The organism is Scytonema sp. UIC 10036 (assembly GCF_009725235.1).
Genome location: NZ_WJFC01000008.1, coordinates 1 through 57671 on the forward strand (window position 1 = coordinate 1; position 57671 = coordinate 57671).

Sequence of the window (57671 nt, forward strand, 5' to 3'; positions counted from 1 at the left end):
GGTTGGGGGTTAGGGATTGGGGATCGAAGACTGGTAACTGGGAATTGGGAATTGAGAATTGGGCAAAAGGGCATTGTAAGTATTTCTTCCTTGTCTCCCTTGTCTCCCTTGTCTTCCTTATTCCCAATTCCCAGTCCCCAGTCACCTGTCCCCAGTCGCCAGTGCCTGAAGTTGATGCACCCAATCAGGTGTCTTTTTAGACAGTTGTAATGTCTTTTTCTTTCTCTGCCAGCAAGTCATTGATTCTGGCTGTGTATTTATCTGTCAACTTTTGCAGCTTATCTTGCTGATCGCGTGCTTCATCCTCAGAGATTTCCGCGGCTTTTTCCAGTTTGCGAATTGTATCTAAGGCATCACGGCGGATGTTACGAATTCCAACGCGTCCTTCTTCAGCATACTTGGCAGCGAGTTTCACGAGTTCTTTGCGGCGATCGCTAGTCAATGGTGGAATATTTAGCCTAATTAAGGCACCGTCGTTATTGGGGGTTAAACCCACATCCGACATAGAAATTGCCTTTTCTATAGAGTTTAAAGTATTCCGCTCGTAAGGCTGAATTAAGATGGTTGAAGAATCTGGCGTGCTGATGTTTGCCAGTGATTTTAGGGCAGTTGGCGAACCGTAGTAATCTACCATTATTTTGTCCAATATACTCGCATTGGCGCGACCAGTGCGAATGGTATTAAAATTCCGTTGAGTCGCCTCTACGGTTTTTTGCATCGTACTCTCAGCTTCAGCTAATTTCACATGAACCTCCCACAAGCGTGCCTATGGATTCTCCCATGACTGCTCTGCGGATATTTCCCCGCACAGTTAAGTCAAATACAAGAATAGGGATATTATTCTCTTTACACAAGGCTATCGCAGTCGTGTCCATTACCCGCAAATCTTTTGCTAAAACGTATCCATATGTCAGAGTATTATACCGTTTAGCATTGGGGTATATGTGGGGATCTGCATCGTAAATACCATCTACTTTAGTCGCTTTGAAAATCACGTCGGCTTCAATTTCTGCTGCTCTGAGTGCCGCTGTGGTATCGGTCGTGAAAAAGGGATTGCCCGAACCCGCACCAAAAATAACCACTCGCCCCTTTTCTAGATGACGAATGGCGCGACGGCGAATATATGGTTCTGCTACTTCCTGCATGGAAATTGCGGTTTGTACCCGTGTTTGAATTCCAATGCGTTCGAGTGAGTCCTGCAACGTCATGGCATTCATTACCGTGGCAATCATCCCGATGTAGTCAGCGGTTGCTCTATCCATTCCCGCTGACGCCGCTTTGACTCCACGAAAAATATTTCCGCCTCCAACGACGATCGCGACTTGAACGCCAGTTGCGGCTACCTCTGCTACTTCTTCAGCTATTTCTTTTACCACTTCCGGATCGATTCCATAGCCCAGGTTGCCCATGAGGGCTTCACCACTTAGTTTAAGCAAAACCCGTCGGTAATGTGTTCCCATGAAGTTACGTTTTGTCCAAAATTGAAAATACCTCCAATTTAAGATAACAATACAGTGTCACTCTGTCTCTAGTTACCTATTACTAAAGAGGTACCATTAGGTTCTGTTTCTGTCAAAAGAATTTCCTCTCCTCTTAACAAACAGGCGATCGCTTGCTTGAGGTAGTGCTGCTCCACTAATTCCGGATTTTGGGGATTATCGTCTATTTGTCCTTTATAGCGAACAACACCCTCAGAATTTATCAGAAACGCCATTGGTGTTGTACTAGTCCCAAAACTGCGAGTTACCTCTTGAGTCGGGTCCCACAAGTAGGGAAAGTTTAAAACATACGCTTTGGCAAAAGCCTGCATTTGTTCAAAAGTTTCTGATGGTTCTGTTGTAAGATCGCTACCATTCATGCCAATGAGTGTAAAACCTTGGGAATCAAATTCGGCTTGAATGTTTTTCAATCTTTCTACATACAAGTCAACATAAGGACAGTGGTTAGACATTGAAATGACGCATACTGCACGGAACTTTTCCAGATATTTGCTAAGATGGTGTACCTGACCATCAATTCCTGGTAGTTCAAAATCTGGTGCGTAGCTCCCCACAGGAGTACTAATTTCTGTTATAGTCATCTTCATTAAGCCGAACTGTACTAGTAATAATACAATCTGAGTTTTTATTCAGCGTCCGTTTCCAGCTGCAAACCACCCTCGCGGATGCAATACACCTAAAATACGCGGGAGCGTGGTAACTCCGAAATATGAGACTCAATTCATTTAATTCCTTGAGTCTCATCTGCTATTTATATCGGGATCAACGTGAACACGACCTAATTTATTAGGCGTGATGTGGTATGCTTTTATTAGTAGCTTTTGAGTTACATAGATGGCGACATCTAAGAACTTGCGTTGACGCTACATTGTATTTGTCCGACTTCCACGGCTGAAAGTGCTGGGATATTACTGTTTGGACAAGAAATCAGGAGAGTTTTCATGTGCTGTGGGGCGGAGCCGCTCCCGTGGTCGGTATGAAGGCGTTGACGTAAACTGCGAGTTGAGTAGGCTAGTCCGAAAGCCCGTGTCCCTGGTAGAGCGGCAGAGCGGTTTGACCCATAGCTAGAAAAGTATGACCAGATAGTCAACTTGTGCAAACAAGTTCGGACAGCAAGTTATACCCAACTTCTAGCCTGAATCCGCTAAATTCTATTTAGCGGTGTTGGCTCAATTAATTATTTTATATACTAGTTTTGCAGCAGTAAATTGTGAAACTACTGAAATAATTGCGAAAAAGCTAATGGCTAATGGCTAATTGTTGATTGAACTATTAGCCATTAGCCATTAGCCAAATTACTTTTTCAAGACCACTTGAAAAGAGTTTAAGTAACCTGTAATGGAACCACCGATGGTTTTTTGCTGTTTTTTGGTAGTGATTACCATAACCTGGTACAAACGACCTTCGGCAAAATACATCCGATTCCTCGTAATTTTCCCTCCTGAATTAACGTACTCGATTTCTCTACCGGGATGACCGTTTGAACTGCGAATATCCAACTGAGCGATCAAATTACTTTGAGTTGTTTTTAAAGCCATTTGCTGGGCATCATCCAACACTTCTTGAGCTGATGCCATTTGACCGTAGTTATCGGGAAAATCATTATAAGCAACAAGATAAGCCACTTCTTGGTTGGGAGGTTGAGCCACAAAGACTTGCAGTTGAATCTCGCCCATGTGAGTTTTTTGAGTTTGAGACTCAATTCTTGGCATACCGGGCATCAAGACTGTAAAGCGTCCATCTGGAGACGTGAACACTTTCCATTGTGACTTTACTGGTTGAGCAGCGACTGGTCTAGTTTGAGAAAGAGAGCGTTTGGATGGGCTGGCTTCAACTGCGGCAGATGCACTAAATAGAAAAGTGGCTGTCAAGAGTGACAGCAAACTTCTGTTTGTCATAGTTTTTACTTTAAACAATGCTGCTGATGTTATAACCTAGTTGCAGCAATAGCAGCACCTATTAATCCCACTTCTTGGTTAAGAATGATATGTACGGGAATATCTTCAAGTAAACTACGCATTCTACCTTTCTGGGTGAAGTTCAACATGAACTTGTCTTCTTGTATGAGGGGCAGTATTTTGGGAGCTATGCCACCTGCAACGTATAAACCACCGTAAGGCAGAAGTTTTAGGGCTAAATTACCAGCTTCTGCGCCATATGCCCCTACAAATAACTCTATTGTTTGTTCTGAAAGTCTATCGGTTTTCTGTAGTGCGGCTTTACCAATAACAGCACCCGGATCGACACTTTTCTCCTGCTTGCCTGCCTCTTGTTCCCAAGTTCTCACAATCTGAGCAATTTCCGGTGATTCAGCAATGGTTTTGCGATCGCGTAAAAATTGGTAAATAGCTACAATTCCCAATCCAGAAACAACGCGTTCTACAGAAACACGCTGGATATCATGTTTATCCAATAGATATTTTAACAGTTGAAACTCTAACTCAGTACGGGGAGCAAAATCCGCATGACCCCCCTCTGAAGGAAAAATTTGATAACTGGAACCATGCTTAATTAAAAATCCTTGTCCCAAACCAGTGCCAGCGCCAATAATGGCTATAGGAGCATTAATGTTGGGTTTACCTGGTTGTAAAGTGAGGATATCTTGTGCATTTAAACCCAAGACACCATAGCCAACAGCGGCAAAGTCGTTAATTAGACTCGCTTGGGCAATACCCAGTTCTTCTTGTAATCGTTTGGTATCCAGGAACCAAGCTAAGTTGGTCAGCTTAGCTGTATTGTTCACGACAGGGCCTGCGATCGCAAAACAAGCTTTTTCTGGTAAAGATGCACCCGAGTTTTTCAGAAACTGCTGTACCATCGGCACCAAATCGGGAAAATCCCCACTGCGGTGTCGTTCCTCATAAACATTGTGTAAAAGCAGTTGCTCTGATACCTCAACCAACCGCAAAATAGTTTTCGTGCCGCCGATATCTCCTGCCAATAGTAATGTCATAGCGATGTTAGGGGTTAGGGGTTAGTGGTTAGTAGGGGCGCAATGCAAGAGCGCCCGTACAGTGGTTAGTGGGAAAACTACTAAATACTACCTCTTTGCATCCATCTGATACCAGACTTGAAGTCAACTACCTTTTTTGGTCACTGTTTACTGGTGACTGGTAACCGTTCACTAACATCAAACCGGATGACCTCTTCTATTTCTGTTAAATGAGAAGTATCTCCCTTAAGTTCTAGTAACCACTCCGGTTCTTGACGCACAATCTTTACTAAGCTACACAACGAAGCCTTCACTTCTGTGCTGGCAATTTCACCAACTAAACCTATTGCTGCTCCCAGTACAGATGCACCATGTCCTACTAAGAGAATATCCTGTGGAGAGAATTCTACAGTCAAACATCTAGCAGTTTGCCCCGAACGTTCCAGCATTTGTGCGCGAGTTTCGGGGTACTTAGCAGCTATTTGGGGAGTGTAACTTGTGTCAATTCTGGGAAATAACTCTGCTAATGCTGGTGTTGAGAGTCTTTTTGGTTCTTCCGTCATCCAAGCTGCATTATGCCATTCACTCAAACCCGTTTCTAGCTTTATGGGTAAATCGAGAACTTCTGCTACAGCATTTGCTGTTTGTACCGTCCGTAAAAAGGGAGAAGCAAAAATATGGGCAATCTTTTCTCCTTTAAGACGGTTAGCCAGTTGCTGCGCTTGTACAAAACCGTCTTCCGACAGTGGTGGATCGTAGCGTCGTTCTGCAGTTAGAAACCAATCAGGGTTAACAAAATCGAGACGGTTAGCATGTCTTGCTATCCAGACTATCTGACTCATGGGATAATTTTATACGTTCATTACGGGCTTAAAGATGGGACAATGCCCATTAAACCCGTATTCGCGGGCTATCAACTCAATCATACAATTTTTTTAACTTTTTTTAATGTTTTCCTGACTTTACCAAAGTATGTTCATGGCAGTGATACCATATATGCCGGATTAAAGTAGGTTGGGTTGAGGAACGAAACCCAACATTTACAGACATTTGTTGGGTTTCTCCAAGGGGAAATCCCAATTACAATTTCCTTATTTGACCAGTATTGAAAGTGATACCATATACGCCGGATTAAAGTCTTTTGAACCAAGTTTCTAAAGCAATACTTAAAATCGTACTTATAGAATTTGATTCTTCTATTTTTCCTATAGTTTTTAGATAATATCCAATATTCATCGTTAGTTTGTTTCTTGTAAAATTTTTTGTAGGATTTTAGATTTTTTCAGAGAAAAAATAGGGGACTTAAGCCACGGCGACAACCATATACGGAAATTTCTCTGCAAGTAACAAGACTGCCTCTTCGATGACTTTACGTCGTGGCTTGCTATTTTGTTTGCTAAGTTGTTCGACAATCAAACCTGCTTTTTCAGATATTCTGGGAGGTTGGTATTCTCTACCACCACCCACATACCTCCATGGCGTTGGTTCTGTTTTTAGTTGATTCTCCTTATATTTCTTGGTTTCCACTTGAATATCTTTCTGGGAAACTTCACAATTGCAAGCTTTTTCCAGTATCGACTCGATAACCTCAATCGGCGTCCTTCCGGTAGCTAATTTGTAGAGTGCTGATGGCGAGAGGTTGCGATGGATGCGCTCGAGTTGCTTGGTGGTAAAATTGCCAAGTATGGGGGCGAGCTTTAATAACTGGTTGGCAATGCCTGATGTCCATCCTAGACATTCCGCTAGAGCCTGTTCATACTGTTTGGGCTTAAGTTTTTCTTTCAGGAACAGCAACAATTGTCCAATTTTGGCGGCTCCTAGTAATATGGAGGGGTTTGTGTAACTTATCTCCCTTTTGACTTCTTCTACCAAGTTTTTCCCCAGTTTAGCTAGTCTACGGAGGAGATCTTGAACTTCTTGAGCGACTGTTTCTGAAAAATTCCCACCAGGAGCTGTTTCGGGCGCTTTAGTCATGCTAAGATTACTCCAGAATTAATTTAGATTAAGTTTTTGACAGGAAGTGCTCTTGACCAACATGAGCGCTTCCTCGTTTACTTATAATACAGTAATCTGGAAATGTTTCTTGTAAAATTTTCTGTAGGGTTTTAGATTTTGTCAGAGAAAAAATAGGGGACTTAAGCCACGGCGACAACTACCTGCGGAAATTTCTCTGCGAACAACAAAACTGCCTCTTCGATGACTTTACGTCGCGGCTTGCTATTTTGTTTGCTGAGTTGTTCGACAATCAAACCCGCTTTTTCAGATATTCTAGGGGGTCGATATTCTCTACCACCGCCTACATACCTCCATGGCGTTGGTTCTTTTTTCGGTTGATTCTCCTTATATTTCTTGGTTTCAACTTGAATATCTTTCTGGGAAACTTCACAACTGCAAGCTTTTTCCAGTATCGACTTGATAACCTCAATCGGCGTCCTTCCGGTGGCTAATTTGTAGAGTGCTGATGGCGAGAGGTTGCGATGGATGCGCTCGAGTTGCTTGGTGGTAAAATTGCCAAGTATGGGGGCGAGCTTTAATAACTGGTTGGCAATGCCTGATGTCCATCCTAGACATTCCGCTAGAGCCTGTTCATACTGTTTGGGCTTAAGTTTTTCTTTCAGGAACAGCAACAATTGTCCAATTTTGGCGGCTCCTAGTAATATGGAGGGGTTTGTGTAACTTATCTCCCTTTTGACTTCTTCTACCAAGTTTTTCCCCAGTTTAGCTAGTCTACGGAGGAGATCTTGAACTTCTTGAGCGACTGTTTCTGAAAAATTCCCACCAGGAGCTGTTTCGGGCGCTTTAGTCATGCTAAGATTACTCCAGAATTAATTTAGATTAAGTTTTTGACAGGAAGTGCTCTTGACCAACATGAGCGCTTCCTCGTTTACTTATAATACAGTAATCTGGAAATGTTTCTTGTAAAATTTTCTGTAGGGTTTTAGATTTTGTCAGAGAAAAAATAGGGGACTTAAGCCACGGCGACAACTACCTGCGGAAATTTCTCTGCGAACAACAAAACTGCCTCTTCGATGACTTTACGTCGCGGCTTGCTATTTTGTTTGCTGAGTTGTTCGACAATCAAACCCGCTTTTTCAGATATTCTAGGGGGTCGATATTCTCTACCACCGCCTACATACCTCCATGGCGTTGGTTCTTTTTTCGGTTGATTCTCCTTATATTTCTTGGTTTCAACTTGAATATCTTTCTGGGAAACTTCACAACTGCAAGCTTTTTCCAGTATCGACTTGATAACCTCAATCGGCGTCCTTCCGGTGGCTAATTTGTAGAGTGCTGATGGCGAGAGGTTGCGATGGATGCGCTCGAGTTGCTTGGTGGTAAAATTGCCAAGTATGGGGGCGAGCTTTAATAACTGGTTGGCAATGCCTGATGTCCATCCTAGACATTCCGCTAGAGCCTGTTCATACTGTTTGGGCTTAAGTTTTTCTTTCAGGAACAGCAACAATTGTCCAATTTTGGCGGCTCCTAGTAATATGGAGGGGTTTGTGTAACTTATCTCCCTTTTGACTTCTTCTACCAAGTTTTTCCCCAGTTTAGCTAGTCTACGGAGGAGATCTTGAACTTCTTGAGCGACTGTTTCTGAAAAATTCCCACCAGGAGCTGTTTCGGGCGCTTTAGTCATGCTAAGATTACTCCAGAATTAATTTAGATTAAGTTTTTGACAGGAAGTGCTCTTGACCAACATGAGCGCTTCCTCGTTTACTTATAATACAGTAATCTGGAAATGTTTCTTGTAAAATTTTCTGTAGGGTTTTAGATTTTGTCAGAGAAAAAATAGGGGACTTAAGCCACGGCGACAACTACCTGCGGAAATTTCTCTGCGAACAACAAAACTGCCTCTTCGATGACTTTACGTCGCGGCTTGCTATTTTGTTTGCTGAGTTGTTCGACAATCAAACCCGCTTTTTCAGATATTCTAGGGGGTCGATATTCTCTACCACCGCCTACATACCTCCATGGCGTTGGTTCTTTTTTCGGTTGATTCTCCTTATATTTCTTGGTTTCAACTTGAATATCTTTCTGGGAAACTTCACAACTGCAAGCTTTTTCCAGTATCGACTTGATAACCTCAATCGGCGTCCTTCCGGTGGCTAATTTGTAGAGTGCTGATGGCGAGAGGTTGCGATGGATGCGCTCGAGTTGCTTGGTGGTAAAATTGCCAAGTATGGGGGCGAGCTTTAATAACTGGTTGGCAATGCCTGATGTCCATCCTAGACATTCCGCTAGAGCCTGTTCATACTGTTTGGGCTTAAGTTTTTCTTTCAGGAACAGCAACAATTGTCCAATTTTGGCGGCTCCTAGTAATATGGAGGGGTTTGTGTAACTTATCTCCCTTTTGACTTCTTCTATCAAGTTTTTCCCCAGTTTAGCTAATCTACGGAGGAGATCTTGAACTTCTTGGGCGACTGTTTCTGAAAAATTCCCACCAGGAGCTGTTTCGGGCGCTTTAGTCATGCTAAGATTACTCCAGAAGTTTTATTTATTGATTTTTTTCGAGGAAGTGCTCTTGAGGAACATGAGCGCTTCCTCGTTTACTTATAATACAATAATCCGGAAATTTTTTTGGGAAAATTTTCCGCAATATTTTAAGTTTTCCGAAAAAAACAGTGATTTTACAGGCATTACACCAGTGCGAGTGCTGTCTGCGGTGAAACCGAAGGCTGATAGCGTCACACTGTCAATACCTAAGATTTTCTAAGACTCACTCTACTAGCGCATCTAGGCTAATTTTTTGCTGAGTTGTTAGGGGAAACCACATAGCTGTCTTCTCGTGGAGGAAACGCGACACGAGCAAATTTATTTGCCGTGACAAAATCTTGGGAACTTGTAGCATAATTAACCCGTCTTCTGTTCTGTAATATTTTAAATTTCCTCGGAGAAAAAATACTGCCTCTACAGGCGTGACTTAATACGGCTGTACTCCCGTAGGCAGTTAGCTTATCGCCATTGCGTTCCAAGATTTTCCAAAAATAAATTATCCTCAAATTTGAGATGGGAGTCCTTCATCAATGAGGTAGCTTGATTTTTTTATGGATGAATCTCAGAACTCAAATCAATACGCTGAGGAACTCTTAGCTTGGTATGACAAACACCACAGACCCTTGCCTTGGCGTCAGAATATCAATATTTATCACACTTGGGTCTGCGAGGTTATGAGTCAACAAACCACTCTAGCTGTTGTTATTCCCAAATTTTCAGAATTTGTCAAGCAACTCCCTACTGTTTACGACCTTGCAACCTGTAATGAGGACACGCTACGGCAACTGTGGTCGGGTCTGGGTTATTATGCTCGTGCTCGTAACTTAAAAAAAGGAGCAGTGTTTATTGTTGAACACCTTGAAGGTCGTTTTCCTCAGTCATATAACGAGTGGCTGAAAATTCCTGGTTGTGGTCTGTATACAGCAGCTGTAATTGCAAGCGTTTGTTTTCATGAAAAAGTTGCTTGTGTTGATGGCAATGTTACACGCGTTGTTAGTCGTTTGCTTGCTTTATCTAAAGATGTATGGAGTTCTTCCGGTCAATCAGTTATTCGAGATTTTGCCAATAGCACAATCTCTGCTGAACGACCTGGTGATTTTAATCAGGCAATGATGGAGTTGGGTGCAACTGTTTGTCGTAAAACGAAACCGCTGTGTTTGTTATGTCCGTTGCGATCGCAGTGTTTGGCTAGTCAAAGGAATTGTACTGAACTTTGTCCTCCTCAGAAACCCAGACGAGATGCAGTAGATGTAGAATTATTTGCTTTGATTATTTGGAGAAAGTCAACTGATACAATCATTTTTATAGAAAGAACAAAAGGATTTTTAGCCAATACTGTTGGTTTTCCATTGATGAGCGAAATTGAAGTGTTAGAAGTCAAAACCACTTTGAAATCTCTCGCACAACTTCAACTTGTGGAATTACCTGGCACATTTGCTCACAATATCACCCATCACCGGATTTCAGGAAAAGCTCTAGTTGTGAGGGTCTTAGAAGATTCAAAGAGCGCTGCTATGGAAGATTTGTGCCAAAAACTTGGTTTGCCACAACCTTTTTACTGGGTTGAAAATCAGGCGATCGCAACAAAACTTTCTACGTCCTTAGACAAAAAAATTTTCAAACTTTTTCAAATCAAGCAGAACTATAGCAATCCTATTTGAGATCCAAACAAGGGAGACTTGGAAGACTTGGAGGACAAGGAAGACTTGGAAGAGGTGTTTGTAAATCATTTAGGATTGCTATAGAACGATATTTGTTAGAATTTAGTAGAAATTAATTCATGATGCGTTTAATCAAATAATGGAAGCCCACACAAGGGAGATTCGACGTTACATGACAGCAGATGGCAAAATTCCCTTTGCCGAATGGTTTGATGGTTTGCGTGATAATAAAGCCATATCTAAAATCAATAGTAGGATTAAGCGAGTTACTTTAGGTAACCTCGGAGACTACCGTTCTGTAGGAGAAGGAGTCTGTGAACTTAAAATTGATTGCGGTCCTGGTTATCGCGTCTATTTTGGGCAAATTGGAATAACTATCATACTTTTACTGTGTGGTGGAGATAAAAGCACTCAAGCAGAGGATGTTCGTAAGGCTAAGGAGTATTGGGAAGATTATGAAAAACGTGAAAACGCCTACCAGTGATAGTTGGTCAGATGCACTTATTCAATCTCTAAAAAATCCGGAAAGGGCTGTCGGTTATATTGAGGCTGTCTTGGAAGAAAAAAATCCTGAACCCGAACTACTCAGTTCAGCACTTAAAGACGTTATTGCTGCGCGTTTGCTCTGCGATAACCTTTCTGAAGAAGCCAAACAACACTTTGAGAAACTAGATACAATTCTTTCAGAAACAGGAGGTACAGAAATTTATACTCTAGTTGAATTTTTAGATGCATTAGGTTTCCGGATTGCGATTATACCTAAAGATTAATTATCTTGGGATTATTACTATTGATAAATAGTGTTGAAGGATAAGTTTGCTCAGATCTCCGAGTTGAGAGGGAACGTCGGGGATCTAGCAGCCCCTCAAATTTAATGTGGTAGACTACTAGTAGCTAGAGCTAAAGCCCCTTACATAAGGCTTTTGAGTGACAATGGCCATCCTAAATAGAAAGTCGCAAATACAGTACAGCAAGGTTAATGGTATAATGAAACGTTCTCAGCTTGCTTTCAGTTAAATTTCACAAAATTTATTGACTTTTTAGCTTTTTCCCATTACTTCATCAGATGAGCCTCAGTTAGCAGTTGCATTCTATAAATTGTCAGCGATGGAACAGAAGTTTCCAGAGGTCAATATGATGAAACGCCTATTTGTTGGTAGCTTGTCTTTCTTACTATTTTGCTCTGCTGCTAGTAGCGCCCATGCTCAAACACCTGCTGCTACTGCACCTTCTCAACAAACAATGGTAAATGCAACTTCAATTCGCAGCTTTACACCCTTTCAACTTGTCCACTTTGCTTATAGAGGATCGCTCGGACAGCAAGGTATTCCGGGATATAGTCTGCTGCTGTCTGAGTTGAGGTTGGGTAAAGCTAGTGCTGAATCTTTGGTTAAAGCTGGTATTACTGCGGGTAGAGTTTCACCTGATGCTTTGAGCGATCGCAGGTATTTAAACGCTGTAGCTAACCAACTTCAACTTTTAGAAGCGATCTAAATCAGTGACCAGTGACCAGTGACCAGTGACCAGTGAGTTCATCCTCTGTACTGGAAAGTAGGGGATTTGAATCATAAATCAATTTCTTTTGTTCCACAAATTAATGGTGTAAGCACTGTATAGGTGACTGGTCATTATGAAAATGGCTGCAATGGAAACAAACCCATAAATGCGCGAAAGCCTACTCATAAAGTACGGTTTTCCGCAATAGTTTCTACTAATTTTTACTGAATTGTAAAGTTAATATTAAGTTGTTGGCAATAATACAAACGTTGAGTAAAGTTTAACGGCTTAGGCAAGTAGAGTGCTCGATACTAAGGGATTTTAGAAGAATTTAGACTTTTGTTCGACACCTAAATAATTCTGGCTTCTTGGAGTAGCAAGGCTGTTGAGGTTCTTCTGATACATAGGATTTGAGCGCAACAAAAATATCTGGAGAACGATCCGGAATCCCGCCATCTAGGTTTGTAGTAAAGAGTGTTCCAGTATAAAGAGTGGAACAAAATTGCATAAGAACCCAAACTCAAACCTATATAAGTAATAGAGAAGGGTTAAAACCCAACCAACAAAACACTAACTTAAAAATCTACATCTAATGGTGAGTAATTATGACTAGCTTCTCTCAAATCCAACCAAAACAAGACCTTCTTTCTCCCGTTCGTCAATGGTTAGATTCCATAGAAATTCATAATGCCAAACTAGCTCATTTCTTGTGTAAGCTTATTCCTGCTCAGTGTCCGTTTGAGCGTGATATTACATTGTTTGGTCGCAAACTGTTTCATATTCCTCCAATGTGCAAGCTAAATCCTGTTTATGAGGAAGTTGTTTATTTGCGTTTCCGCGCTCTCTGCTATCTTGCAGACGTATGCGGTGAAGACGTAACTGCTTACTGCTAATAGTTTATTCCCATTGACACAGCCTTCGCATTGAAAGCCATACAGTTGTCTTCCGTTAATCCTCCGACATATCGCATCCCGGCTGCAGCCACAAATTATCAATAGTAACCTGACCGTAGTAGTCCCTATACGCACCGATTTGATTTCATTAACAGCTTGCCATTACGCTCCTCCACGATAAGTTTCACCACGGCAAGTCACAGCCCGCTTTTAGATGATTTTGTAGAAAAGTTGGGTTGACAAAGTTTAGATAAGATATTTACTCATAAGAGTTTCGTTTTTAAACAACGCGCAAATTGTACGTTTGCGGCTTGGTATATAGTATTCTTGATTAATTGGCTTTCAGATGCCCGACTTCTTGAAGAAGTCGGGCATGTGAGTGAGTTAAAAGCAACATAACTGTGTGTAGCAGAATACATTTAACCGTTACATCCATTTGCAATCCCTTGCCAAAGTTAATCGCTAAACTAAAAACGGTGGATACCTTTAGGAATGTGATGAGTTACCTCGAAACAGCAGCGCAGTTTTACAGTAAAGTTGCTCAAGAACCAGAAGTTGGGCTTTGTTGCGTACAGAGTACACCCCTACAATTACCAGGACTAAAAATTCCTCGCTGTATGCAGGAAATGAACTATGGTTGTGGGACTACGGTTCACCCCACCGAACTAGGCAATCAACCTACCGTGCTCTATGTTGGAGTTGGTGGCGGCTTGGAAGCTTTACAATTTGCCTACTTTTCGCGCCGTCCTAGTGGTGTTATTGCCGTCGATCCCGTTGTACAAATGCGGGAAGCGGCTGCACGGAATTTAGAAATTGCTACTCAAGAAAACTCCTGGTTTGACACCAGCTTTGTAGAAATTAAAGAAGGCGATGCCTTTAACTTACCCATTGCCGACAGTTCAGTTGATATCGTCGCGCAAAATTGCCTTTTCAATATTTTTGAACCAGAAGATTTAACTCGTGCTTTGCAAGAGGCATACCGGGTATTGAAACCGGGCGGTAGATTGCAGATGAGCGATCCCATTGCAACTCGTCCCATTCCGCAACACTTACAAAAAGATGAGCGCTTGCGAGCAATGTGTTTATCGGGCGCACTCACTTATGAAGAGTACATTCAACGCATTATCAATGTAGGCTTTGGACAAATAGAAATTCGCGCCCGCCGTCCCTACCGATTGCTAACTTCTGATACTTACAACTTAAAAGAGAACCTTCTTTTAGAAAGTTTAGATTCTGTAGCTTTTAAAGTTTCTATTCCTGAAGATGGGGCTTGTGTTTTTACGGGTAAAACAGCAATCTATGCTGGAGCAGAACCATTTTTTGATGACGGTGCAGGTCATCTTCTTCAAAAAGGAATACCTGCAGTAGTTTGTGATAAAACTGCTGCAAAATTGGCTAAATCTATGCCAGATAAAATCACGATTACTGATTCAACTTGGCACTATAGCGGTGGTGGTTGTTGTTAATCGTTTTTGGAGTTATGGCAATCCTGTTGGATTTATAAAATTTTGATTCAGGCGGTAATTTTTCATCTTTTTCCTCTGTGCCTCTACGGTTCAAAAGTCATTTATTGAACCGCAGAGACGCAGAGTACGCAGAGGTAATATCAAGTTTGGGTGATGAATTATTATAAAATTTATCAACGTAGGTTGGGTTGAGGAACGAAACCCAACATTTTGTAGAGTTTGTTGGGTTTCGCAAAGCCTCAACCCAACCTACAAATATTATAAGCGTTTAACCGAACATGATATAAGAGGTGAGTAATTGTAACTTTAGCTTTTAGCCTGATTTTGCAGCAAGCCTTAATTATGGAATAACTTTAATGATACAAACAACCGTAACACCTTTCAAACAGAAACTGACTTCAGCTTTAACAAAAGAAGAAATTTCTGTTTTGCAAATCAATTTGGGAAAGCGCTGCAATCTAGCGTGTAACCATTGCCATGTAGAAGCAGGACCAAAACGCACAGAAGAACTTTCTCCAGAAATTTGCGAACAGTTAATTGAATTGATTCAGAGATTTCCTCAGATTCAGATTGTTGATTTAACTGGTGGCGCACCAGAAATGAATTATGGATTTAAGCCACTCGTAGAAGCAGCAAGAGCAAATGATAAGCAGGTTATTGTTCGATCTAACTTGACCATTTATTTTGAAAATGGGTTTGGGGACTTGCCAGAATACTTTGCCCAACACAAAGTTCGAGTTGTTGCTTCTTTACCTTGCTACCTAGAAGACAATGTAGATAAAATGCGGGGTGCAGGTGTATATAATGGTTCAATCAAAGCACTTCAGTGGCTGAATCAACTTGGTTATGGAAAAGAACCCGACCTCATTTTGGATTTGGTGTTTAATCCTCAAATGCCTACAGGGGAAAAATTTTCCCTAACCCCAGATCAAGTGAAACTGGAAAGAAGTTACAAAGAGTTTTTACAGGAACACTTTGGTATTGTTTTTAACAATCTGTTCACCATTAGCAATCTACCTGTTGGGAGAACAAAACTCTATTTGGAACGGCAAAAACTCTATACTCCTTATCTACGGTTTCTGGAATCAAATTTCAATTCCAGTACAGTTGAACATCTGATGTGCCGAGATGAGCTTTCTATCGATTATCTTGGTAACGTGTACGATTGCGACTTCCATCAAATGATGAATTTACCAGCCAAAAATCGTCATGGGGAGAACCTGACAGTAGCTAAATTGCTGGAAGTTGGTAGTTTGGATGCGATCGCCGAAGTCCAAACTGCTCATTATTGCTATGGGTGTACGGCTGGTTGCGGTTCTAGTTGTGGCGGGACTTTGGTGTAAAGACTTTCAGTCTATCACCACTAAGGACAAATTTATCTGTTACCAAAATTGTTACAAGCGATCTGCTAATGCTGGTCTGAGCTTATGATGATACATAGTTAAGTCTCCTCACACTATACAGAAACCGTGGTGCTCATTTCAGCCACCACGGTTTTTTATTTTTTAAAAGCCATTGGTAATCACCTAACCAGTGACCAGTGACCAGTGACCAGTGACCTTTAAAAGTAAGTTCTGTAAATACCGAACAAAAATTTTCGTTACCAAAATTGTTACAAGCGTGTTTCTACGGTTAGTAGCGATTATTATGATAAGTAGTTAAGCTCCTCACACTACACCAAAAGCCGTGAAACATTGTGTTTCGCGGTTTTTACTTATGATATACAGTGACTAATTCGCAGTGCAAAACTGGAAAAGCCGAACACTAGTACTAGTATAAAAAGAAAAGCGTACTTCTAGACCTTGTAAGCAGACTGCCAAATCTGCTTAGCTGGGCAATTTTCTAGTTTTATCATTTGAACCATCGTTAACTGAGCATCGCTGGGTCATTTTTCATGTCTTAGTCTAAAGTTCAGTAATGAGGTATGTCAATTAAATGTGGGGGATTGTGACAGAGAAACTAGGACACTAAGGATTTTGGGAAGGGGAGTGGTACAAAGTCTCAGGTGATTGATTTGGGAGAGGAAACGGTAGCAGCTATCTCTCAATGGTTGGAGTGTAGACCCCAATTCTCAATCATCAAACCATCAAAATCTTGAAAATCTGTCACATTATTTGTTACTAAAATCAAATCATTCGTAACTGCAATAGAGGCAATTTGACCATCAATAAAAGCAGGACTTTTACCAACCTTAGATAACCTTGCTCTCTCCTGAGCGTGATATTGTGCCGCTTTGAGATTATAATCAAATAAAGGCAGTTGTGCTAAAATAACATTGTTTATATAATCTTCTATATCTTGACGTTTTTTAGACAGAGGAAGACGTAAACAACCATATAACAACTCATGGATAACTACGGTAGCTGTGGCTGTTTCTTGTCTATATAATTTTAGCTTTTCCATTACCTTCTCATTTGGTCGAGGGCGTTTAGCCTCCGATAAAATGTTAATATCTAGTAAATACTTGAGACTCATAAATTAACTTCTCTCCCTGGAGACTTATCCCGTAAATTTTCAAAAGTATCATCATCAATACTTTCTAAATCTGCCCTTTGTCTGAAATCTTGTAAAGCTGACCAAAAATCATTAATTTCTTGAGTTTTTGTTAAAAATTCTTGCTTATCAGATATAGCAAGTCTTTTTTTTGCTGATAATTTATATTTGAGAAATTGAATAAAATCTAAAACCTCTTGTTGTTTATCTGTGGGTAGTTCTCGGAAGTTTTCTAAAACTGTTTGTTCAAGAGTCATAGTTTTCCCTCTACTGCTAACTTCTACTACTAAGATACAATTCTATTATCAACTGAATCAGAACCCCATTCAATACTACAAGGGCTGAGATATAAATTCCAAAACATATAGGTTGGGTTGAGGAACGAAACCCAACATCTAAAAGCATTTGTTGGGTTTCGCTGTCGCTCAACCCAACCTACTAAAATTCTCAGCCCTTGCAGTATTGGAACCCGATTTATTTAATTATATATAAATACCCAGTTATAATATATTTGTCAATTATATTAAGACATCAGTAAATCATCAGCAGAATCACTGAGTGGAATACTTTTGGTACTGCGGTCAGTTTCTACCTTCTCACCTTTGAAGTGGTACTTCCTGGGAATTTTTATTTCCTTCTGTTGGGAGTGAACTACTTGGTAAATCATCAAGTGGCTCACTTACAATCAGCGTGTTTTCACTTCTACGCAATGAAACCAAGTTCTCATCGCCGTCTGGCTCTGTTGTCGGTTTAAAAGGTAGCTCATCAAGAGTCAGCTGGGTTTCACTTGAGATTAAGCCTAATTTCCCATCAAGCCTTACTGGTGACTCACTTAATGGCTCATCAAATGAGCCACAAAAAAGTAAGCCTCAAGAATTGCCACAATCGCTGCGGAATCTGACTTAAACCCTCGCTCACGCCTAAATTCTACTAGACGCAAGTAGACTCGTTGCAGTGGGTAGTAATGTATTATTTACTAACCTAGTTTTGTGTGGAATGTAGATATAGGGCGATAGCTTGTCGTTTAAAATACATAACCTCTGAGAAAACACTGTAATTTTCCGGAATAAAGGATACTGGTGTTGAATTACTATAACAAAAGTGCGCTCTCTCACGCCCATACCCATGAACGAACAGCGTCAGCAAGCATCTTTCAATCCAGAGACAAAAGTAGATTTGCGATGTCTCAGTGAGGAGGAGTTACAAGCATATTTCCAATTCTTGATGGAGCTACGACAAGCAACCTTAGAAAGTAGGGGCGACAAGCAGGTAGTTCACTCCTTGTTGGCAAGGAATACAGACAAACTTGATGGAGTGTTACCAGAAATATTGCGTCAGTGGGGGACTAATACACTGGGGGAAGCCCAAGCAGATGAGGTGAAATATCTCGCAGCAGGTATTGTCGAATTGAGCACTCTGATAGCACAATTCCCCTTAGGTAACAAAGCTAGCAATATGGAAATTACCATTACTGGCTATGAAGTCGCTCTGACAGTCTATACTCAGCAGGCTTTTCCTTATCAATGGGCAACAACACAATATAATCTCGGTGTTGCTTACATTGACAGAATCAGAGGAGAGCAATCTGAGAATTTAGAGCGGGCGATCGCTTGTTACCAAGAAGCTTTGAAAGTTAGAACTTTTGACGTTTTTCCTTATGAATGAGTGCAGCTATCACAGGTTTACCATGCTTAGTAATAATTACGGGTTCATCCTTCAACTCATCTGGCAAATCTAGTAGTTGTCGTCGAGCTTCTGTAATCGTTAAATACTTTGGCATATCAAAAAATGTACATTAAAGTGTACATTTAATATAGCGTTGTAGCGATCGCTCGTTTCCTCTTCCTTGGCATCGACACAACTTACTACCTCTATTCTCGTCTTCCATCTGCGTCCATTTGCGTTCATCAGCGGTTCAAATCAAAATAACCAAGCACACCTAGATAACACGGAAGGCAGGTAGCCCCGAAGCATGAACATCAAGAAATTAGATGAATTGATGTTCATGCGTTATTTATATCGGGGCGGAATGCCGACACGAGCAGATTTATCTGCCGTGACATTCTCTTAATTTTTGCTCCACATATTCACTACAACTTAATTGATTCTTAGTGGCTTCTTCTTTTATTAAATCCCAAATCTCTATCGTCAACCATAAATTTTTTTGTTTTTTAAGTGAGCTATGTAAAACTGGTTGATTTTTTATTCTTTTTAGCCCTTTTCCTGTTGACATCTTTAGAACCGCGATTTATACTAAGTAAAGTTTAGCAAAACAAGGAGGTGATTGTAAATGGTTCGGAAAAAGACTCCATCTTTCATTACAGAGATTCCATTAGTTGTGGATAGCAAGCAAGAAAAAGAGTTATTGTCTAGATTTGAAGCATCTAGGCAATTGTACAATGCTTGTTTGAATGAGGCAGTGGTCAGGATGGAGTTAGTGCGAAATTCCGAGGCATTTAAGACAGCAAAAAAAATTCCTAGATCGAAGAAAAAAGAAAGAACTGATGCGTTTAGTGCAGCGCGTCAAGCATACAGATATTCCGATTACGACCTTCAAGCTTATGCAACAATTGTTGCAAATTCATCAAAGTGGATTACTGACAAGATTGACTCTAATACTCAACAGACAATTGCTAAACGAGCATTCAAGGCATCTGAACGAGTCATATTTGGACGAGCAAAGAAGGTTCGTTTTAAAGTGTCAAGTCGTTTTCGTTCTGTTGAAGGTAAGACTAACAAGCAAGGATTGCGATGGAAGAATGAACAATTAGTTTGGGGAAGTCTCAACTTACGTCCAATTATTGATGAGAATAACCCTGTGACTATGCATGGGTTACAATCTCCTGTTAAATATGTTCGGATATTATGGAAGGAATTAAACGGTAAACGTCGTTGGTACGCACAACTTATTAATGAAGGAAATCCGTATCAAAAAGAAAAGAATTACGTCAGCAATGGTTTAATTGGTCTAGATTTAAATATCTCTAACATTGCCTTTGTTGGAGACGAAAAAGCAGGTCTGTTACCATTTGCAGAAAAAGTTCCTATCTACCAAAATGAGATAACTGCACTACAAAGAAAAATGCAGCGTTCCTCTCGGCTGACCAATCCTAGTAATTATGAGCCGGACTTCCAAGCCAAAAAAGGTCGTAAAACTATTACAAAAAAAGGTAAGCCTAAAAAGGGGTCTCGTAATTGGAGGAAATCGAAAAACTACCAGAAAATAGCACTTAAGAAGCGAGAACTAGAACGTAGAAAGACAGCATATGCTAAGTCTAAGAATCGCGGAGTTGTCAATGAAATCCTAAGACATGGCAATGTAATTAAAGCTGAAAAAGTATCCGTAAAAGCTTGGCAGAAACGTTATGGTAAAGCAATAGCTGCCAAGTCACTCTTGTTTTGTACAATCTGAATTGCAACGCAAAGCTGAGATTGCTGGCGGTCAATTCATCACGTTTTCTACTCAAAAAACTGCACTGTCACAAACTCATTTGAATGGGCAACGTATCAAGAAATCCCTATCAGAAAGAGTTCATAAAGATATAACAGGTAAAGCAGTTATGCAGCGAGACCTCTTCAGTGCATACTTGAGTAGATTTGTTAATGAGGATCAGCTTCTATGGGAGAGTGCTGCTAGTCAGTATTCGGGGGCGGAGTCGTCCCTTGTGGATGCCACCGAAGCGTTATGAAAACGAAACTGCAAGTCAAGTAGGCAAGTCCGAAAGCAGGAAGACTCATTCTCCCTTAGAGCAGTTATCCCAGAAAGGCAAAAAGTCTAGCCAGATAGTCAATAAGGACGAAAAGCTAGACCTAAATTTGCCCGAATCCGCGCAGCTTTAGCTCGCGGAGTGGCTCAACAATTGCGGTAAATTGACAAATAGCCAAATTTACCCAGGAGGGAACATGAAAGCAGTCCAAATGACAGCAGCCGGAAACCCCGAAGTTTTGCAACTGCAAGAAGTGCCGAACCCAAGCGTTCCCCTAGGAGAAACAGAACTTCTCATACGCCTACAAGCAGCTGGTATCAACCCCATAGACACAAAACTTCGCAAAAGAGGCACATTCTACCCAGACAAAATGCCAGCCATATTAGGCTGTGATGGTGCAGGTATAGTCGAAGCAGTAGGCGCAGCTGTTCAACGCTTTCGGATCGGCGACGAAGTCTTCTTCTGTAACGGTGGATTGGGCGCACACCAAGGCAACTACGCAGAATACACAACAGTTGATGAACGATTTACAGCCCGCAAACCAGCTTCTGTATCCTTCGTAGAAGCCGCCGCCGCACCCCTAGTCCTCATCACCGCTTGGGAAGCACTGTACGAAAGGGGACGCTTGGAACCAGGAGAACGAGTATTAATTCATGCAGGTGCTGGTGGAGTCGGACATGTAGCAATTCAACTGGCAAAACTCAAAGGCGCTAATGTTTGCACAACTGTTGGTTCACAGGAAAAAGCCGATTTCGTCACCAACTTAGGTGCTGACCGTGCAATATTATACAAGCAAACAGACTTCGTGCAAGCAGCCTTAGATTGGACTGGTGGAGAAGGAGTCGATTTAGCTTTTGACACTGTAGGTGGAGAAACATTTCATAAAACTTTCCCCGCAGTACGCGTATATGGTGATGTTGTGACAATTTTAGAACCGGATGCCAATACAGTGTGGAAAACAGCAAGACAACGCAATCTTCGCATGAGTCTAGAACTTATGCTAACACCGATGCTCCAAGGTATTGTGGAAGCACAGCAGCACCAGGCAGAAATTTTAGAACAATGTGCTAAATGGATGGATGGGGGTAAGCTAAAAATTCAGGTTAGCAAGACGTTTCCTTTACAAGAAGCGGCAAAAGCCCATCAGTTGCTTGAAACTGGTTCAATGACAGGTAAAATTGTTCTACTGATTGGAGATAGGTAGTACGAGAAATAAGGACAAGGGGGACAAGGGAGACAAGGGGGACGAGGGGGACAAGGGAGAGAGTAAGCTGTATGAAAGCAACTTGGTATCAATTTGTGGGGTGGAGCGCACATAGTTCCATCCACAAGAAGTTTATGCAATTTGTGGGGATGTTTTCTTGCTTCTGCCTTCTTATCTCTGCCTTCTTATTATTTTTACTCCCCCTACCAGCATGGGGTTCCCCCGCACAACCAGAACGTATTCCCCTAACTCTAGAAATATTACAAGAACGACTGCGTACTCCTACCATTCGTGAAGGTAATCTTACAGTGGATTTACGGGAAATGGTCATAGATTTACGACCGGAAAATGCCAGTTTTCGAGATGCTTTTTATCAAATTTTACGGAAAGAATTACAAAAATCAGGCTCAAAACCTCTGGGCTTGGACTTAAGTTATTCTGTCATTCAAGGGGATTTTGTTGGTAGCGATTTAGGTTTACAAACCCCTCTCTACGCTCAAGCTATTGCTCCTATTTTCACAGCGTCGGAACAAGAACAATTAGAACGCTTGCGAGATGTTTGCTTGCGATCGCTTGCTGTAGCACTACCCAATTCTAAAGATTGTAAATTTCTTTTGGGGACTCAATCAGCCGCATCAACTGCAATTAGTGTTTTCCGTGGTTCTCTGACTCTCGTGGAAACTCGCTTTAATGGAACCGTTCAATTTTCCAATACGTTTTTTCTTCAACCAGTTAATGCCCAAGGCGCTATTTTTACTCAACCTGCTTATTGGGTAGAAACAAGATTCAGCCGTGGTGCAAGCTTTGCTAATACCAATTTTCGGAAAGACAGTTACTTCCAAGACAGTATCTTCTTTGATAAACTGAGTTTTAAGCAAACTCTATTTCAAGAAACCGCCAATTTTCAAGACAGTACTTTTGAAGACACGGCTAATTTTACTGAAGCAAATTTTAAGCAGGTGGCAAAATTCAGCCGTACACAATGGCTGGGTAATGCCGATTTTTCAAGCGTGCGTTTTTTTGAACAAGCACAGTTTGCGAAAGATATTTTTAATCTGGTTCTTTTTCTATCAGAAGCAACTTTTGAGAAATCTGTTGCCTTTCGAGAAGCACAATTTAACCAACCTGTCAACCTCAAAGGTGCAAGCATCCTCAATCAAGCAGACTTTAGTGATGCGGGATTTTCTCCAGAAGCTTACTTAGACGTGTCCGGTCTTCTTTTTAACTCCAACCAAGCTAAGATTTTAGGAAATCCCGGTCAAATTGGCAAAAACATTGTGGTTAATGGTTTGCAAGGCAATCAAAGTGTTTTGCGTAATTTGGGGCAAAATTTTCGTCAGTTGCAGCAAATTGCTGATGCCAATCAGTTGGAGTATACAAAGCAGGAGTTGCGGCTACAGGAGTTAACCCGCTCTCTGTTTGGTACAAATATCAATAGTGCTTCTCAAAAACGTCTGATGGATCTGGGTTTTTCTCCCGTTCAAGCAGATGCTATTGTTCGTCGCCGCCAGATACAGCCATTTCGTAATAAGAGTGAATTGCTGACTTTGGCTGATATTGACTTCGATACTTACGCTCAAGTTATCTCTCGCATTGTGGTTGGCAATTCTCTTTCGGTAGGAAATTGGTTGCTCTTAGCTTGGAACTGGTTGGCTTTGAGTCTACTTCTGCTGCTATCTGGGTACGGTACAAATTTTTGCTTGGCGATTGGTGTAGGAACGATCGCGATCGCATACTTTGGTTTATTATTTTGGCTGATTGACAGTGTTCGTCGTATTGGTCCTAGACCGATTTTACCCACGGCTTACGAAACAACTTGTATGCTTACAAGTTTTGGCGTGTTAGTCTTACTGGGCTTACTAGCTATCTTTCGTTCAGCAGAACAACCTTGGATGACATTGGGATGTGTCTTTGTGATTATTATTCCCGTTCCCGGAGTCTTGCTGTTGCGACTTTACCAACAAGGACGCTATCACGACCTCTTAGACGTTTCTTACTTTACAGAAGAAGGAACTTTACGACAGTTACGCTTGCTGATTGGACGTTTGCCAGTTATTCCAAGGTATCAAATGTTTCGCGAGCGTTATTTACCAATTTTATGCGATCGCCGATGGAACTGGCTCAATTACTATGACTTTAGCCTTAACAACTTATTAAGGCTGGGATTTAATGACATTCGTTTGCGAGACGAACACCTCCCTGGCATAATTACGACATTGGCATGGTATCAGTGGGTACTTGGTATACTGTACATCATTCTTGTTTTTTGGACTCTTTCCCGCACTATTCCCGGATTAAACTTACTGATTTATCTGAAGTAACGTTTGTTGTGTAGGCAATACTTGTCGGTTAAGCCTAAAAATGCGAAAACTGTTCAATGATTTTGAATGCCCTAGTGGCGGATTTTTAGTCAATTGGTTGAATAAAATTTAGGACTAATGATAGGAGGTTTTAGGAGATGAGTAAATTATTTGAGATTTTGCAAAAAATTCAAACTAAACCAGGGATGTATATTGGACGTGCTTCTGTCAGTGATTTGTTTCATTTTCTGGTTGGTTTTAAAACTGCTTTGAGAGAATTAGGGGTTGAAGCAACTAAGGAAGAAATGGATTTTTACCGCGAGTTTCAGCCTTGGATACAAAAAAAATATCATGTGTCAACTTCAAATTCTTGGGCCAAGATAATTATGCTCCCTTGTGGAAGCGAACAAGAGGGTTTTAATGCTTTCTACAGATTATTGGATGAGTTTAAAATGAGAAATAAAAGTTTAGGTGGGGATGAGTTGGACAAAATAGCAACTGATGAGAACACACAAATTGTAGCGTGATTATTTTAGCGGTAAGAATTAAGAAATCAAGCAGAAACTCGTTGTTATAAAACAGGAGATATCATTTGGTCTACAGAGAAACCTGGAAGTCCATTTTTAATGATTTCCGAAAATGTGCGTCTTAGGGAAGATGGCAAACCTAAGTCATTAGCAACATTAAAACCAGGAGATTGGTTTGGAGCTCTAAACTCCAGTATATTATCAAAACATAAAATACTGTATATCTATAAGGTTACTGAATTTTAAATCAATCGAGAAAAGCTGAGATCCCCAACTTCTTCAAGAGGTCAGGGATCTGGACGTATTCTACTCAAGCAATCCAGACAATTGACATTTTTTTGTCACATTTATTAATCAAACTGAAAATAACAAGGACTGAGAAGTCCATAAAAACTTTCTATGAAAAAAGTCATTAAGATGACCCAAAACACTGTATCCAACGTCAATCTTAACCCACGCGATCGCTATGATGTTTGGGCGGAATCTTACGACAAAAGCACCGCCAGTTTTGGGTGGACAGCACCGCAATTTCTACTCGAAGCCACAATACATCATGCACCGCCTGCGGGGTTTTTGCGAGTACTTGATGTTGGTGTTGGAACCGGACAAGCAAGCCTTCCTTATCTTGAAATAGGGGCTTGTGTCACTGGATTAGACGTATCACCGCAAATGCTGCACCAAGCTCAATCCAAGTACCCCCAGTTTCACGCCTTGATTGAACACGACTTCAATTACCCACTTGTTGAAGCGGGTTTGCTTGCCTCAAGTTTTGATGTCATCCTCAGCTGTGGCGCACTTCACTTTGCAAAAGATTTAAGTCGATCCCTTACACAGTTGAGATGGGCGCTTGCACCAGGTGGAGTCCTAGCATTTACCTACATTCCTCCCCAATCGCGAAAATTTAGTACAGCTGCACACCTTCACGAGCCAAACACTGTCGAGCACCTACTACAGCAGCTCGAGCTAACCGTACTAGACCATAAATCATTTGTGGCTTACTATGATGGGGGCGATTCCCAAGACCCCGTTGTCTATCAGCGAGTTGTAGCGCGTTGTTCTCAACCGGGAATATCTCTTCCAGCCATTCTACAAGACATAGATCGAACCGCCTGTGTCGATCGCTCTCGTTTGCTAGACGTTGTCAACCTGCCTTTAATGACAGGCAAACTCACCACAAATTGGAGTTTTGATTATACCAAAGTTCGTAATGAAAATCAAGACTTAGTTGAGACATTGCGATCGCAACTCAAAACAGGAGAAATCAAATCAAGACATCTACCATTGCCCAAAACCACTGGGGAGTTAGCGCGTCAGGGGAAGCCAGAATGTGATGTATTGGTACTCATGCCACATCCTGATGATGAATCAATCTATGCTGGTGGGACAATAGCAGCCCTAGCAGAAGCAGGACAGCGAGTGAGACTGGTTGTAGCAACAGATGGTGCAGCAGGGCGTGGTGGCGAACACTCAAGAAGAGTTGAGCAACGAGCTTTAGAACTGCGTCGTGCAGCCGAATGCCTCAATATCGAAAAGTTAGAATGCTTAGGATTGGTTGATTTTGGCAAATATCGAGATGCTTCTCGGATGCAACCGACGACAGCAGCTGATGCACTGCGAATTTGGGGACTCGATTCAACGCTAGCCCTTCTCGTTCGTACAATCCGGAAGCACCGCCCGCAAATCCTTTTAACACTGCATCCAGAGGTCGATCCAAACTATTCCCTGCACGGACATCATCTTGGTTTGGGAGTTGCTGCTTTAGTAGCATTCCACTTAGCAGCTGACCCTGGGTTTATCATTCCAGAAGCTACAAACTTGCTTCCTTGGGCAATTGAACAGCACTATACAATGGTTCCCACCCATCACGACGGTTCTAATATCTTGCGAGTTGAAATCGATCGCCAACAGAAACTGAAAGCGTTATCTGCTTACGAGACACAGCACTACTCAACTCAACGCTTGATGACAGACTTGAAAACAGAAGTTCCTCATGCAAGCTTCGAGACTCTTCAACTCTTACAAGCGCGATGTCGTCGAACTTTTATGACAGCCACTGTGTTGCCATCGCATCAAAAGCTTCACAAACTGGCAGTTAACCGAGATTGGGTTTCTACATACAAAAGTATACGTCAACGCCTTTATCCACGAGAAGCATTAACCAAACTATTACAACGACAAGCGGAATGCTGGGGGTCATCGGAAGCAGTCTTTGCCAATATCAAAAAACTCTCTCATCCCCATACCGTTGCAGTCGTCACAGGACAGCAAGTGGGTGTTTTTGGGGGGCCCGCCTACACCCTTTACAAAGCACTTGGAGCCATCCAACAAGCGCAGGACTTGACAGCCCAAGGAATTCCTGCGGTTCCTATCTTTTGGATGGCAAGTTACGATAGTGACCTTGATGAGGTGCAGCACGTTAAGTTACTCGCTCATCAAACCGAACCAAAAACACTCAGCCTGGAATTACCCGTCACTCATCGTTTAGTTGGTTCTACCCCTTTAGGAGAAGGTATTCATTCTCTATTAAACGAGATGGAACAAGCACTCGGGCAACTGCCTCGCAGTCAAGAAGTCTTTGCAGCTCTACAAGCCATCTATCAAGCAGAAACAACCTTTGCAGAAGCTTTTGCTCGTTGGTTAAGCCTGCTAACAAAAGATTTTGGGCTGATTATCCTCGATCCATCAACTCGCGAATTTGCCGAACTGGCTCGTCCTGCGATCGCACGCGAACTCTTTGGCGATGAACGTTCTCAAATACCCCTGGCTCGCGCACGCGAAGCATTAACTGCTCGAGGGCTTTCCGAAACTATTCCCACAGATCGCGATGTGCTGCAAATCTTCTTTGTAGATGCAGATGGTACTCGCAGACGCATGCTTCCAGCCAAGGAAGGTTTTGCGTTGCAGAACAGCAATATTTATCTCGCGGATGATGCAGTCCGAAATTTGTTAGAGCAACAACCCGAACGATTCACACCAAGCGCCCTATTACGTCCCATTTGTCAAGATACGGTTTTACCCACCATTGCTTACGTTGCAGGTCCTACCGAACAGCAATATTTTGTTCAACTTAAGGAAGTTTATACCTGGGCAAAAATCCCCATGCCTCAAATTGTAGCCCGTCCCTCATTCACGGTTTTAGATAACACTATTTCCAAACAACTCGTTGATGCAGGAGGGACAGCCTTATTGTTGTCCTGTGATGACCCTAGCAACCGTTTGGGACGAGCCGGTCTCCCCGAAGAAGTTCGGATTGCTTTTGATAAGCTAGAGACTTTGCAACAGCAGTGTTTTGCATTACGAACATCAGCTATAGTGGGTCAAGCTGTCGGTCCCGAAGCGATCGCCCTCAAACATTCTGTCGAGCAATGGTTATTCACAACCGAGCCAATTCTGAAATCTTGGGGAGCAAAACGTCCGATAGAAGCTTTTACACGTGCAAAAGTTGAGTTTCCTTCACTCATGGCAACAGTTTGCTTAGATTTGCAACGTTCTGGGAGTCGTAGCAGTCCTCCTCCCACTCGAAATGTCGTGTCCCTCGCTCAAGCTTTAGCCCGTCTTGAATCCACACTGATTCGCTCTGGAAGGAGACAAAATGCATCTGGTATTGCTGCGTTTGCTTACATCAGCCCTAAAGGTAAACCTCAAGAACGCTCTCTAGGTGTTGCGGAACTCATTGCAACACATGGTTTTGCCATCGTATCCCATCTTTTGCCCATCTCGTGTTGCGATCGCATAGAAACAAGAGTCATAACTGTCCACCATTCATAAACAAGCATATGAAGTTATCGTTTGCTAGTGTTCCAAACATTACTCCATACTTCAATAGCTCTGCACACCACATTGCCTCAGAGATTGCATCCTTACAGTTAGCAATTCTGTCTCTTGGTGGTTTGGGAGGAAGTGGTAAAGTCGCAACAGATTTAGCCAAAGGGCTTGCAACCGCAGGGGCTAAGGTATCTGTGCTGACTAGCTCAGAGCCACAATGGGGAGCAGATCGCGATCCATTGCTCCATTATGTACCTGTAAACGCCCCCAAGACACCTACCGAGCCAGATCGCAGTTGGATTGTACCGTTGGCGTATGACATTATCGAGCGGGTTGAGACTCGCGAAATTAAGGTTTTAAACGTGCATTACGCAGTTGGGCTAGTTGAAGCCGCACTACTTGCGCGACAAGCCTTGGCAGCGCGAGGCTATCGACTAGCAGTGTGTTTAACGCTACATGGCAGCGATGTCACTGGATTTGGACGCAGGTTAAACTACGGTTCTCAGTTACGAGAGTGTATTGCTGCATGCGATAGCGTTACGGCTGTCTCGTCTTGGTTGGCAAACCAAGCGGTGGAGATTTTAGCTTTAAAGAAGCGCCCCACAGTCATCCACAATTCTGTCGATCTCAAACTGTTTCGTCCTCTTCGGACATGGGATATGACTCGTTCCAAAAAAATCCTCAATTTATGTCACGTATCTAATTTTCGTTCTGTGAAGCGACCTCTAGATGCAATCCAAGTCTTGGCTCGCGTTCGGGGAGCTGGTGTCAGAGCGCAACTCTTTATGATTGGTGACGGTCCCTTAATAGGACAAGCTCGCGAGTATGCACGAGAGTTGAATGTTGCAGAAAATGTGATGTTCTTGGGTGCGGCTTCGCCAAACGAACTCGTGCATTGGCTGAGTGTCACCGATATGATGCTGGTGACAAGTGAATCGGAGTCTTTTTGTTTGGCAGCACTTGAAGCAATGGCATGTGGTGTCCCTGTGATGGGTACTTATTGTGGTGGATTGGAAGAGGTGATGGAGGAACTTGGAGCGGATTTACCTGACAAACTCCTCTCTCCTGTTGGTGACACCGCTACAATGGCAACTAAAATTGTGCAGATGTTCAATAGTCCTTTGACATATGAGATGATTTGCGATCGCCTCATACCAATGATTAAGATTCGCTTTTGCCGTTCTACCCAATTGCAAGCTTACGGTCATGTCTTAAGCAAGTTGCAACAGGAGGTTGGAGAATGAGTTTAGCAAAACGCCATCCTCCTGTGGTGCTAATTCTTTTAGCATTGTGGTTGATGGTTTTAGCTTCGAGTTCTCAAGCGACAATTGTTGCTCCTATTTTGCCGCGCATTGGAGAAGCCTTGGGAATTCCCGAAGTATTGCAAGGGACGTTAGTAACTGGTTATGCGATCGCGTTGAGTGCTTTTGCCATTGTTATTGGACCGGTTAGCGATCGTATAGGAAGAAGACCCGTGCTTTTGGCTGGAACCAGTTCGATGGCGGTTTTGCTAGGAATGCATGGGTTTGCCAGTGACTTTATTTCGCTGCTTTGCGTTCGGATTGGGGCTGGCGTTTCTGGAGGGATTTTGACAGGTGTAGCAGTTGCTTACGTGGGAGATTACTTCCCTTCGAGCGTCGTGGGTGGGCGAGTGGGTGGGTGATGAGCGGTTTTGCATTTGGACAAGTGTGGGTTTACCGATTGGGACAATCTTGGCTGAGCAATACGGTTTTCGCGCCCCTTTTTTGCTGTTTGCGCTCGTTGCGTTAGTGTCATTTTTCCTAGTCTTGAGTGTTTTACCTCAACCGCCTATCAAGCGTTCTTCAGAAAGGCTTTCTATCAGGGCTGCTGTGAAGGGATACCGAGAACTTTTACGCAATCGCGCAGTTGTGAGTGCGGGGTTTGCTTATGCAACAATGTTGTTTGCAGTATCAACATTTGTTGTGTTCTTTCCTACTTGGCTGGAAAAAGAAATCGGCGTCAGTCCAACAGCAACGGCATTGTTGTTCATGGTAGGGGGGCTTGCGAATCTCTTATTTGGACCTCAAGCAGGAAGCTTGTCCGATCGCATTGGTCGCAAACCCGTTATTGTTGGGTCTTGTTTGGTTTCTGCTGTCTTATTTGCGGTGACCCCTTTCGTTGTGTTTGATGTCTTCTCTGCTTACGTTGTCTTTTTCTTTACAATGATGCTACTGGCATTGAGATTAAGCCCACTGCAAGCACTTCTAACGACCCTTGTTCCCGATGCTCGTCGCGGTTCTCTGATGAGTTTGGTGGTGGCAATTGGGCAAATAGGCGGTGGACTTGGGGGTGCGATCGCTGGAGTGGTTTATTCACAAGTTGGTTATTTTGGCAATGCTATTTTATCGGCATTGGCAATAACTGCAACCGGAGTTGTGATTCTGTCGAATTTATCTGAACCTGCTTAAGCCTATGAAAAGTCGGATCTTCCTGGCATCATTAAGACCGAACTTACTATAGCCTTTCTCAGTCTCATAAGGTACACCCTCCTTTCATCCCCCCTTTGTAAGGGGGGACAGAGGGGGGTAATTTTTGTACCTCACCAGGTTGAAATTTACTGTAATTCATTTGAACAAACTACTATAGAAATCCTAAATCATGTATAAACAATTTTAAGTACTGTAGGCATTGCCCACCAAAAGGCTTATGTGGTGGGCTGTCTTCCCTACCTACGTGTTTACTACTTGTTTACAAATCAAATAGGATTGCCATAGCAATTTTTATTTATAGTAGAGGTTGTCTCATGCTGAATACTGTAATTCATACAAAAAATCTCAGTGGTAGCATTTATATTAATCTGAACAATCAGGGACAAGTTTTGCAATTTGCGCTGACGCAACAACAACATATTTTGGGACGCGATCGCACTAGCAGCGATCTGGTTGTTCCTGAGAATTGGCAAGTAGTTGGGCGGATTCAGGCTGTGTTTCGCAGGGAAGGAAATAACTATCGCATTTATGACGGTGATGGACAAAAACCCAGTACTAATGGGGTCTATGTCAATAATACCCGCGTAACAACCGATACAGGGTTGCTGTTACGAAATGGGATGGAAATTAAAATTGGTTTGAATCCCCAAAATCTGATTGAGTTTAAATATTACAATGCCGCAGATGATATCACAATTGATAACCAGAGTTTTCCGGTCATTTCCCTGCGAAACCTCAAGGTGTTAATTGGACGCGATTCTAGCGCGACTCTCACATTGGATGCGCCGACGGTATCGCGCCGTCACGCCACAATTGATACTGATGCACGAGGACAGTACGTTCTCCGAGACCATAGTTCCAACGGCGTGTATGTCAACGGACAACGTGTCAATGGTTCAATAATTCTACCGCCAGAGGCAACAATTCGGATTGCAGCATACACCCTAGTAGTCCGTGGTGATGAATTACACGTATTAGATGGGGGTAATCAAATTCGCTTGGATGCTTACAATTTAGTTTTAGCAACGAAGGGAAAAAGGCGACTTGATGACTTGTCGTTTGCAATTGAACCGGGACAATTTGTGGCTTTGGTAGGGGGAAGTGGTGCGGGAAAATCGACATTGATGCGGACTCTATTGGGGATAGAAAAGCTAACACAGGGTGTGGTTTATTTGAATGGGGAGAATTTACGCACCAATTTTAATTTATATCGCACGCAGATTGGCTATGTGCCTCAAGATGATATAATCCATCGCGATTTAACGGTGACGGAGGTGTTACAATATGCAGCAAAATTGCGTTTACCGCCAGATATAGACGTGGGAACGATGGTAGAAAAAACATTGCATGATGTGGAAATGATACACCGTCGCCATGCATTGGTGAGTCAGTTAAGTGGGGGACAGAGGAAACGGGTCAGTATTGGTGTGGAGTTACTGGCAGATCCAAAATTATTTTTCCTCGACGAACCTACCTCTGGACTCGATCCTGGGTTAGATAAAAAGATGATGCAACTGTTGCGGAAATTGGCAAACCAGGGACGGACTGTAATTTTAGTGACTCATGCAACAAGTAATATTAAATTGTGCGATCGCATAGTATTTCTCGGTCAAGGTGGACGTTTGTGTTACTTTGGTACTCCTGATGATTGTCTGCAATTTTTTGGAGTGACAGAAGATTTTGCTGATATTTATAATTTGCTAGAAACACCAGAAACAGTCATCGACCAAGCACAAAGGTTTTACCAATCCCCGGACTATCAGCGTTATGTTGTCAATCACCTCAGCCCCGGTAGTGCGGGAATGCAAGTCAAGACGGATAATACTTTACAAGTAAAGGTTTCATTTGGGAAACAGTGGATAATTCTTACTCAAAGATATTTTCAAACTCAAAAGCGGGATATTATTAACTTAATTCTAGCCCTATTAACTGCACCAGTTGGTATTAGCTTAATTACCTTTGCTTTGCAAAATCAACAACCCTTGGTAGCACCAGCAGAAACTAATGCAAACCATGCATCTTTAGCGTTGAGAGTCTTATTTGTATTTACCTGTGCAGCTTTGTGGGTAGGACTTTTGAGTTCGCTACAAGAAATTGTCAAAGAAGCAGCAATATATTTACGAGAAAGATTGGTCAATCTAGGTTTGTTTGCCTATCTTGGCTCAAAATTGGCAATATTTGCTGGCTTAGCATTACTGCAAACCCTGTTAATTTCCCTAGTGATTTTATTCTTTTTCAAATCACCACCAGCAGATAAAATACCCTGGGAAATTGGTTTACCCATGACCACATTTCTCACCTTGTTAACCAGTATGAGTTTGGGATTATTAATATCAGCGATTGTTAAAAATGGCAGTCAAGCAAATAGTGCTTTGCCATTATTATTAATCCCCCAAATTATCTTTTCTGGTGTATTATTTAAAATGGAGGGGCTCGGTAGTAAAATCTCTTGGCTGATGCTCAGTCGTTGGTCTATCGGTGCATATGGAACATTGGTAAACATCAATAGAATGGTTCCCGATGCGATCAAATTACCCGATGGTAGCACCATCGCCCGACCAATTGACCCCTCACCTGTTTATGATGCTACTTGGCAAAATTTGAGTTTAAATTGGGGAATTTTGGGAGTGCATATTGGGGTGTATTTAATAGTAACGCTGTTAATACAAAAACGCAAAGATATTTTTTAATGAGTCATTTTTTGAAACTTTGGTTTTGAAATTCTGCAATCTTCGCCCTTAATATTTGTTCTGTTTGTTCGATACCTTTTAACTTGTCCTGAAGTTCTTGCTTTTGCTTCAATATTTTATCCAGATACTTAATAAAACAGCTACCATCAATCACAGATTGAAGTCTATGCTCATATTCTTCATCTGACATAGGTGTACCACACATTGCCGTCATACCAAGTTCATCTAATCTTTCCCATCGCTTCAAATCTTCTGTTGTTGGCTGATATTGTTGGCTTGTCATTATCTTTCTCCTTTGCGATAAGATTGTTCTTGTAAAAAAGCGATTGCTGCTTCTCTTGTTAAAACTAATTCAGACGGATAATCAGGATTTTCCTGAAACCCAATATTTAAGTAAAAATCTTTAGCTCTTTCAATCGATAGTACTTTAGTCACTCCTTCTATTTCCGTATCTATTATTTCTTGAACTATTTCTGACATTAACCATCTTGCTGCTCCTTTAATTTTTTCTGGTAACTCTACGCCTTCTAAATTTAAGCAATTCCAGGGAGGCGTAGTAAATGGGTCTATTGATAGATAGACTCTTTCTTCAGTATAAGGGAAAAGTATATCAGTTTGTCTAGAAATTATTGCTCCTGCTTGTAAGCAGCCGTTTATGTCTCTCACGCCTCGGAAATCACGTGCGTAATTATCATTGATAGCTAAATCTGCTAGCACTTCTACTTTTGACACGCAATCTCCAAATGTTGTTCTCATTATCCCACTTCTATCTCCTCCAAAATATTGGTTGATGTATTCCTGCGATTTTATAACCCAACTAATCAATTCATTCTGGGTATCTCGATTTGCTCCTACTACATACGTGAATAGATTGAAATTTGAATCGTTAGTCATGAATGTATCTAATACTATTAACACACTTTATTATCACACAGGTTACGTACTTAGACTCGTTGAATATTTGGTAAATAAGTCATGCTAGCTTGGATAATACCATAAAATACAAAATTTCTAGATTTCATAAATATATCCGTTTATTCTACTCAGCAATAGTACTTATATAAATCTAATAAAAAACTGTTTTATACATCTGTTTGATTTTAGTTGCAGGCCTATTTATTGGTGTGTATAGTCTATAGAAGATAGCAAGGTCAAAGGACGAAGTATTGAGTTGACAATTTACGAGAATCGAGCAATTTTAGGGAAATAGTAAATGTAAGATGTATTGATATTAATCGAGGTGAATCAGTTGTCCTTGTTGGGTTTCGCAGAGCGCTTTTCTGAAAACCCTTCAGGCACCTTTTTTAGATGCTTGCTTTTTTTCAGCTATCAAATCGACAGGGTTGTATAAAGCTTTGATTCATCTACATCACCGCTTATCCATACTATGCGTAGTTTATCAACACCTTCTACTCGACCGGCGCTCTAGCTCTCCATGATGTCTGAGACCAAATACTTCTCTTTTTGCTGCTAACCAATTTCTAATTGTTTGTTCTGTTGCACTCTGAGAAATACTGACTGGGTTAGAAGGGATAACAGGAGTTGGGGTGTGTCTGGTTAATGGTTGAGTGGGAATAAATTGGGTAACGGTGGGAATTGGTTGTGGTGGAGCGGTTTGTGAGGCGACTGGGGCTGCTGATGGGGTTGATATTGGTGTGATATCTGTGGTGGAAGTGTTAGAAGTTGTCTGGGAAGAATTAGGGGCGAATAGCTGCATCATCCACAAACCAGAAACAAAGAATGTTCCAATTACACTGCTAATGATAATCGCTTGTTGCCAAGTCCCTAAACCAAGCGCTGGCGCTGCTTGATACCCTGATGATGATGCAGCATATTGGGGAATTGGTGGAGAAAGTACTGTTGGTGCGTGTACCTGTGCTGGTGGAGGAGATGCAACTGTTGCTGATACAGGTGTTTGCGGTGCTTGCAATGCTGATAGCATTTCCCGCGCATTCAAATAGCGATCGCGTGCAATTGGTTGTATGCTTTTGTCTAAAATTCCTGCAAATGTGGGTGTCACTACCAAAGCAAAATTCCGCCAAGCACGCGCAAAACCCGATACCGATTGTTCAACAGCGTTGGCGTGTTTGTAGAGTTGCGATTTCGCTCTCGTCAGAGCAAAAAGTGGTAAAACCTTACTGTCATCCATCCGACAGAAAATCACTGTAAACTGCTGCAAAATGTAAATAATGGTGATATCTTGCAAACACGATATGGAGGCAAAAAGCGTGCAAATTACCAAACGCAATGTTGAATTGAGAGTAGACGGCAGTCTCATGCGCGTTTATGTTGCAGCTCCCAAAGCCGCAGGAACATACCCAGGCATTTTGTTCTACACAGATATTTATCAACTAGGCAACCCAATGATTCGTTTGGTAAACTACTTAGCTGGACACGGCTATGTAGTTGCAGCCCCAGAGATTTTTCATAGAACAGAACCTGTTGGTTCAGTTATTGAACCAGACGATCTTGGGCGGATGCGGGGTAATGACAATGCTCGTCGAACCCCAATAGCAGGTTATGATGCTGATTGCCGTGCTGTCATTGAATTTCTGAAGGGGGAAGGTTCGGTAGCCTTGGGTCAAATAGGGACTTTAGGTTTTTGTATTGGCGGACATCTATCTTTCCGGGCTGCTTTCCAAAGCGAAATCAAGGCAGCCGTCTGTTGCTATCCGACTGGTATTCCCAGTGGCAAACTAGGTCAGGGGGTAGCCGATACTATTCACCGGGTCAGCGAAATTAAAGGTGAGATGCTCATTGTGTTTGGTACTCTTGACCCTCACATACCACAACAAGACCGTCAAACAATTATCAAAGCTTTAGAAAATGCGAGAGTGTCTCACCAAATTTTTTCCTATGAAGCAGAACATACCTTCATGCGCGATGATGGTTATCGCTACGATTCTGCGGCTACGACTTCTGCTTGGGTTGAAATCATAGCTTTTTTAAAACGTATTTTTACAACCTAGGTAGAAGAGCCCGATTATCTATTTCACAGCTTTAATGGCTTCATCTTTACTTGCCATTTCTACCTGGGAGTATTCTTCTCGGAAGTAGTAGCTGTAGCGGTCATTGTTTGGAATAACGCCATTCACAACTTGTCCTAAGATCCTCTGACCAGATTTTTCTAAAAGTTCTTTAGCAAGAGTCGCGTTGACAGAATCAACCATTCCCGGACGAACTACCAACAAAACACCGTCAGCCATTTGACCCAGGATAGCAGCATCAGCAGCAACAGTTAATGATGGCGCGTCAATAATGACCGAGTCATAGTTGACTCCAAACTTGTCAATTAAGCTAGCCATTCGTTTTGAGTCTAATAGAGAGGCGGGAGAAGGAGGCACGACTCCAGAAGGTAGAACATACAAATTATCCATCACTTTTTTGATAGCTGTCCTGATATCAGCTTGTCCTACAATAACGTTGCTGAGACCTTGATTATTGCGTAAGTCCCATATTTTATGCTGAACTGGATGATGCAAGTCTGCATCTATCAGTAAGACATTACGCTCCATCTGAGCCATTGCTAAAGCTAAATTGGCAGCTACTGTTGACTTGCCCTCTCTAGGGATGGAACTAGTAACAACAAGAACTTTTAAATCTCTATCAGCTTTCATAAACTTCAAATTCGCTCTCAGCATTCTGAAAGCTTCACTAATTGGGGAACGAGGGATATCCCTAACAATAAGCTGCGGCGTATGTAATTCTGGCTCGAAATTGCCGCGAGTAGATTTTTTAGACTTGCTGAAAGAAGGAATAACCCCTAATAAAGTTAATCCTACTAATTCCTTTGCCTCATCAACAGTCTTGATTAATTTATCCGTTGTTTCCAAAAGATATATAGTAGCTAAGGAAGCTAAAATACCTAGTAGACCTGCACTTAAGTACGAAACGATAGGAGAGGATAGAGGCTCTTCAGGTACTCTGGCTTCAGATACTATATTAGCGTTACCTAAGTTCTGATTTTCTGCTAGTCGGCTCTCTTGTAATCTTTGCAACAAAAGAGAATAAGTAGATTGGGCTGCTTGTAATTTGCGTTCTAACTGGCGCTGTCGCTGCTGCAATTTGGGGAAGTTTGTCTGCCGTTCTCTGTAGTTAGCTGCTAACTTAGTTAAAGTAGATAATTCACTATCTAGACCCTGACGAGTTGACTCTAATTCCACAAGCTTTGCAGTCAGTTGCTGTTGCAAAATTCCCACTTGAAGATTACCATTTTGTTTTAATTGAGTTGTTCCTGTAACCTTTTTTAGTCGCTGTTGCAGAATTGCTTGTAAGGATTCTAATTTCTGTTCTAAATTAAGAATTTCAGGATGGGTGTCCTTAAGAACAATACGCCTACCTGCAAGTTGAGACTCTAGCTGTTGGATTTCTTTGAGGATATCTTGCACGCCAGGAGACTGACTGAGGGAAGTCATAATTACTGCATCTTCCGGGTTCATACCTAATTGTTTGCGAACAGCTTGTGATTGCGCCTTGACATCAGCTATTCTAGATTTAAGATTATTAATTTGCTGCTGCAAGTTTGCACTAATTTCTACAGATTGAGATGCTTCAGGTTCCAAAGCTATAACATTATTTTCTTCTTGAAATAAGCGCAATTCAATTTCTATTTTCCGAAGAATTATTTCAGCATTTGGCAACTGTTTTTCCAGGAATTTACGGGCAGCAGAGGCTTCAGCTCGGTGAGATAGTAGATTTTGCTCTAAATAGATAGCCATCACGGTATTCACAACCTGTGAGGCGGTTTTAGGATTTGGATCGGTATAGGAAATTTTGAGAATATCGGTTTTGGGGATCTCAGTCACCGTTAACCGACTCAGAAAGTCCTTAGGTTTTATAAATTTTCCTGTAGCATTTTTCAACTTGACTCTGTCTATAGTCTTTTCTACAACAGGTAGAGAGCGTATAACTTCTGCCTCTGTATGTATGGGACTACTTTTGTCTTGGACTAATGGTTCTAACTTGCCTATTTCTGTTCCCACTCCTGTTAAAGAAGATATAGTATTCGCTCTTTGAAATTGTAACGTTCCCTCTGCCACATAAGAGGGCTTTTTCAAAGAAGAAGACAGCAATGAAATTGCAAAAACTGGAATAAAGATGCCTAATGCAGGCAAGTAACGGCGTTTTAAAACTTGCCAATATTTTTCATAGATAGGAATTGCTTGCGATTGCATACAAATTTACATTTTTCGCTTGATTAACAGGGCTAACTAATATTGCATCAACAATCTTCACTATCAGTCAAAAAATGATTGGTTTTTCAATCAAGCTCCTTTAAAAAAACTAATATAAACAGAGAATGTACTCCAATTTTGGCTTGTGCTATCTAAGCCTCAGAGTTAGTTTAAGTTGTTTAATTATTGCCTACTTATAACAAAACGGGGTGATTTTTTTTACTATTATGGTAAACTGCCATAATTGCACCAATAACCCGCTCTAAATCTTCGTTTGTGAGATTAGATCCAGAAGGCAAACAGAGACCCCTTTCAAATAAGTCTTCTGCTACCATACCACCAATACATTCACAATCAGCAAACACGGGCTGTAGGTGCAATGGTTTCCATACAGGACGAGTTTCAATTTGCTGTTCGGCTAGTGCTAAGCGGACTTGTTCTCGATCTACACCAAAAGCACCTGGATCGATTGTCAGACACGTAAGCCAACGAGTAGCGTGTCCAAAAGCAGCTTCTGGCATAAATTCTATTCCTGGCAAATTTCCCAATCTCTTTTGATAAATCTCAAAATTGCGGCGTCTAGCTGCTACTCGCTCATTCAAAACCCGCAACTGACCGCGACCGATACCAGCTAAAACATTGCTAAGGCGATAGTTGTAACCAATTTCTGAATGTTGATAATGAGGAGCTGGATCTCGTGCTTGGGTTGCCAAAAAACGGGCTTTGTCCACTAGGCTTGCTTCATTAGAAACTAACATTCCACCGCCGGAGGTGGTAATGATTTTATTGCCATTGAAGGAGTAAATGCCAATGCGCCCGAAGGTTCCTGGCGATCGCTTTTTGTAAGTAGCTCCTAAAGATTCAGCCGCATCTTCAATCAAGGGGATTTCATAACGATTACAAGCTGCCAAAATGGGATCGATATCCGCGCTTTGACCATACAGATGTACAAGCAAAACCGCTTTCGGCAATTTGCCAACACGTGCGCGTTGTTCTAGCACTTTCCCCAACAAGTTGGGATTCATGTTCCAAGAAGTGCGATCGCTATCAATAAAGACGGGTTTTGCCCCTAGATAAGTTATTGGATTTGCAGTGGCGGCAAAAGTCAGGGTAGAGCAAAAAACCTCATCACCATACTCAACGCCAATTAATCGCAACGCCAAATGAATAGCCGCCGTACCTGAACTTAACGCAGCAGCATGGCTTGCTCCAATGACTTGACAGAATTCTTGCTCGAAAGCATTCACATGAGGACCAACGGGAGCAATCCAGTTAGTTTCAAAGGCTTCTTGAACAAATGCCAGTTCCTCATCCCCCATATGTGGAGTTGAGAGCAAAATGGGTTTAGACATAATTATTTTCAGTAATTTGGATTCTCAATACAAGAGTGCAACAATTCAAATACTTTCATTGTACAAGTTGAAAAACTTTCCTGGATTTTGTCCTATAGATGTCAGGCACTAGTTTATCATTTATAACTTGTGTTGTTGAAAGAGGTGTTGTGTCAGGAGTATTTAGCGTGAACGATAAGCAGGAAAGAAGTTTGACTGTAGCAATTCTGAAGCTGTTATTCCCAGTACTTTTGCTCTTAAGTTTACTAACTGATGATATTTCTCCTCGTCAGTTATCAAGCGCAATGTTAAAAACTTATGAGACAGTTGAGAGAAACCCGATTTGAAATTGTACAAACTATCCTCTGTGGAACCACCGACTCCACCACCCAAGTGCAAAAATTCATTGCCACGTTCCTGTGCCCAGTATCTTGCATAGTCAGTCTCGAAACTACCTGGTGATAAATGAACATACTGGTTTCTTGTTCCACCTAATGTGCTTTGTACAATTCCACAACATTCTGTATACAAACCTACACAAGCAACCTGATTTTCGTATTCAACAATGCATAGATGAAGAGTAGATCCTAACAAATCATTCATTTGAGTGAAATATTCAGTACTAAAGGAGTAATATCCTGCCGTTGCATTAACACGTCTCATCGTTTCTTCATAAATTCCAACAAACTCGTCCATATAATCTTGAAATGGAACCATCTTTGCAACCATTCCGAGACGCTTACACTTATTTATAGTGCTGCGATGTCCTTTTCTGGTGTGGCTCCACAAGTTAGCAATCTTCAAATCTATCGAAACTGTTTCTCCATTGAGTGTAAAAGTTTCTGCTTTAAAGATTTCGGTAAAATTTTCATTTAGAATTGGATGCAAACGAAAGAAAGCAGAGCATATCCCCCGAGAGCAAAATTCCTGCTTCACTTTATCTAAAGCAGCATCTGGAAAGCCTGGTGTATTGATAGCTGCTTCATTTAGCAAGATTCCTGGATAACCATAGGGAGAAATAACATCAAAAACATCTGCTGCTTTTCCTTCTTCAAACAGTATGTCATTACAGTTTCTTAGCAAATAAGGCACAAAAAATTTTTTGTCACCTTCGGTTATTAAAATAGCTTCAGGAATGCCACCAGTTCTTTTAGACTCTAAATATAGATACTCAGGTAAATGGTAAAAATCATGACGGAGATCTTGCAGTGTTTGCAACCACAAATCGTTTTCTAATTCAATGACTTGTACATTCATATTATTTCTCCAATTTTTCTATTTCAGAATCTGAATATTTACTACCTATCTTCTGCCGACCACAATACAGGAAATACTGATGGGTCTGTGTAATCCGGATTGCCGTTGGGTAGTTTCCGACATATTCGGTCAAGAAAGTGATGTATTTGTTCTCCTTTCTCATTCCAGTAAGCTTGATAGCGGTTGGCATCGTCTTGTAAATGTACAGCCATTGCTAAGCGAATCGAATTGCTGTAATTTGGATAGCTGCCGTGGATTATCCCACAGTGATGAAAACTGATTTGTCCCTTCTTTAAGGTCATCGGTACTTCAACAATCATTCGTCCTTCTTGGGTGAATTTTTTTTCTGTTTCCTTAAGATTCGGATGGTTGAAGCAACGCAGGTGGTCTGTGCCTGACCACTTATGGCTCCCGTCAATTACAACAAGTGGTCCTATCGATTCGTCACAATCATGGAAAGGTATCCAGGCGGCAAGCAGGTTATCTGAGGTACAGTTAGAACAGTAAGCGCGATCCGTATGCCAGCCAACTACGCCCTTGCCATCCTTGGCTTGAGGAGCCTTGTAGACAAGTTGATCTTCAAAAAGACGAATTCGTTTGCTTTTCGTGAGTCTAGCAGCTATCGCCCCAATAATAGGCTGTAATGCCAGTTGCCGAAGTTCTTTCTTTTGCAAAGAAAGAAATTCATTATTACGAATAGCATCAGGCTCTCCAGGCTTCCAGTTGCTATAACCGCTACTGTAGGGAAGTGTTGCATCTCTCTCCCCACGATAGAATTTTTCGCTACCCAAAATGGCTTCATCAATAATCTCGTCTGGAATGACTTTTTTTGAAATATACCAACCGTGTTCCTCGTAAAAAGCCACTTCTTCGTCTGTAGGTAAAAGGGCTAGCTGTTCTTCTGACAAACTTGGCGCAATCTTCTGCACATTTTTCTCCTCATAGATTCTAATTTTGGAATTGCAGGATTTTGTTAATTAAGTTCTTTATTTTAAGTCTTCTTTGTTTTACAAGTTAATGCTTTACTCAATCTTTAATTTTCATTTTTACATAATAAATTATTTATCACTTAATATTAGTAATTCAAGTGATAAATAAATTTATAACACAGGTCGTGCTAAATATTGCAAAAATTTAAGCAGAAATGTTCATGACTATTTTCCACTCCTTATGGCGTCTTTATTATCTGCTCACATAATATTTCGCAAGAGAACAAAAGCTTCTGCTGCAAAGCATCCCACTGTACTACCACGTAAAGTTGCTAAGGCTTTGATAGTCTCTTCTGAACGTTCATGAGGATAGGGCTTCATCTGAGAAGCATACATTCGCATAGCTTGGCTTTTTGTTTCAAGGTAAGCAGAAATATTAATGAATACGTTGGGGACAAAGTTGGGAGTCAAATAAGGAGCATTCCAGTTGGTTTCTGAAAGGGTTTCGTAAGTATAAATAGCTTTTGGAGCAAAACTGTTTATGGGTCTAGCAGCAACCAGCGCGGATAAAAACACTCTTTGATGATCCATATGAATATCGCCATTGAATGGAATAAAAAGAGTATCTGGTTGTACGTGTTTGCATACTTCAATGAGTTTACTATTTAACTCACGATGAGGTATGGTATCTAGCTCAGCAGCCGGGAAAGATAGGAAGATAGTCTCCTTTACACCCAATATCTTATGCGCTGCCAATGCTTCCTGCTTTTCCTGTTCCATCACATCTTGTGCATCTTTGTCAGTTTCTTGGGTCACAATGACCACGCAAACTTCAGCATCTTCGGCAGCAAATCGAGCAATTGTTCCTCCAACTCCTAGGACTTCATCATCAAGATGAGGAGCAATCACGAGAATTTTTTTATTCAAAATTTACCTCCTTTTCTATCAGGGTTTTATGTAACTACAGAATTTTAACACTGTATGAGACAGTCACACTTCGCCAAAAATGGGCGTCATCCTAAGTAGCATTCAAATATAGCCATGTTGTGTGAGCGCTCGGTTATCCGCCTTTTGCTAACTGCTGATAACTGACGCTCTTGGTATAAAGTCCACCCTGCCAAAAATTCCATTCTACTTTTTTGAGCTTATTGTTTCGACAAAAGAAGGGTAAGGTTTGGGTTCACCTGTTCTAAAATTTGCTTTTTGAGAGTTTTTTCCATATCTTCCAAGCTTGTGAGTGTGCCAGCAGGGGTGTGGCGATATAGAATTCCTGCTGCCTCTTTGAGACAAGCTTCTAGGCGTTCAAGTTCTTCTCGAGTCATAAAGATAGGGTTTTCGTTGTTTGCTGGCAACAAATATTCGCTAGTACTAGATTCTGCATTCAGTTCAAATTGATCTCCTCGACCTGTTTGCCAGCCATTTTCTCCATAAACACCTTCTTTGAGCAGCACGACTGGGATAGTTCTGAGAAGAATCACCAAATCCAACCACCAAGTCCAGTTTTTTACATACCAAAGGTCTAACTTTATCCTTTCGTCTACATCATTAAGAGCACCACCATTAACTTGTTGCCATCCTGTGATTCCTGGAGGCATTAATAGGCGTTGTCTTTCCCATTCCGTATAAGTAGGCAGCGCTGACATAAGAACCGGTCTGGGACCAACTAAGCTCATGTCGCCAAGCAAAACATTGAAAATTTGCGGTAATTCATCAAGATGATATTCGCGCAAGAACTGACCAATGGGAGTGACACGCGGGTCACCCTTGAATGTAGCTAAACCTGCGCCTTGACGAGCAGCGCCATCAATCATTGAACGGAATTTATAGATTTTAAAAGGCTTACCTAGCCTTCCCAGACGTTCTTGATAAAATAAAACAGGTCCTGGAGAAGTCAGCCGAACTGCCAAGGCAATAAGCGCAAAAACAGGTAGTAAGATAAGGCACAATATGCCTGAAAACAGTATATCAAATGAACGTTTAAAGGCTAAATGAACTCTAATCCCTTTACGCTCGCTTAAATAAGCTTGCTCAACTTCTTTCCACTTTTGTATTGTCCAAAGATTAGTATACATCTGAATCTCCCATTTGAATATTCCAACTGTTGTTAGAGGCTAGAATTGCGTCATTTTGTGAAGAGAGATTGAAATAGCCAAAGTTTGTTTTTCGACCTGTGGGCGATAATCCAGCATCTGGAAGCAGGTTAAACAGCGATGACAAAGGAAGCGCCCAGCAAGAGACTCGTTCAACTTGCGATTGAGCAAACTCCTTGAAAGCAGATACCAATAAATGTTTTGCTGTTGATGCTTGAGCAATAGGTACTTGCCAATCTACAATATGACCATAGCGGACGCCCGAACGCACATATTCTTTGAGAAAAGCATAACCTTGCATCTTATCCAAGGAACCAACTACCAGCAACTTGTATTCGGCATCAGGATTCTGAAAGAAGCGCCAGTGTAGCCAAGGTGGTGTTCTTCTACCACTAATTCCTTTTTGGTTTTCTTCATCGTTTGGCAGTGACAAACTAGGTACAAACTCCAGAGGAAAATCTGTCCAAATCTGGATTTTAGTGTCCATTTGGCTATCCGGCAAAAGCAATGGACCTTCCCATTCTGTAAGTTGCGGTAAAGCTTGCCATCCTAAAACGACCTGTCGAACCTTCCAAGCTGCATCGTTAGGAAAGGCGTAGAGAAACAACAAACCTCGCTGGCGGCAGATATCGTAAGCCAGGTGAGCCATTTCTATTAGCGTTGTTAAATTCCTCGCCGATGGGTGTACCATTGTGCCAACTGCCAAACCAGCCAAGCAGGGTTTCCCATGTAACCAAAAGGGTCGCGGTTGTACGGCATAGTGCCCAATAATGCCCTCATTGTTCTCAGCAACCACAATAATTGCTGGTTCTTCAGGCATCTGTTGGTAAACCCATTGCCAGTCTTGGTAAGAGACATCTACATTGAAGACAGCACGATAAAGTGCTAAAATTCCTAATTCGTCACCAGGACGAAAAGAACGAACTGTTGGCTTTTCCACGATCTAAGCCTCACAATGCATTGTGCTGGCGTAATGCATCCTCTATCCGCGCCACCGATACTAATTCAGCTATTTCAGAGGTTTTGAATTTGACGTTGTAACTACGTTCAATATTGAGAATGACATCAAGGTGTTTGAGAGAATCCCACGCTTCGATAGTGTCACTACTAGCGTCAGGGGCGAGCACTTCAGGAGCTACTTCTAGTGCTTCTGCAATCGCTTGTCTTAATTTAGATTCGTACATCAGCTTTTGCCTCAAGAATTTTGATCCAAGATGGTTGTTGTAGCAATGAAATCGGCATTTTAAATTCCCAAGATTCACCCTGCCAATCTTCCGGGGGTTCCAGACCATATTTCGACAAAAACCCACGCGTAGGAGCATTTTTCTGAGTAGGTCGAAAGCATCCAGTTAACCTTGCCCCGTCCTGTTCTGCTTTATCTACTAAATAGGCAAAAAAAGCATCTTCAACGCTTCTACCTAAAGCACGACAACTCATGAGAAAATTTTCCAGTTCCCAGCACCCTAATTCCTCACGAATAATGGCTGCTCCCACAATTCCTAAATCCCCAAATTTGTCTTGAAGTTGCAAGCTATAAAGTCGGTAGTTGGGATTGGTGGCTAGGGCTTGCACTTCATTTTCGCTATAACGGCGAGTTGTGAAATTAAATTGGTTTGTACGTTGGCTTAATTGAGCAATTCGGGGAAGAGCAAAGTCACTAGCTTCGCGAATAGTAACGACTATTTCTAGGGAAGAATAAAATTCCTCTAGGGAAGCAGATTGATTTTGTTCCAAATAAATTTCTCTTTGTACTTGTTGGCGGTACATTTCACCGCGCCGACGATCCTCATCTGTAACTGATAGGGTATCGAAGCATTCCAGTTCCAAAAGCTGTGCAACATAGTCCGAAGGATCATCTGGTACATCTACAACCAGTACTTCTGGCAATTGATGGCTAACTATTTCACGTTCTACAGGACTGTCATCCCAAAAAACTAAGCTGTCCAGACCGATGTTTAGTTTTTTAGCAATGCGGCGCAGATTTTCCGGTTTTGGTTCCCAGTTAATCTCCATACAGGCAAAATGCTCTGGATGCAATATTGTGTCTGGATGTTCCCGCAACACTGCCATAGCGTCATCGGGATTGTTCTTACTGCAAACTGCCAAAATGACCCCGCGTTGTGAAAGTGCTAGGGCTGCCATCTGAAACTCACGATAGGCTAGCCCTATCCCTTCATGTCCGAGTTGAATTCCTAACAGCCCATCTTCACCAATCACACCTCCCCACAATGTATTGTCTAGGTCTAAGACCAAACATTTACGACTTGGTGTAAAAAGTGCAGCAATATAACGAGTATATTCATTGGCAAGAAGATTTAACCCTGTCCTTGCGAGTCGGATGCGGCCAAGATGCCAAAGGCGGCGATCGCACCAAGTCTGCCAACCGTGCTTTGCAACTAATGTCGCGTAGTCGAATAGAAGCAACCGTGATTCTGTCTTGCAGCGATCGCGCAGCTTGCGATTGAATGTTTCTGCTGCAATGTTGAGACAATATCCTGCATTACCCTCCAGTAAACCCAAAGGAGTTACAGAGCTAACAATTGTATTATGACATAGGACAATACTTTGTGGGGGCAAATTGTGAAGTAAGTGGCTCACAACCGTTTCAGATCTTTGCCATGCCTTCTCGCCGACTTTTTCAGCTTCTTCTGAAAGAAGAACAGAATCAGAGGGTATCAGATCGGAAAACTCGGCGAACAGTACAACGATATCGGGGGCAAATTGGTAGAGTTCAGAGGATGGATTGAGTGCGTTAGCTTCCCACTGACCGTAACCACTAAAGTAAAGTTTGATATCAAAGCCACGCTGATTGAGTGTAGCTTCCAATTTACGTGCTATTAATTCTAAGTTAAATGAACAAAGAATAGCTAGACGCAAGGAACGTATTGTAACGCTCACTAATTATTTCCTCCTTGTTCCAAAAATTCGATGATAGTGCCATGCCAGTAAACAAAGGCGATATGCTTACCTTGGAAAGCAACAGCTGGAACGGGAGTACAAGTAATAATTCCTCCTTGTTCTCGCACATAGTCACAGCTAGCGTTAATGTCATCAACCAGGTAGCAAAGGTGATGAAACCCCGGACCGCGCTTCTTAAGAAAATTGGAAACTGGACTGTCTGGTTCCGCAGGTTCCACAAGTTCAATTAAGACATTTGACCCGGAATTGATAAACTGAACCCGAACTTTTTGAATGGGGTCATGGTAGATGGGGGTTGCAGCCTCAAAACCCATTCCTGAATATAAGTTAAAACCAGTACTAATGCTTTGGACAACTATACCTATATGATGTAGGGTTAGAGTTTTGCCCGGTACATTAACTTTTTCCTTCCCAAGAGCCTCAGCATACAAATTTTCAGCCATAAATCTATCAGCACTCCATATCACCAAAATTAAACCCATTCATTTTTGTCAACATTTTTTAGAAAGTTCTGGAAACAAAATTCCTAACTCTTGATAAAATTTCATCAGCCGTTGAAATACCATTTCTTCATCATATTCAGCTTCCACGCGCTCCCGGCTTGCTTTGCCATAAGCTTGTCGTAATTCAGGTTTAGCTAGTAATGTTCCCAAAGCCTCAGCTAACTTTTCACTATTTTTAGGTGGCACAATTAAGCCTGTTCTTCCATGCACCACTGCTTCTCGACAACCTCGAACATCTGTGGCGACAATTGGTAAACTCATTGACATTGCTTCCAAGATAGAGCGCGGTAATCCTTCATTAAAATACGTAGGCAGCGTAAAGATATCTAAAAGACCTAAAATCTCCGGAATATCTTGGCGATCGCCTGTGAGGGTAACACGATCCTCTAACCCTTGGATCTGAATTTTTTCAATGAGTTCCTTTTGGAAAGGTTCAGGGTCAGTGTTCAGTTGACCGCCAATTATTACAACGTGCAAATTAGGAAACTGAGGGAGTAGCTTCGCCGTGGCTTCAATCAGATATCCACTCCCTTTCTTCCGAGTTAAACGCCCAATTGTACCAATTACTAAGTCAGCAGTGTCTGGGATACCTAAGGATTTACGTAATTCCTTTTGGTGAGTTGAATCGAGGCGAGCGCGATTGAAGCGATGAATATCTACACCATTGCCAAGGTAACAGATTTTCTCCGGTTGACAAAGACCCAATTTCTGAGCGGTGGCGGTATCTTCATAATTTTGACTGAGAATGAGGTCAGTAAAGTTAGCACAGATTTTTTCAGCTGTGAAGTAAAAAAGATATTGACTGGGGGGGGATAGATCGTGGAAGGGAAAACCGTGGCTAGTGTAAACTATGCGTTTGATACCAGCTAGTTTTGCAGCAATACGCCCCAACACCGCAGCTATCGGTGTATGTACATGGACTAAATCATACTGATGCTGTCGCATTAACTTCATCAGTTGATAAATACTTTTCAAGTTTGAGATAGGAGAAATCCGACGGTCAATCTGAATTGGGCGGACTATATATCCTTGCTTTTGTAATTCTTCAACATCTGAGTCTGGAGAGCAAGCAATTTCTACTGATAAATTTCGAGACAAAAAGTAATTGATTTGAGGTAGCAAAAGTATTTTGGCAGTTCCGCCGATAGCACAAAGCTGAAGAATTTTCATTGTGATGAGATTTTTCGTTGATTTTGGTATAGAACAATACGACAATCACTCAGCATTTTTCAGAAATAAGGTTTTTTTTCTAAATATCCTTAACTGAACTGTATTGAGGTATGGGAAGTCCTCTCAAGTTTTGTTTAGTCAAAATATTTTCATACAAATTCTCATATTCAGTGACAACAGATTCTAATGAAAAGGATGTAATAATTCTGTCTCGTGCTGCTTTCTTTATGGCTTCCCTAGCCTCCGAATCTAGCTCAATTAACTCTTTCCAAGCATGAGCTAAGGCTTCTGGATTCTTTGGAGGTACAACCCGTCCAGTATTACTGACTATCCAAGCTGAATCTCCGACGTCTGTTACCACGCAAGGCACACCACAAGCCATCGCTTCCCCTAAGATCATAGGAAATGCTTCACCATAGGCAGAAGCAGAAGAAGCAATATCTAGAGCAGCACTGAGGCGAGGTATATCATTGCGCTCTCCTAACAGATGTGTTTGATGACAAAGTGAGAGTTCTTCAATTAACTGATGCAACTCCTGATTTTCTCGATCAACTCCTGTTCCAACTAGAAGAAAGTGTGTATTTGGATAGTCCTTTAACACAATTGCAGCAGCACGCAGAAAATTAGCATGGTCTTTCATTGGATGATAACGACAAATTAATCCAATCAAAAAAGTATTTTCTGGTAAATTCAGCTCCTCTCGAACACTTAATCTAGCTTCAATTGATGGCTTAAATAACGAAGTGTCAGAGCCATTTGGAATTAAACAGCTATTCTCACTGTCATAACCTAATGCTTCATGTTGTATTTGACTAGTCTGAGAAACAAAAACAATCTTGCTAGGTAATTTAGAAAGCCAAGCCAACAATTTAATAATAGCTGCTGACAATTTTTTCTCGAAGGTCAGTGAATAAATAGAATGATGAATATTCCAGACAACAGGTATTTTATATGAGACAAAAATAACAGATATTTGTGCTGCTAAAATGCCGTGGTACATCCAGCCTTGAATCAAATCGGGTTTGATTTGACGAACTGTATGAACTAAACGCCATAATGCTGCTGGTGTAGGTATTCCTGTTTTCATGTCAATCGTATGAACAGGTATGCCTAAGGCGGCGATGCGATTGCCTAAAGCACCACAATCCATCAAAGAAACTACAATTGGCTTAAATCGCATTCTATTGGTTTTGGACAGTAACTTGTACAGCATCATTTCTGCACCACCGATTGAAAGTCCAGTAATGATATGCAATATAACTTTTTTGCCTGAATTATTATCAGCGTACACAGCTTTTCTTTCCTGTTTTTTTATGATTTTGAGGTTGAAGTATGGTAATTTTACTAGCTAAAGATAGTAAGAGAATCATTGAGAAAAAAAGTCCTAAATTAGGGAATATTAATACTCTGGGATCTCCTGCTGTAAAATAATCTAACCATATTTTTGCTATAACTATGTAAAGAAAAGGCACCCAACATATGTCAAAAATATTATTCAGTAAAATGTTTTGTAAGTAGCGACCAATCCATCCATATATAAAACAAACAAGAATGAGTCCAAACCAAGACATACTATAGATACCAAATGCTAGAAAGCCAGTTGGGATTTCATATTCATTTGTTCCTATGATGTAATAAGTGTTGTAATAAGAAATTGTTTGTGGAACTTCAATATCATTTAATAAGCGCTCTGGTAAGAGAGTCACAAAAGCATATATCCAATCCACAAATAACCGTGGTTCATAATTTGTATAAAAAGCTGCATCTAGGGAATGAAGGGGGTAAACAAAACTACTCATAAATTTTTCAAAACTAAATCCTTCATCTGGAGAATTTCTGAGAAATTCTTGAAATTTTTCCACCACGGCACCCAAACCATCAGGGAGGGCAGTTAAACTGAAAAATAACGGTTTTCCATAGACAATAAAGAGAGATATAAAACAGACAAAAGGAATGACAAAGCCCCAAGAGAATTTTCCAGTTTGAAGAACATAAACTAAATAAAATACAATATAGTAGGTTATCCAGCCTCCTCGAGAACCTATCATAGTAACTGCAATCGTGGAAATGACGATTGAAAAGATAAATACAAAAAATAAAAGTAATCTTCGTTTTTTGATTTTTTTAATAAATAAAAAACTTGCTAATAAATAAGATGTTAATTGTGACAATACCATGAAATGTTTAAAAAATACTAGTCCCCCGCCTGTATCCACTATATCTGCTTGTTGTCGTATTAAATTAGCATTAGACAATGCATATACAAATCCTCCATATTGCGAACTATATAAATAAATTGAAATCATTGAAAGTAAAAGTAAAAAATAGGATAATAAAACTACCATATTATCTTTACTTTTAATTAAAATATTTCCTCCATTTTTTTGAGATGAAGATGAATAAAAACCAAGAACTACAACAAAATATCCAATAAATATGGCTAATCCAGTTTGTATGTTGCTGATGTAAAGGGTTGAACGGAAATTCAATAGAGAGCTTGAACTCCTCCAATCAGCATCCAGTAAGAATGCTGGTAAGGGATACATTAGGATATAAATTATATTGAATAAGCTTAAAAAATCGATGGCTTTTGCCTTTTTTCGGAAAAATTCTAGAAAAATGATAAAAACTATGAGACCTAAATAAGCTGTAGCTAACATTTACAACTCCTCTAACAGAGTGTACTTTATTTGCTTTATGAAAATCAAAAATGAGAAGATTGTTTAGGTATAACCTAAAAGCGCCAAATATTTCGAGACTGCTTGTTCAACAGAAAAATTCATTGCCTGCTTTACTAAAAAATCTCGATTCACAGGAGCATCCAACACTTTTAACATTGCTTTAAACATTTCTGTTGCATCTCCGACCGACACCAAACACCCATATTTTCCGTCTTCTAAAATTTCTTTTGGTCCGCTAGGGCAATCTGTAGAAATCACAGGACAACCACAAGCCATAGCCTCAATTAATACTGTAGGCAATCCTTCCCAACGAGAAGAAAGTATAAATGCACTAGCATTAAACATATAGGCATAAGGGTTTTCAACGAAACCTGGTAGGGAAACATCATCAGCGATTCCCAACCTATGAATCATCCTTTCTAGTTCAGCCCGACATTCTCCCTCACCTAAAATTAATAACCGAGCCAATCTTTGTTTTCTAAGGAGTGCAAAAGCTTGAATTAAAGTTGGGAAATCTTTTTGTTCTGTTAACCGTCCCACAGCCAAAAAAACGGGGGGATCTCCTTCCTGAAACCAGGGATTATCTAAAGGAGTTTTTGCTTTCTTCAGCAACTCACTATTGACAACTGGATTGTAGATGACACTAACCTTTCCTGCTGCAAGACCAAGTTGTGCTTGTAAATCTTCGGCTACACCTTTAGAAACCCCCACAATAGCATCTGCATTCGGATAAAGCCATTTCATAAACGGCGGTACAAATCTAGCCCGGAATAATTTCGATTTTTCCACTGATAAAGTGTTATGTTCTACCAACACCAACTTGGTTTTTGTGCGAGCAAGTTTTTTGGCTGACACTGCTACTACGTTTGCATGACTCATATGTGACACTAGCCCATATGGTCTGTTTTGTTGTAAGTAACGGGACAAAGGCAGTAAAGCCTTTATGACTCGTCCAACCTCTAAGTTCACGACACGCACTTGCTTGGGTATGTTATTCAAATACGGTCCTTCTGCACTAGCTATGACTAGGTCTAAAGACACATTGGGTCTTAACATACCGTTAAGTAAATTCAGTGTGACACGTTCAGCTCCACCACCATGTAAAGTAGGAATAAAGAAAGCAATGCGTTGCATAAATTAACTATGTAGAATTACAGATACACGAATTGCGCGATCGCGCAATTCTATTTGGAATTAACAGGTAAATTAATAGGATTTGGATACAACTGTTTTTTTGAGACTTCTGTTATTATTTGCTTTGTTATTTAAAACATCACCAAATAAGTCTTCCCACATACCTATTATCTTTTCTAGCTTGAAACGTTCTGCGCCAGAAGGAGCTTCAGCTGCCAACCGTTGCCGCTCTTGTTCATTAGACATCAAACGATCTATTGCAATAGCTAATGATGATACATCTTCATTTGGCACTAAAATCCCATCTACACCTTCACGGATAATTTCTCTTGGTCCGCTAGGGCAATCTGTAGAAATGACTGGTAACCCACATGCCATTGCTTCGATTAAAACATTCCCAAAACCTTCAAAGCGGGAAGACAACACAAAGAGCTTGGAATGTTTTAATACGGGAAAGGGGTTACTTAACAGTCCTGGTAGAAAGACCTGATGAGTTAAGCCTAAAGTTTCTCTAAGCTTCTCAAGCTCGGAACGATTTTCTCCTTCTCCTAATATTATAAGTTGCCAATCTAAATGTTGTTGAGCAATTTTTTTGAAGGCATACAACAAAATATCAAAACCTTTTTGATAAGTCAATCGACCCATAGCAATCACCCATTTCTTTTCTGGATCGGCATCTTTAAGCAAGTTGGTCGTACTTGCTTCATCTTGAACAGGGGCTAATGGGTTATAGATAACTGCTCTTTTTGTTTTTGGCAACCAATCAAAATAATTATCAACTCCTTTGCTTGTGCTCACTATTTTAGCAGCTGTCGGATAAGTTATACGTCGCAACTTATCCCACCAGCTTCCGCTTGAACTCATGTGGGGATTATTTTGCTCGCTAACTATAACAGGATATCCTGACTTTATAAGTGCAAGCAATGTCAATATATTAGGTCGATTTAGAAAAGAAATAACTAGGTTAGGCTGAAATGAGCAAATTGCCCTTCTCAATATCCAAATTCGATAAACATTATTCCATAAACCATGAATTAGTGTTGGTGAGTTACTTGCAATGTTCAAAGCAACTCTTTGAACATTACTTGGTAGTGTGTAAAAATCAGCTTGTTCACCGAATAGCGTCACTACTGCAACTTGATGCCCTTTTTTTAAAAAACCTTCAGCTAGCAAAACCACAGCACGCTCAGCACCACCGCCTGCAAGAGATGAAATTACCAAGGTTAATCGCATTGCTTTTGTCATATCCTTTATTCTTTCAATAAAAATGTTTGTTAACTTTTTTCATCCCTCAATAATATTCCGTGGCACAAATACTTTTATTGAAGTTTATGTAAATTCCTGTTAGGGTGTTTCATTGAAACTACAGCATCAGTACAGTCATATCAAAAAGCAGGTTTCTTTATAGAGGCACGCTGAATGAAAGTGTTTGTATGCCTACGAAATATTAATCTTTCCAACACGGAGAAAGCAAGTTTTTTGCCTCCATTTTAACTACTGGAACGTCAATCTAAGGTGCAGGAAAGCTTTTCCACTGCTTTGCTTACCATTAGCTAAAGCACTTTGCAAGAACTGAGATTAAGGTACTTTAGTTACGAGGTTTAAAAAAAGTATCTCCTGAATACTCTCTTTTTACTGAGTTTTGCTCAATCATAATGCTGGTTAATAAAGAATTATAACCTGTGGATTCTTCCCAGACATTTTTATTAGCAAGCCTGATGGAATACTCTGGGAGTTTATTTAATCTGGGAGTAGGATCGGCTAGATTTAAGAAAACTTGATATTCTCCTATAGGTATGGTTTGGGGAATACTGCCTACAATCTTTACTATCTTAATCTCACCAGGCATCCACATCCGTGGATCGTCGTTTACAGGTAAATAATATTCGTTTCCTGTTTCACGGTTACGTAATACAATTTCAACATCGCGTGGATTGTAGGGGCTAGCCCAACCATCGTTGGTAATTTCAAATTTCATAGAAAAAGTTTCCCCTGATTTGACTATCTCTGGAATTTCTGATTTGAGAAGACGAAAGCGGTAGCCTAAACGGCGTTTAATTTCTGCCATACACCCTTGAGTTTCCCAATCTTGTAATATTTCTCTGCCGTCATATACATCCTCGTTTAATACACTCCAACGCATTTGTGCTAGTTCTTGTAAAGTATTGGGACAATCGTCATATGGACTGGGATTGCAAACTTCGCCCCCTTGAACCACAAATCGATTATCAAGATTTAAAAAGCTCTTTTGTTTGTCTACTTCCTGCGGATCGGTACTGCTATACGTACCCCAATCATCAATATCGGCTAAAAAACAATCGTTATGAGCACCAGTTCTTGCACGATAAGATTCATTGAAGGCTTCATTAGGGGTGAGAGGGTTCTCATTATTAAATGCATCCCTTTTGTAATGTGTGTACCGTAAAGCAACCATCCGTTCAGGCGGCAAAACGGATAGGGCTTTAAACAAGATTTCTCGCCTAGCCTCAGGGTTTTCGCGCAAGCCGTATCTAGATATATTAGACCACTCTCCCCAATAACCAATAAAACCCGCCTCCATATAAGCAATTACATCATAATTAGCCTTAAATATTGGCTTCAATTGCTCAAGATGAGATAGTATTCTCTTCTTAGGGGCGTCGTCTCCACCTCCTCGCCAATTGTAAGTGAATCGGAGAATCAGCTTAACCCTAGCTTCTCGAGCGGTTTCAAAGTCTTCTGATATCATGTTCAGAAAAGACTCCGAGAGCGGTTTATGCCTAAATTCTTCAATCAGATAAATACGACGGACTAACGTTATATTTCGACTTTTTAGCTTTTGTAAATTATAAAGGTTTAAGGGAGGAGCAGGAACATTCCCTACTGGACTCGATACAGCCATAAATCCTCTTTCGGGATTAGGAAAAATTTCATTGCTACCTTGATACACTATGGCTTTTTTGGCAGATGCTTGACAAGTTATTGCTACACATGAGAAAACCATAGTTACAATCATAACCACTGAAAATAAATTGTTTTTTGAACTGGATTTCTTATTTTTTTGTATATTATTTGAGTTTATCATTACCAAATCCTTTGTTTGATTTTACTGTTTTATAAGTTTTTGAAGAAGTCAAAAAAATACAACTAACAAAAAAACAGCTTTTATAAAGTTTTTTTGAAAGATATGAAGATTCCAAAATTACTCGTATAGCTTTTTTTGTAATTTCTGATTTTCTTCAATTTTTTGAATTGCAAATAGAAAAACTGTTAAAAAAGAACACAAATAAATACAACTAGTAGACAAAGCTATTCCTTTTATTCCCATCCAATTTATAAACAAATAATTTAATGTTACATTGACGATGGTATTTAATGCAGAAACCCACACAAGAATATGGTTCTTTTGCATTGATGTAATTAACCTAACAACTAAAATATTAGCCACATAAAAAGGTAATTGCAAGCTGTAATAGGCTTGTATTTGAGCTACTAACTGTGTATTTTCTACCGTAAAAGAACCTCTTTGAAAAAGCACCTGAACTATAACTTCAGAAAATATGAACAGAAGTACTGTTAGTGGTACAGTAGTCAAAAATATGAGTTGTAGGTATTGCTTAAGTGTACGATCTACTCCCTTCCAATCTTGACAAGCAAGCATTTTTGAAAAATAAGGAATAACAGCAGTGCTTAATGCCGTAGTTATTAGGCTAATTGGAGAAGCTATCACTTTGTTACCGTAATTTAGTGCTGCTACGCTTCCAGGAGATAACATTGCTGCCATGACTTGGTCAATTGAACCAGCAGTACATATTAATAATGACCCTGCAACAATTGGGGCATACTGGTTAGCAACCAAGCGCATATTAGCATCAAAGCCATACCACTTTGGTAGCAATGAAAGGCCTTGCCGATGCAGACCAATTCCTAAAATAACTATTTCCACCACTGCACCTAAGACCAGTGCTACAGCTAAAGCAAAGATACCCCATGACTTAAACCCAACGAGCAAAATAACAGTTATAACCGGAGTGATGATTGGGCATATAGCAGCAAGTGCAAAACGTTCTCCTGCATTCAAAATAGCGGCCCATATGGTAATAATCCCATTCAGTAGGACAATCGGCGAGATCGCACACAGGAGACGAAAAGTTAGATCTAACTTTTGGGAACTAAACCCTAATGCAATTAATGGCAAATACAGTGGTGCAGTGCCGATCATCAATGTGGTAGCAATTACTAGCAACGCTAAACTCCAGACTGTTGCTCCAGAAAACAATTTTTGACCTGCTGTTTTTCCTTCCTGCTCTCTTACTTTAATATAGGTAGGAATCAGGGCAGCATTAAAAGAGGCAGCTACTACGTTAATGATAAAACTGGGAATCACCAAGGCAATTAAAAATGCATCTATCTCATCTCCTGTACCAAACCTCCAAGCAACTACCAATTCTTTACCTACAGATGCTACTTTGACGAATATCGTTAAAAACCCAACTATAACAGCGGCACCAAAAATTTTGCGATTTATAGAACCGCTTGTCAGTTTTTTCCACTCATCAAGCAATCTTTGCGGTTTCCAGTGGTTCATAGAGAATACCCGTACTCCATTGTAATTTCATCTTGCACTTTCATCTACTTTTTTAGGTTTTTCATTTCTTCGCTCTTTATACAAAGAATTAGTTATAAAGTCTCGACAGATAAGTGCTACCAGATAAATTTAGATACCCATCCCGAGCTAGCAAGTTCTAACAGAACTTTATTTGTTAATAAATTTTGATTAAGTACATCTCTTATTAAGATTTCAAAAAAATATTCACTATGTGCAACCTCCAGTTAATTTTAATTAAGTCAAATCCTCTCTTTGTCATACTTTTTATTTTGTTAATTTTATGAAAATATTTTTTTAAATTATTTTCATAAATT

At 40.9% G+C, this 57671-nt stretch carries 55 protein-coding genes; 20 read left to right on the plus strand and 35 right to left on the minus strand.

Annotated elements, in window-relative coordinates; all coding sequences use genetic code 11:
- The coding region (locus tag F7734_RS61730; RefSeq protein WP_207714029.1) for a hypothetical protein at positions 1-200 on the plus strand (200 nt) is incomplete at its 5' end.
- Here the strand turns inward: F7734_RS61730 and frr are convergent.
- From frr to F7734_RS05720, 10 genes are all read right to left on the minus strand, one after another.
- Entirely contained in the window at positions 197-745 is a 549-nt protein-coding gene (frr, locus tag F7734_RS05675) for a ribosome recycling factor (protein ID WP_166481750.1), read from the minus strand. The two genes, F7734_RS61730 and frr, sit on opposite strands and share 4 nt — an antisense overlap.
- Positions 732-1460, minus strand: coding sequence for a UMP kinase (pyrH, locus tag F7734_RS05680; protein ID WP_155743767.1), 729 nt, complete (start codon positions 1458-1460; stop codon positions 732-734). The genes frr and pyrH overlap by 14 nt, the downstream gene beginning before the upstream one ends.
- Before the next feature lie 68 nt (positions 1461-1528).
- Entirely contained in the window at positions 1529-2080 is a 552-nt protein-coding gene (locus tag F7734_RS05685) for a thioredoxin family protein (RefSeq protein ID WP_155743768.1), read from the minus strand.
- 714 nt (positions 2081-2794) lie between these two features.
- The gene (locus F7734_RS05690; protein WP_155743769.1) at positions 2795-3397 is read right to left on the minus strand and encodes a hypothetical protein; all 603 of its coding nucleotides are present in this window, start codon (positions 3395-3397) and stop codon (positions 2795-2797) included.
- 29 nt (positions 3398-3426) lie between these two features.
- Positions 3427-4452: a glucokinase gene (locus F7734_RS05695; protein ID WP_155743770.1), complete on the minus strand. Its 1026-nt coding sequence runs from the start codon at positions 4450-4452 to the stop codon at positions 3427-3429.
- A gap of 140 nt (positions 4453-4592) precedes the next feature.
- The gene (locus F7734_RS05700) at positions 4593-5273 is read right to left on the minus strand and encodes a histidine phosphatase family protein (RefSeq protein ID WP_155743771.1); all 681 of its coding nucleotides are present in this window, start codon (positions 5271-5273) and stop codon (positions 4593-4595) included.
- Positions 5274-5733: 460 nt separating this feature from the next.
- Positions 5734-6405, minus strand: coding sequence for a hypothetical protein (locus tag F7734_RS05705; RefSeq protein ID WP_155743772.1), 672 nt, complete (start codon positions 6403-6405; stop codon positions 5734-5736).
- Positions 6406-6566: 161 nt separating this feature from the next.
- Positions 6567-7238 carry a hypothetical protein gene (locus F7734_RS05710; RefSeq protein WP_155743773.1) on the minus strand — a complete coding sequence of 224 codons (672 nt, stop codon included), beginning with the start codon at positions 7236-7238 and terminating at the stop codon, positions 6567-6569.
- A gap of 161 nt (positions 7239-7399) precedes the next feature.
- Positions 7400-8071, minus strand: coding sequence for a hypothetical protein (locus tag F7734_RS05715; protein ID WP_155743773.1), 672 nt, complete (start codon positions 8069-8071; stop codon positions 7400-7402).
- Between the two features lie 161 nt (positions 8072-8232).
- The gene (locus F7734_RS05720) at positions 8233-8904 is read right to left on the minus strand and encodes a hypothetical protein (protein ID WP_155743774.1); all 672 of its coding nucleotides are present in this window, start codon (positions 8902-8904) and stop codon (positions 8233-8235) included.
- Positions 8905-9479: 575 nt separating this feature from the next.
- On the opposite strand from F7734_RS05720, the gene F7734_RS05725 reads away from it, so the two are divergent.
- The 7 genes from F7734_RS05725 to arsS all read left to right on the plus strand — a co-directional run bounded on the left by F7734_RS05725 (position 9480) and on the right by arsS (position 15788).
- Positions 9480-10589: an A/G-specific adenine glycosylase gene (locus F7734_RS05725; protein WP_155743775.1), complete on the plus strand. Its 1110-nt coding sequence runs from the start codon at positions 9480-9482 to the stop codon at positions 10587-10589.
- A 139-nt stretch (positions 10590-10728) separates the two neighbouring features.
- Positions 10729-11073, plus strand: a complete 345-nt coding sequence (locus tag F7734_RS05730; protein ID WP_155743776.1) for a type II toxin-antitoxin system RelE/ParE family toxin — start codon at positions 10729-10731, stop codon at positions 11071-11073.
- The gene (locus F7734_RS05735) at positions 11045-11359 is read left to right on the plus strand and encodes a transcriptional regulator (protein WP_155743777.1); all 315 of its coding nucleotides are present in this window, start codon (positions 11045-11047) and stop codon (positions 11357-11359) included. Before F7734_RS05730 ends, F7734_RS05735 begins: the two co-directional genes overlap by 29 nt.
- Positions 11360-11723: 364 nt before the next feature.
- Positions 11724-12083: a hypothetical protein gene (locus F7734_RS05740; RefSeq protein WP_155743778.1), complete on the plus strand. Its 360-nt coding sequence runs from the start codon at positions 11724-11726 to the stop codon at positions 12081-12083.
- A 608-nt stretch (positions 12084-12691) separates the two neighbouring features.
- Positions 12692-12979 carry a Mo-dependent nitrogenase C-terminal domain-containing protein gene (locus F7734_RS05745; RefSeq protein WP_155743779.1) on the plus strand — a complete coding sequence of 96 codons (288 nt, stop codon included), beginning with the start codon at positions 12692-12694 and terminating at the stop codon, positions 12977-12979.
- Between the two features lie 497 nt (positions 12980-13476).
- Entirely contained in the window at positions 13477-14445 is a 969-nt protein-coding gene (gene arsM / locus F7734_RS05750) for an arsenosugar biosynthesis arsenite methyltransferase ArsM (protein WP_155743780.1), read from the plus strand.
- A gap of 356 nt (positions 14446-14801) precedes the next feature.
- Positions 14802-15788, plus strand: coding sequence for an arsenosugar biosynthesis radical SAM (seleno)protein ArsS (arsS, locus tag F7734_RS05755; RefSeq protein WP_155743781.1), 987 nt, complete (start codon positions 14802-14804; stop codon positions 15786-15788).
- Between the two features lie 700 nt (positions 15789-16488).
- Here the strand turns inward: arsS and F7734_RS05760 are convergent.
- From F7734_RS05760 to F7734_RS05770, 3 genes are all read right to left on the minus strand, one after another.
- Positions 16489-16920, minus strand: a complete 432-nt coding sequence (locus tag F7734_RS05760; RefSeq protein WP_155743782.1) for a type II toxin-antitoxin system VapC family toxin — start codon at positions 16918-16920, stop codon at positions 16489-16491.
- A complete protein-coding gene (locus tag F7734_RS05765) occupies positions 16917-17195 on the minus strand; it encodes a DUF2281 domain-containing protein (RefSeq protein WP_155743783.1) in 279 nt (92 codons plus the stop codon). Before F7734_RS05765 ends, F7734_RS05760 begins: the two co-directional genes overlap by 4 nt.
- 266 nt (positions 17196-17461) lie before the next feature.
- Positions 17462-17605 (minus strand): hypothetical protein, encoded by a 144-nt coding sequence (locus tag F7734_RS05770; RefSeq protein ID WP_155743784.1) that lies wholly within the window; start codon positions 17603-17605, stop codon positions 17462-17464.
- A gap of 458 nt (positions 17606-18063) precedes the next feature.
- Here F7734_RS05770 and F7734_RS05775 point away from each other — a divergent pair, with 458 nt between their 5' ends.
- Positions 18064-18603, plus strand: a complete 540-nt coding sequence (locus F7734_RS05775; protein WP_155743785.1) for a tetratricopeptide repeat protein — start codon at positions 18064-18066, stop codon at positions 18601-18603.
- On the opposite strand, the gene F7734_RS05780 is transcribed toward F7734_RS05775, so the two are convergent.
- On the minus strand, positions 18572-18718 hold the full coding sequence (locus F7734_RS05780; protein WP_155743786.1) for a type II toxin-antitoxin system prevent-host-death family antitoxin: 147 nt from the start codon (positions 18716-18718) through the stop codon (positions 18572-18574). The two genes, F7734_RS05775 and F7734_RS05780, sit on opposite strands and share 32 nt — an antisense overlap.
- Before the next feature lie 267 nt (positions 18719-18985).
- On the minus strand, positions 18986-19171 hold the full coding sequence (locus F7734_RS05785) for a hypothetical protein (protein WP_155743787.1): 186 nt from the start codon (positions 19169-19171) through the stop codon (positions 18986-18988).
- Positions 19172-19228: 57 nt separating this feature from the next.
- Here F7734_RS05785 and F7734_RS05790 point away from each other — a divergent pair, with 57 nt between their 5' ends.
- The 10 genes from F7734_RS05790 to F7734_RS05825 all read left to right on the plus strand — a co-directional run bounded on the left by F7734_RS05790 (position 19229) and on the right by F7734_RS05825 (position 33581).
- Positions 19229-20350 (plus strand): transposase, encoded by a 1122-nt coding sequence (locus F7734_RS05790; protein WP_243146713.1) that lies wholly within the window; start codon positions 19229-19231, stop codon positions 20348-20350.
- A gap of 1 nt (position 20351) precedes the next feature.
- Entirely contained in the window at positions 20352-20627 is a 276-nt protein-coding gene (locus tag F7734_RS63140) for a hypothetical protein (RefSeq protein ID WP_243146714.1), read from the plus strand.
- A 214-nt stretch (positions 20628-20841) separates the two neighbouring features.
- Positions 20842-21849 carry a zinc-dependent alcohol dehydrogenase family protein gene (locus tag F7734_RS05795; RefSeq protein WP_155743788.1) on the plus strand — a complete coding sequence of 336 codons (1008 nt, stop codon included), beginning with the start codon at positions 20842-20844 and terminating at the stop codon, positions 21847-21849.
- Positions 21850-21998: 149 nt separating this feature from the next.
- Entirely contained in the window at positions 21999-24170 is a 2172-nt protein-coding gene (locus F7734_RS05800; RefSeq protein ID WP_155743855.1) for a pentapeptide repeat-containing protein, read from the plus strand.
- A 137-nt stretch (positions 24171-24307) separates the two neighbouring features.
- On the plus strand, positions 24308-24676 hold the full coding sequence (locus F7734_RS05805) for a hypothetical protein (RefSeq protein ID WP_155743789.1): 369 nt from the start codon (positions 24308-24310) through the stop codon (positions 24674-24676).
- 399 nt (positions 24677-25075) lie between these two features.
- Positions 25076-28444: a bacillithiol biosynthesis cysteine-adding enzyme BshC gene (gene bshC / locus F7734_RS05810; protein WP_243146715.1), complete on the plus strand. Its 3369-nt coding sequence runs from the start codon at positions 25076-25078 to the stop codon at positions 28442-28444.
- Positions 28445-28452: 8 nt separating this feature from the next.
- A complete protein-coding gene (locus F7734_RS05815) occupies positions 28453-29685 on the plus strand; it encodes a glycosyltransferase (protein ID WP_155743790.1) in 1233 nt (410 codons plus the stop codon).
- Positions 29682-30104 carry an MFS transporter gene (locus F7734_RS65095; RefSeq protein ID WP_279239670.1) on the plus strand — a complete coding sequence of 141 codons (423 nt, stop codon included), beginning with the start codon at positions 29682-29684 and terminating at the stop codon, positions 30102-30104. The genes F7734_RS05815 and F7734_RS65095 overlap by 4 nt, the downstream gene beginning before the upstream one ends.
- Positions 30085-30870, plus strand: a complete 786-nt coding sequence (locus tag F7734_RS65100; protein WP_347566135.1) for an MFS transporter — start codon at positions 30085-30087, stop codon at positions 30868-30870. The genes F7734_RS65095 and F7734_RS65100 overlap by 20 nt, the downstream gene beginning before the upstream one ends.
- A 335-nt stretch (positions 30871-31205) precedes the next feature.
- Entirely contained in the window at positions 31206-33581 is a 2376-nt protein-coding gene (locus F7734_RS05825; protein ID WP_155743791.1) for an ATP-binding cassette domain-containing protein, read from the plus strand.
- Positions 33582-33585: 4 nt separating this feature from the next.
- Here F7734_RS05825 and F7734_RS05830 read toward each other — a convergent pair whose 3' ends face one another.
- The 3 genes from F7734_RS05830 to F7734_RS05840 all read right to left on the minus strand — a co-directional run bounded on the left by F7734_RS05830 (position 33586) and on the right by F7734_RS05840 (position 35787).
- Positions 33586-33864, minus strand: coding sequence for a hypothetical protein (locus F7734_RS05830; RefSeq protein WP_155743792.1), 279 nt, complete (start codon positions 33862-33864; stop codon positions 33586-33588).
- A complete protein-coding gene (locus F7734_RS05835; protein ID WP_155743793.1) occupies positions 33864-34475 on the minus strand; it encodes a GNAT family N-acetyltransferase in 612 nt (203 codons plus the stop codon). The genes F7734_RS05830 and F7734_RS05835 overlap by 1 nt, the downstream gene beginning before the upstream one ends.
- Positions 34476-34980: 505 nt before the next feature.
- The gene (locus F7734_RS05840; protein WP_155743794.1) at positions 34981-35787 is read right to left on the minus strand and encodes a hypothetical protein; all 807 of its coding nucleotides are present in this window, start codon (positions 35785-35787) and stop codon (positions 34981-34983) included.
- A gap of 22 nt (positions 35788-35809) precedes the next feature.
- Here F7734_RS05840 and F7734_RS05845 point away from each other — a divergent pair, with 22 nt between their 5' ends.
- Positions 35810-36550 (plus strand): dienelactone hydrolase family protein, encoded by a 741-nt coding sequence (locus F7734_RS05845; protein ID WP_166481751.1) that lies wholly within the window; start codon positions 35810-35812, stop codon positions 36548-36550.
- Positions 36551-36568: 18 nt separating this feature from the next.
- Here F7734_RS05845 and F7734_RS05850 read toward each other — a convergent pair whose 3' ends face one another.
- The 17 genes from F7734_RS05850 to F7734_RS05930 form a co-directional block, all read right to left on the minus strand.
- Entirely contained in the window at positions 36569-38755 is a 2187-nt protein-coding gene (locus tag F7734_RS05850) for a polysaccharide biosynthesis tyrosine autokinase (RefSeq protein WP_155743796.1), read from the minus strand.
- 194 nt (positions 38756-38949) lie between these two features.
- Positions 38950-40107, minus strand: a complete 1158-nt coding sequence (locus tag F7734_RS05855) for a DegT/DnrJ/EryC1/StrS family aminotransferase (RefSeq protein ID WP_155743797.1) — start codon at positions 40105-40107, stop codon at positions 38950-38952.
- A gap of 162 nt (positions 40108-40269) precedes the next feature.
- A complete protein-coding gene (locus tag F7734_RS05860) occupies positions 40270-41343 on the minus strand; it encodes a FemAB family protein (RefSeq protein ID WP_155743798.1) in 1074 nt (357 codons plus the stop codon).
- A 41-nt stretch (positions 41344-41384) separates the two neighbouring features.
- Positions 41385-42272, minus strand: a complete 888-nt coding sequence (locus F7734_RS05865; protein ID WP_166481752.1) for a phytanoyl-CoA dioxygenase family protein — start codon at positions 42270-42272, stop codon at positions 41385-41387.
- Between the two features lie 261 nt (positions 42273-42533).
- Complete coding sequence (locus tag F7734_RS05870; protein WP_155743799.1) at positions 42534-43199, minus strand: PIG-L deacetylase family protein; 666 nt, start codon at positions 43197-43199, stop codon at positions 42534-42536.
- A gap of 218 nt (positions 43200-43417) precedes the next feature.
- Positions 43418-44344: a sugar transferase gene (locus tag F7734_RS05875; RefSeq protein ID WP_155743800.1), complete on the minus strand. Its 927-nt coding sequence runs from the start codon at positions 44342-44344 to the stop codon at positions 43418-43420.
- Positions 44334-45302: a GNAT family N-acetyltransferase gene (locus F7734_RS05880; protein ID WP_155743801.1), complete on the minus strand. Its 969-nt coding sequence runs from the start codon at positions 45300-45302 to the stop codon at positions 44334-44336. Before F7734_RS05880 ends, F7734_RS05875 begins: the two co-directional genes overlap by 11 nt.
- 10 nt (positions 45303-45312) lie before the next feature.
- Positions 45313-45546: an acyl carrier protein gene (locus F7734_RS60545; RefSeq protein WP_166481753.1), complete on the minus strand. Its 234-nt coding sequence runs from the start codon at positions 45544-45546 to the stop codon at positions 45313-45315.
- Positions 45533-47260: an HAD-IIIC family phosphatase gene (locus F7734_RS65960; RefSeq protein WP_155743803.1), complete on the minus strand. Its 1728-nt coding sequence runs from the start codon at positions 47258-47260 to the stop codon at positions 45533-45535. The genes F7734_RS60545 and F7734_RS65960 overlap by 14 nt, the downstream gene beginning before the upstream one ends.
- Positions 47260-47724, minus strand: coding sequence for a VOC family protein (locus tag F7734_RS05895; protein WP_166481754.1), 465 nt, complete (start codon positions 47722-47724; stop codon positions 47260-47262). The genes F7734_RS65960 and F7734_RS05895 overlap by 1 nt, the downstream gene beginning before the upstream one ends.
- 48 nt (positions 47725-47772) lie before the next feature.
- Complete coding sequence (locus F7734_RS05900) at positions 47773-48954, minus strand: glycosyltransferase family 4 protein (protein ID WP_155743805.1); 1182 nt, start codon at positions 48952-48954, stop codon at positions 47773-47775.
- A gap of 79 nt (positions 48955-49033) precedes the next feature.
- On the minus strand, positions 49034-50245 hold the full coding sequence (locus tag F7734_RS05905; RefSeq protein ID WP_347566136.1) for a glycosyltransferase: 1212 nt from the start codon (positions 50243-50245) through the stop codon (positions 49034-49036).
- On the minus strand, positions 50235-51614 hold the full coding sequence (locus F7734_RS05910; RefSeq protein ID WP_155743806.1) for an O-antigen polymerase: 1380 nt from the start codon (positions 51612-51614) through the stop codon (positions 50235-50237). Before F7734_RS05910 ends, F7734_RS05905 begins: the two co-directional genes overlap by 11 nt.
- Positions 51615-51677: 63 nt before the next feature.
- Positions 51678-52769, minus strand: coding sequence for a glycosyltransferase (locus F7734_RS05915; RefSeq protein ID WP_155743807.1), 1092 nt, complete (start codon positions 52767-52769; stop codon positions 51678-51680).
- 72 nt (positions 52770-52841) lie between these two features.
- On the minus strand, positions 52842-54014 hold the full coding sequence (locus F7734_RS05920) for a glycosyltransferase family 4 protein (protein WP_155743808.1): 1173 nt from the start codon (positions 54012-54014) through the stop codon (positions 52842-52844).
- A 343-nt stretch (positions 54015-54357) separates the two neighbouring features.
- Positions 54358-55764, minus strand: a complete 1407-nt coding sequence (locus F7734_RS05925) for a DUF4832 domain-containing protein (protein ID WP_243146716.1) — start codon at positions 55762-55764, stop codon at positions 54358-54360.
- Positions 55765-55950: 186 nt separating this feature from the next.
- Positions 55951-57312 carry a lipid II flippase MurJ gene (locus F7734_RS05930; RefSeq protein ID WP_243146717.1) on the minus strand — a complete coding sequence of 454 codons (1362 nt, stop codon included), beginning with the start codon at positions 57310-57312 and terminating at the stop codon, positions 55951-55953.
- Positions 57313-57671 lie beyond the last annotated feature (359 nt).

What these genes read in the sequence shown, in the direction of transcription:
- F7734_RS05775 (WP_155743785.1), top strand. Translation starts at nt 18,064, where the DNA reads ATGAACGAACAGCGTCAGCAAGCATCTTTCAATCCAGAGACAAAAGTA.
- F7734_RS05835 (WP_155743793.1), bottom strand. Translation starts at nt 34,475, where the DNA reads ATGACTAACGATTCAAATTTCAATCTATTCACGTATGTAGTAGGAGCA.
- F7734_RS05760 (WP_155743782.1), bottom strand. Translation starts at nt 16,920, where the DNA reads ATGAGTCTCAAGTATTTACTAGATATTAACATTTTATCGGAGGCTAAA.
- F7734_RS05825 (WP_155743791.1), top strand. Translation starts at nt 31,206, where the DNA reads ATGCTGAATACTGTAATTCATACAAAAAATCTCAGTGGTAGCATTTAT.
- F7734_RS05695 (WP_155743770.1), bottom strand. Translation starts at nt 4,452, where the DNA reads ATGACATTACTATTGGCAGGAGATATCGGCGGCACGAAAACTATTTTG.
- F7734_RS05815 (WP_155743790.1), top strand. Translation starts at nt 28,453, where the DNA reads ATGAAGTTATCGTTTGCTAGTGTTCCAAACATTACTCCATACTTCAAT.
- F7734_RS05805 (WP_155743789.1), top strand. Translation starts at nt 24,308, where the DNA reads ATGAGTAAATTATTTGAGATTTTGCAAAAAATTCAAACTAAACCAGGG.
- F7734_RS05690 (WP_155743769.1), bottom strand. Translation starts at nt 3,397, where the DNA reads ATGACAAACAGAAGTTTGCTGTCACTCTTGACAGCCACTTTTCTATTT.
- F7734_RS05920 (WP_155743808.1), bottom strand. Translation starts at nt 54,014, where the DNA reads ATGACAAAAGCAATGCGATTAACCTTGGTAATTTCATCTCTTGCAGGC.
- pyrH (WP_155743767.1), bottom strand. Translation starts at nt 1,460, where the DNA reads ATGGGAACACATTACCGACGGGTTTTGCTTAAACTAAGTGGTGAAGCC.
- F7734_RS05785 (WP_155743787.1), bottom strand. Translation starts at nt 19,171, where the DNA reads ATGTCAACAGGAAAAGGGCTAAAAAGAATAAAAAATCAACCAGTTTTA.
- F7734_RS05790 (WP_243146713.1), top strand. Translation starts at nt 19,229, where the DNA reads ATGGTTCGGAAAAAGACTCCATCTTTCATTACAGAGATTCCATTAGTT.
- F7734_RS05725 (WP_155743775.1), top strand. Translation starts at nt 9,480, where the DNA reads ATGGATGAATCTCAGAACTCAAATCAATACGCTGAGGAACTCTTAGCT.
- F7734_RS05860 (WP_155743798.1), bottom strand. Translation starts at nt 41,343, where the DNA reads ATGAATGTACAAGTCATTGAATTAGAAAACGATTTGTGGTTGCAAACA.
- F7734_RS05715 (WP_155743773.1), bottom strand. Translation starts at nt 8,071, where the DNA reads ATGACTAAAGCGCCCGAAACAGCTCCTGGTGGGAATTTTTCAGAAACA.
- arsS (WP_155743781.1), top strand. Translation starts at nt 14,802, where the DNA reads ATGATACAAACAACCGTAACACCTTTCAAACAGAAACTGACTTCAGCT.
- F7734_RS05925 (WP_243146716.1), bottom strand. Translation starts at nt 55,764, where the DNA reads ATGATTGTAACTATGGTTTTCTCATGTGTAGCAATAACTTGTCAAGCA.
- F7734_RS05685 (WP_155743768.1), bottom strand. Translation starts at nt 2,080, where the DNA reads ATGACTATAACAGAAATTAGTACTCCTGTGGGGAGCTACGCACCAGAT.
- F7734_RS05795 (WP_155743788.1), top strand. Translation starts at nt 20,842, where the DNA reads ATGAAAGCAGTCCAAATGACAGCAGCCGGAAACCCCGAAGTTTTGCAA.
- F7734_RS05710 (WP_155743773.1), bottom strand. Translation starts at nt 7,238, where the DNA reads ATGACTAAAGCGCCCGAAACAGCTCCTGGTGGGAATTTTTCAGAAACA.
- F7734_RS05700 (WP_155743771.1), bottom strand. Translation starts at nt 5,273, where the DNA reads ATGAGTCAGATAGTCTGGATAGCAAGACATGCTAACCGTCTCGATTTT.
- F7734_RS05735 (WP_155743777.1), top strand. Translation starts at nt 11,045, where the DNA reads ATGAAAAACGTGAAAACGCCTACCAGTGATAGTTGGTCAGATGCACTT.
- F7734_RS05800 (WP_155743855.1), top strand. Translation starts at nt 21,999, where the DNA reads ATGTTTTCTTGCTTCTGCCTTCTTATCTCTGCCTTCTTATTATTTTTA.
- F7734_RS05850 (WP_155743796.1), bottom strand. Translation starts at nt 38,755, where the DNA reads ATGCAATCGCAAGCAATTCCTATCTATGAAAAATATTGGCAAGTTTTA.
- F7734_RS65095 (WP_279239670.1), top strand. Translation starts at nt 29,682, where the DNA reads ATGAGTTTAGCAAAACGCCATCCTCCTGTGGTGCTAATTCTTTTAGCA.
- F7734_RS05855 (WP_155743797.1), bottom strand. Translation starts at nt 40,107, where the DNA reads ATGTCTAAACCCATTTTGCTCTCAACTCCACATATGGGGGATGAGGAA.
- F7734_RS60545 (WP_166481753.1), bottom strand. Translation starts at nt 45,546, where the DNA reads ATGTACGAATCTAAATTAAGACAAGCGATTGCAGAAGCACTAGAAGTA.
- F7734_RS05720 (WP_155743774.1), bottom strand. Translation starts at nt 8,904, where the DNA reads ATGACTAAAGCGCCCGAAACAGCTCCTGGTGGGAATTTTTCAGAAACA.
- F7734_RS05830 (WP_155743792.1), bottom strand. Translation starts at nt 33,864, where the DNA reads ATGACAAGCCAACAATATCAGCCAACAACAGAAGATTTGAAGCGATGG.
- F7734_RS05765 (WP_155743783.1), bottom strand. Translation starts at nt 17,195, where the DNA reads ATGACTCTTGAACAAACAGTTTTAGAAAACTTCCGAGAACTACCCACA.
- F7734_RS05780 (WP_155743786.1), bottom strand. Translation starts at nt 18,718, where the DNA reads ATGCCAAAGTATTTAACGATTACAGAAGCTCGACGACAACTACTAGAT.
- F7734_RS05875 (WP_155743800.1), bottom strand. Translation starts at nt 44,344, where the DNA reads ATGTATACTAATCTTTGGACAATACAAAAGTGGAAAGAAGTTGAGCAA.
- F7734_RS05740 (WP_155743778.1), top strand. Translation starts at nt 11,724, where the DNA reads ATGATGAAACGCCTATTTGTTGGTAGCTTGTCTTTCTTACTATTTTGC.
- F7734_RS05705 (WP_155743772.1), bottom strand. Translation starts at nt 6,405, where the DNA reads ATGACTAAAGCGCCCGAAACAGCTCCTGGTGGGAATTTTTCAGAAACA.
- bshC (WP_243146715.1), top strand. Translation starts at nt 25,076, where the DNA reads ATGAAAAAAGTCATTAAGATGACCCAAAACACTGTATCCAACGTCAAT.
- F7734_RS05730 (WP_155743776.1), top strand. Translation starts at nt 10,729, where the DNA reads ATGGAAGCCCACACAAGGGAGATTCGACGTTACATGACAGCAGATGGC.
- F7734_RS05745 (WP_155743779.1), top strand. Translation starts at nt 12,692, where the DNA reads ATGACTAGCTTCTCTCAAATCCAACCAAAACAAGACCTTCTTTCTCCC.
- F7734_RS05895 (WP_166481754.1), bottom strand. Translation starts at nt 47,724, where the DNA reads ATGGCTGAAAATTTGTATGCTGAGGCTCTTGGGAAGGAAAAAGTTAAT.
- F7734_RS05910 (WP_155743806.1), bottom strand. Translation starts at nt 51,614, where the DNA reads ATGTTAGCTACAGCTTATTTAGGTCTCATAGTTTTTATCATTTTTCTA.
- F7734_RS05770 (WP_155743784.1), bottom strand. Translation starts at nt 17,605, where the DNA reads ATGATTTACCAAGTAGTTCACTCCCAACAGAAGGAAATAAAAATTCCC.
- arsM (WP_155743780.1), top strand. Translation starts at nt 13,477, where the DNA reads ATGAGTTACCTCGAAACAGCAGCGCAGTTTTACAGTAAAGTTGCTCAA.
- F7734_RS05900 (WP_155743805.1), bottom strand. Translation starts at nt 48,954, where the DNA reads ATGAAAATTCTTCAGCTTTGTGCTATCGGCGGAACTGCCAAAATACTT.
- F7734_RS05915 (WP_155743807.1), bottom strand. Translation starts at nt 52,769, where the DNA reads ATGCAACGCATTGCTTTCTTTATTCCTACTTTACATGGTGGTGGAGCT.